Below are 54,668 nucleotides of genomic sequence, written 5' to 3'. Positions count from 1 at the left end.
GGGGAGGCGGCGGTGGCGGTGGCATCGGCGGCGTGGGCGGAATAGCGACGCCGCTGGGTGCTTCGCGGCCGACCGTCCCGACGAACTTCACCCTCGGCGAACCCGCGCTCGGCGCATCGACGACCGCCAGGCCTGTGACGGCGCCTGCCGCGATGCCGATGGGTGGCGCACCGATGGGCGGTGCCCCGATGGGTGCCGCCGGCGCGCGGGGCGCGGGCGCTGCGGACGACCAGCACTCGGTACCCGACTATCTGGTCACCGAGGACAACGGCCGTCGCGTGGTCGGTGAGTCGCCTGAGGTCGCGCCAGCGGTCATCGGCCATGAGGAAGCCGCAGAACCCGATCCCAGCCCGGACATCGAACTGCGACTGGGCGTGCCCGGTCCGAAACGAAACGAGGAAGTATGAGCAACTCGCAACTCCGCGTCGAACCCGCCGAACTGGTCTCGGCGGCAAGCGACCTCGACCGGATCGCCGATCGCCTGGAGCACGCGCTCACCGCCGCCGGTCGGGCGTTGCCCGTGGCCGCGCAGGGTCGCGATGAGGTCTCGACCGCAGCTGCCGAGAGTTTCACGACGGTAGCCGAGAAGTTCGAAACGGACACGGCGACGGGAGTTCTGGAGATGCGGAAGATCGCCGCCGTACTCCGCGCGCAGGCCGCCGGCTTCATCGAGGGTGATGCCGAGGCGTCGGACGCCTTCCGCGTGGCGTTGTAGGAGAGCGCGAACCCCCTGCATAGCAACATCATTCCGCTCGCACATCCACAACCCGCCGGCATCGAAGGGAGGCGCTCGTGATCGGCTTCACCGGAGTCAACTGGGACACCCGCCCGACCGAACAGCTCGCCGCCGACCTCGGCGCCGGTCCCGGGCCCGCGCCGCTGGCGGAAGCTGGCCTGGCCTGGGCCGCTCTCGCCGCGGAGGTCGGGGAAGCCGGTGTCGAGTACGCCGCCGTGCTGGCACGCCTGGGGGCACATTGGCAGTCCGCCCACACCAGTGCGGCTTTCGAGAAGCTGACCCGGCTGGCCCCGTGGTTCGCCGAAGTCGCGACCGAGGCGGCCGAGAATGCCACACGCGCCGAAGCCCAGGCCGCGGCGATCACGGTCGCGCGGTTGAACATGCCCGACCTCGCCGAGGTCGACGTCGTCGAGAAACTGCACGAGATCGCAACCACCGCCACCGCGGTCGCACCGATCATCGCCGGTGCGGCCGCCCATGCCGAGCGTGCGGTCGCGCACCAGCGAATGCGGGCTGCCCGTGTGATGCAGACGTACGAGAATGCCACCGAACCTGTTGCCGCGCCGTGGGAATCGGCGAAACCCGCACCGGGGCTCGTGTCCGGTGACGCGCTCGCCGCCGAGCGGGCGGCGGCGGCCCGCGCGGCCGCCGCGCCACCTCCGACCCCGGCGCCGGCCGCGCCTCTGGGTGCGGCGATGCCCGCGGGCATCGGGGGAGTGTTCCTGCCGCCGCCCGAGAAGCTGAAGTACGCACCGACGATCGTCGCGAGCGGACCATCGCAGGTCCCCGCCACGACGTCCGGCGGCGCTCCGGGGGCGTCGGCCCCCGGCACCGGCCCCGGCGTACCGCCGCCGGTGGCCCCGGGTGTCGCCACGGCGGACCGCGGTTCGGTCGTCCGCACCGTCGGCGCCGACGCCGCCGAACTGGACTCGTCCGACCCTCCGCCCTCGGTGGCGACCGAATCCACGGAACAGACGACCTGGGCCGAGCTGGCCACGTCGGATCGTCCTGCTGCGCATTATGTCTCGGCGCCAGACGGGCACGGAATGCCCGACGTCGATCCGCGCTACCTGTCGGAGACGCTGATGCTCGGCAACCCGGGTGAACGCCGATGATGCCGATCGTGCACGACGCCGGGATGACGTTCGATGCCGCAGTCCTGTGCCGGCTCGGCGAACGTTTCGGAGTCCAGACCTGGCCGGTCGTCCTCGACCTCGGGAACGTTGCCGCGGAGTCCGACACCGGGAATGACTCCGCCAACGTCACCCAAGCCGACCCCGACGCGGTGATCGCGGCGCTCGAACTCGTCGAGCACGGTGAGCCCACACCGTGGGCGTCGACGGTGCTACGGGTGCTGGCGCAACCGCAGCGTGAGATCGAGATCCGCTCCTACACTGACGACGTGGTTCGCCGAATCTGTGTGGCGCGCAACGGCCACGACCACGTACTCGTGACGCGGACGGGCCGTCGCGTCGACGTCACGGTCGTCGATGTCGCCGACGTCGAGGCCCTCGCCGCGGTCGTGCGGGCGCAGTTCGACGCTCTCGAATCCGCCGCGGAGCCGGCGGAATTCACGGCCTTCGCGGCTCCGTCCGACGAGGTCGTCGACCGGCTCGGCCGTTGTCGGGCCGGCACCGAGACGACCGACGCCCTGCACGCGCTCGGCGCCGCACCGGCCGATGCCGTCGTCGTCTCGGCAGGGTTCGCGTCGTGCCGGACCCGCACCGAGGTCGTCGCCTCGATGAACGAGGACGGACGATTCGCTCAATCTTCTGGAGCTGTCGCGATTTTCGACACCGAACGGGGTCGAATCGTGTCCAGTCCCAGCAAGTCCCCGGACGGTCGGGTGTGGACCACCTTCTCGCCGGGAACGGGTCATCGAATCGCACAGGCGGTCAGCCTGTTGATAGAGACCCTGCCCGACGGGAAATGGATGCCATGATCCGCATCGGGGGATTCCGCGGAACAGACCGCCGCGGGAATCAACTGTCAGGGGTATCTGTGTCACGGATACCAACGGGGGCATCGCCGAACGGTGCCGTTACACAGGAGGAGCACTCATGCTGAACTTGCCCGGAGCAGGCGGCGGCGCCGGCGTCACCGTGAACGTCGCGGACGGACAGGCCACCGCAGCCAAGGTCGGCAGTCTCGTCGAGGACATGAAGGCCGTCATCAACCAGATCGCCCAGCACGCCGGAAACGCCACACCCACGTGGCAGGGCTCGGCCGGTGTCGCGTTCGACGGCACGCACACCGACTGGAACAAGGCCGCGCTGACCATGAACCAGCTGCTGGAGCAGATCAAGACCCAGCTCACCAACGGCTTCGCCGGTTACGAGGACCAGGACGCGGCTGCCGCGCGCGGACTCAACACCAGCGTCTGACACCGGTCCGCATCCCGAACCTCACGTTCTGCGAAAGGAACCCACCATGAACGGCTCCATCAATTACGACTTCGCCGCTCTCGGCGATCTCAGCGGCGGCCTCCGGGCTGCCTTCACCCGGCTTGAGGACCTGAACTCGCAGCTCAAGGCGCAGGTCGCCGCCCTTGACGGGAACTGGAACTCCCAGCAGGCCAAGGCCGCCTACGTCGACGCGCAGGGTGCCTTCGATCGGATCTTCACCCAGTCCCGTGACTCGCTGACCGCGCTGGAGCAGGGTGTCAGCAACGCCAGCCGCGTCATGCAGGACACCGACGCAGCGATCGGAACGGGTTTCCGCGGTCTCGTCTGACCGCCGACCGATACGTAGCCCGACGTCAGGACGGGGACCCCACGGCCGTGCGCCGGGGTCCCCGTTCGCGTTCGGGCGCGCCGTCTGCCAACGCCCGCGGGAGTCCCGCTTCGTGCGATAGCGTCGACGTCTACAGACCTCGCGGCACCCGTGCCCCGAGGGCGCAGATCTCGACGAGGAGGTAAGCGGTGGCATCTGCCAATACCGTCGGAGGTGGTCGGGAGCAGTTCACCCGGAACTCCGGCTTCATCTTCGCCGCAATCGGTTCCGCAGTGGGCCTCGGCAACATCTGGCGCTTCCCGGGCGTCGCGTACGAGAGCGGCGGTGGCGCGTTCCTCATCCCGTATCTGGTCGCCCTGCTGACCGCGGGCATTCCCGTGCTGTTCCTCGACTACGCGGTCGGGCACCGCTTCCGCGGCACCGCACCACTGTCGTTCCGACGCATCAAGAAGCCGGTCGAGGCGCTGGGCTGGTTCCAGACCGGTCTGCTGTTCGTCATCGGCGTCTACTACGCGGCGGTCATCGCCTGGGCCGCCAGCTACTTCTTCTTCTCGTTCAACCAGAGCTGGGGCGACGACCCGGCGACCTTCTTCACCCAGGACTACCTCCAGGTCGGTGATCCGGGTGTCTCGACGACCGTCGTCGGCGGCGTCGCACTGCCCCTGGTCATCGTGTGGCTCGCGGTGCTGGCCGTCCTGGCGCTCGGTGTCGCCAACGGCATCGAGAAGGTCAACATCGTGTTCATCCCGTTGCTGTTCATCGGGTTCACCGGGCTGGTGATCCGGGCAATCACCCTGCCCGGCGCCGCCGACGGGCTCAACGCCCTCTTCACCCCGCAGTGGGCCGCGCTGAAGGACCTCGACGTGTGGATCGCGGCCTACAGCCAGATCTTCTTCTCGTTGTCGATCGCGTTCGGCATCATGATCGCGTATGCCTCGTTCCAGCGACGCCGGGCCAACATGACCAGCTCGGGTCTGGTCGTCGCGTTCGCCAACTCCTCGTTCGAGATCCTCGCCGGCATCGGCGTGTTCTCGGCGCTCGGCTTCCTGGCCTACCAGCAGCAGGTGGCCGTCTCGGATCTCGAGGGTCTGACCGGTCCGATCCTGTCCTTCGTCACGTTCCCGGCCGTCATCTCGGAGATGCCGGGCGCCGCGTTCTTCGGGGCGCTGTTCTTCGGCTCGCTCGTGATCGCGGGCTTCACCTCGCTCATCTCGCTGATGATCGGTGTGTCCGGTGCGCTCCAGGACAAATGGGGCATCAGCCGCACCAAGGCGGCGGTCGGCGTCTCCGGCATCTGTGGTCTGATCTCGATCGCCCTGTTCTCCACGACCTCGGGCCTGATCGCCCTCGACACGGTGGACATGTTCGCCAACAACGTCGGCGTCGTCGCGTCGGCGATCATGATGACGGTCATCCTCATCTGGGTGCTCCGCCGCGGAGACATGCTGCGCCAGCACCTGAACGCCGTCTCGACGTTCAAGGTCGGCAAGATCTGGCTGGCGCTCGTCGGGGTCGTGGCGCCGATCTTCCTCACGATCATGCTGGTGCAGAAGGTGTGGTCGGTCGTCGACGAGGGATACGAGGGATACCCGACGTGGTACCTCGGCGTCTTCGGCTGGGGCACGATCGCGCTGGTCGTCGTGGCTGCGGTGCTGCTCACCCTGCCGTCCTGGAAGGGCCGGGATCAACCGGACTTCCTACCGTGGCCACCGCTGGCCGACACCGGCCGCACCTCCGGCCCGTCCACGAAGGAGACCGTCCGATGAGCGGTATCGCCATCGTCATGCTCATCGTGTCGATCACCATCGTGTGGGGTGGGCTCGTCGCGAGCATCGTGTTCCTCCGTCGTCGGCCCGAGGTGGAGGACTTGGCGGAGGATCCGGACCTGGTCCGGGAGGACGCCGACCGCGCGGCCCGGCCCCACCCTTCGCGCGACACCTGAGGCTCGGAGCACCTGCCCCTCGGAACCGCCCGCTCGTTCGGTTAGCCTGGGTCGAACGCATTCGCGCCTGCATCGACGGGCGCCCGACGCGAACGACAAGGGGATCAAGTGACGACTGCTCAGGACGAGCTGAAGGCCGACAGCCGCAACGGAATCGACTACAAGGTGGCCGACCTGTCCCTCGCGGACTTCGGCCGCAAGGAGATCGAGCTCGCCGAGCACGAGATGCCCGGACTCATGGCGCTTCGACGCGAATACGCGGACGTGCTGCCGCTCAAGGGAGCTCGTATCTCCGGCTCGCTGCACATGACCGTGCAGACCGCGGTCCTCATCGAGACCCTCACCGCGCTCGGCGCCGAGGTGCGATGGGCGTCGTGCAACATCTTCTCCACCCAGGATCACGCGGCCGCGGCGATCGTCGTCGGGCCCAACGGCACGCCGGACGAGCCGAAGGGTGTGCCGGTCTTCGCCTGGAAGGGCGAGACCCTGGAGGAGTACTGGTGGGCGGCCGAGGAGATGCTGACCTGGCCCGGTGAACCGGCGAACATGATCCTCGACGACGGCGGGGACGCCACCATGCTGGTGCTCCGCGGTGCCGAGTTCGAGAAGGCCGGCGTGGTCCCGCCCGCGGAGGACGACCACCCCGCCGAGTACAAGGTGTTCCTCGAACTGCTGCGCAAGCGGTTCGAGACGGACAAGGGCAAGTGGACCGCGATCGCCGAGTCGGTCCAGGGCGTCACCGAGGAGACCACCACCGGTGTGCTGCGGCTGTACCAGTTCGCCGCCGCCGGCGACCTCGCGTTCCCGGCGATCAACGTCAACGACTCGGTCACCAAGTCGAAGTTCGACAACAAGTATGGGACCCGCCACTCGCTGATCGACGGCATCAACCGCGGCACCGATGTCCTCATCGGCGGCAAGAAGGTGCTGATCTGCGGCTACGGCGACGTCGGCAAGGGGTGCGCGGAATCGCTCGCCGGCCAGGGCGCCCGCGTCCAGGTCACCGAGATCGACCCGATCAACGCGCTGCAGGCGCTGATGGACGGCTTCGACGTCGTCACCGTCGAGGACGCGATCGGCAACGCCGACATCGTCATCACCTCGACCGGCAACCTGGGCATCATCACCCTCGAGCACATGCGGGCGATGAAGCACCAGGCGATCCTGGGCAACATCGGCCACTTCGACAACGAGATCGACATGGCCGGCCTCGAGCGGTCGGGTGCCAAGCGCATCACCGTCAAGCCGCAGGTCGACCAGTGGATCTTCGAGAACGGCAAGTCGATCATCGTGCTCTCCGAAGGCCGTCTGCTCAACCTCGGCAACGCGACCGGTCACCCCTCGTTCGTCATGAGCAACAGCTTCTCGAACCAGGTCATCGCGCAGATCGAACTGTGGACGAAGAACGACGAGTACGACAACGAGGTCTACCGCCTGCCCAAGCACCTCGACGAGAAGGTGGCCCGCATCCACGTGGAGGCGCTCGGCGGCAAGCTCACCAAGCTCACCAAGGAGCAGGCCGAGTACATCAACGTCGATGTCGAGGGGCCGTACAAGCCCGAGCACTACCGCTACTGATCGATCGGCAGAGAAAAGGAGCCCCACCTCGGTGGGGCTCCTTTTCTATGACCGGGGGTTCGAAAGCCGGGTTCCCGAAGTCAGGTTCCGATGTCGGGTTCGGCGTCGGGGCAGTAGATCCACGAACCCTCCTCCTTGAGGAAGCGCTCGTTCGACTTCTCCGATGCCGTTCTCTCCGTGCCCTTCTCGAGGTGGGACACGACCTCGGACTGGGCGACGTCGCCGTCGAAGACCGTGTCGAGGAAGCCGTCGAGAACGATGTCTCCGCCGTCGGCAGGGGGTACGCCGGTGATCCGGTCTCGGGACTGGGTGCACACCGCGGCGCGCATGCGCGCGACGTCGCGCTCGTTGCGGGCGGTGATGTAGGCGAGCAACGCCGCCCGGATCTCGGAAAGGGCGGTGTAGTCGGTCGATCCCGGCTCCGACCCGCTCTCACTCGGCGACGGGTCGTCGGAGGCGGAGGTCGGGCCCGACGTCGCGCTGGACGAACCGGCGACCACGGTGTCGTCCGACGACGATCTGGTCACCACCACCGTGAGCACCAGGGCGATCACCGCGACGACCGCGACGCCGCCGAGCGCCCAGGCGACGATCACCCCGGTGTTGCCGCGCGGCGGCGGGCCGGGCGGGCCCCCGAATCCGGGAGCCCCGGCCCCGGGGGGACCATACTGTCCCGGGGCGAACGGGGGACGGCCGTACGGGGCGGGCGGCGGCACCGGCCCCCGGTCGGGCGGAGGGCCGTATCCCCCCGGGCGATGCGGACCGGGCACTGGTTGCCGACCCGGGCCGTACTGCTGACCGGGACCCTGTTGACCGGGGCCCTGCCTGCCGGGACCCGGCGGGCCCGAACCCTGTGGACCCGGGCCCGGCCGGCCGGGGCCCGGCGGACCGTACGGCGGCGGCCCACCACCAGGTGGCGGTGGCTGATAGGTCATGAAATGCCCTTCACAATCGGTGGTCCCAGGCTATCGAAAGGGCGCCGCGAGGTCATCGGACGCGTCATTCGGTCGGTGCTGTCCGGTCGGTACGGAGCTCGTCGGCCAGGCCTGCGACATCCTCGCCGTCGAACAGGTGCCAGGGCGACATCCAGGCGTCCTCGGCGAGTTCGCGGTAGACGGCGTCGACCCGGCGCTGCAGGGCGTCGTCGCGTTCGTAGGCGTCCCGGGCTCGCGCCGCGTCCTGGTCGGCGCGCGATGCCGCACGCTGCATCGCGACCTCCGGTGACACCCCCAGCAGGACATGACGATCGGGGACCGGCATGTCGAATCGGCCGAACTCGAGGTCGACGACCCACCGCACCATCTCACCGCCGGCGCCCTGCTCCAGACGTGCGGCGTTGTAGGCGGCGTTGGACGCGACATAGCGGTCCAGGATCACGATGTCGTGGGCTTCGGTGGCGGCGTGGATGTCCCCGACCGCTCCGGCCCGGTCGAGCGCGAACAGCAGTGCCATCGCGTACACGCTGTCGCGTAGGTCACCGTGCGAACCGTGGAGCGCTTCGGCCGCGATGTCGGCGGTCGCCGACCGGCCGTAGCGGGGGAAGGTGAACGTCGCGACCCGGAGTCCGACCGCTGACCATCGGTCGATCAGACCGGTGACCAAGGTGTTCTTGCCGGCGCCGTCGAGTCCTTCCACGGCTATCAATTGACCCACGCCGGGGAGTCTAGGTGGTTAAACCAAACGGGTCAGAACGTCCGTCCCGGCGCGTCGATCACCACGGTTTCATCACGGTGATGTCACCATTGACAACATGAAACCCCGCATCCTCGTCGTCGACGACGACGCCGCACTCGCCGAGATGCTGACGATCGTGTTGCGCGGCGAGGGTTTCGAGCCCTTCGTGGTGGGCGACGGCACACAGGCTCTGACCGCGGTCCGGGAGATCCGTCCCGATCTGGTGCTTCTCGACCTCATGCTGCCCGGCATGAACGGCATCGACGTCTGCCGTGTGCTGCGTGCCGATTCGGGTGTGCCCATCGTGATGCTGACGGCGAAGTCCGACACCGTCGATGTGGTGCTGGGCCTGGAATCCGGCGCCGATGACTACATGGTCAAACCGTTCAAGCCGAAGGAGCTGGTCGCCCGGGTGCGTGCGCGCCTGCGCCGGACCGACGAGGAACCGGCCGAGCTGCTGTCGATCGGCCCGGTGGAGATCGATGTGCCCGCGCACAAGGTCACCCGCGACGGCGTGCCGATCTCGCTGACCCCGCTCGAGTTCGACCTGCTGGTCGCGCTCGCGCGCAAGCCCCGTCAGGTGTTCACCCGCGACGTCCTCCTCGAACAGGTGTGGGGATACCGGCATCCGGCGGACACTAGACTCGTCAACGTGCATGTCCAGCGGTTACGCGCGAAGGTCGAAACCGACCCGGAGAATCCCGAGGTCGTCCTGACGGTGAGGGGGGTCGGCTACAAGGCCGGCCCGCCGTGATCGGTCGATCTCGACGACGGGTCAACAGCACTCTCGGACGCTTCACCCGCACCGCCGGCGCTGTCGGACGTGCCTTCGGGCACATCTGGCGGCGCTCGCTGCAGTTGCGGGTCGTGGTGTCCACGTTGGTGCTGTCGGTCGTCGTTCTCCTCATTCTCGGCTTCGTCCTCGTCACCCAGATCACCGACCGGTTGCTCGACGTCAAGCTGGCGGCGGCGACCGAGGAGATCGATCGCGCCCGCATCTCGGTGGAGCGCGATCTGTCGAGCGGCGCGGGCAACATGTCCGTCCAGAACCGTTTGCGTCAGACGCGGTCCCTGCTCACCGACCGGGACGCCGACACCGGGCAGGCGTCGGGTGCCGTCGGTGCCTTCGACACCGTCCTGCTGGTACCGGGCGGCTCCGACAACGGGGTCGCGAGCGGCGTCGGGCCGACGGCCGAGGTGCCGTCGAACCTGCGGGACATGGTCCGCGGCGGTCAGGTGGCCTACCAGTACACCCAGGTCCCCGACGGGACGGGGGGTCGGGCGCCGGCGCTGATCGTCGGCAGTCCCACGAACGCCTCGGTGCCCGGCCTCGAGTTGTACCTGGTGTTCCCGTTGACCGCGGAACAGAACACGCTCGACCTCGTCCGCGGCACGCTGCTGACGGGCAGCATCGTGCTACTCGGTCTGCTGGCCGCGATCGCGTGGCTCGTGTCGCGTCAGGTCGTCATCCCGGTGCGGTCGGCGTCGCGGATCGCGGTGCGGTTCGCCGACGGCCGGCTGAAGGAGCGGATGCCGGTCCGCGGTGAGGACGACATGGCCCGGCTCGCGATGTCCTTCAACGACATGGCCGAGAGCCTGTCCAAGCAGATCACCCATCTCGAGGAGTTCGGCGGACTGCAGCGGCAGTTCACCTCCGACGTCAGCCACGAACTGCGCACGCCGCTGACCACCGTGCGGATGGCCTCCGACGTGCTCTACGAGGGCCGCGAGGATCTCGACCCGGTCCGCAAGCGGTCGGTGGAATTGCTGGACAAGGAACTCGACCGCTTCGAGACGTTGCTCAACGAGCTCCTGGAGATCTCGCGTCACGACGCCGGCATGGCCGAACTGGCCGCCGAGCGGATGGACATGGCCATCCCGATCGACGGTGCCCTGGCCACGGTCGGTCACCTCGCCGAGGAGACCGGCACCGAGCTCGTCCTCGATCTCCCGGCCGAACCCGTCCTGGCCGAGATCGATCCGCGTCGCGTCGAACGCATCCTGCGGAACCTGCTCGCCAACGCCATCGATCACGGCGAACGGAAACCGGTGACGCTCACCATGCGTTCGGATGGTGACGCGGTGGCCATCACCGTGCGCGATCAGGGCATCGGACTGCGGCCGGGGGAGGAGAAGCTGGTGTTCAACCGGTTCTGGCGATCCGACCCGTCGCGATTCCGGCGTTCGGGCGGTACCGGCCTCGGCCTGGCCATCAGCATCGAGGACGCCCGCCTGCACCAGGGGCGCCTCGAGGCGTGGGGTGAACCGGGCAAGGGCGCATGCTTCCGGTTGACGTTGCCGCTCGTGCGCGGGCACAAGGTCCTCGGTTCGCCGCTGCCCCTGAAATCGGTGGGCACCCTGCAGCGCACCTCCGCGCCCAGGACGGGTGGGCGCGCCGCGGGCCCGGGAGCGGGTGCCGAATGACGCGGTCATCCCGGTCCGGCCGCGCCGTCCTGGCGCTGGCGCTCGGTATCGCGGCGCTGCTGCTGGTCACCGCGTGCGGGGCGATCCCCAACGACTCGTCTCCCCAGCCGATCAAATCGTTCGAACGCGAGGGCGCGACCAACGCGGTCCCGGTGCCCCAGGCCGACATGGATCCCGAGGCCCTGGTGCGGGCCTTCCTCAAGTCCACCGTCGATCCCGACTCGGCGCATCGCTCGGCGCGCGCCTTCCTGACCTCGGTCGCCTCGCAGCAGTGGGACGACCGCGGCGACGCGCTGATCGTCGACGAGATCAACACCTTCGTCGACCAGCGCAACGAGGACTCGGTGCGGATGCGGCTCATCGGCGACAACGTCGGGACCCTCAAGTCCGACGGTCAGCTGCTGCCGGCCTCGGGACGGGTCGAGACCAGCATCAGCCTCACCCGCTCGGGAGACCAGTGGCGCATCGACGGGCCCCTGCCGAACGGCACGATGATCGACCGGGACCAGTTCGACAGCACCTACCGGCCGGTCTCGCTGTACTACAGCGACCGCACCGGGCGCCGGCTCGTCCCCGACCCGCGCTGGCTCTACGCGGGACAGGCGACCGACCCGACCGTGCTGGTGAACCGGTTGATCGCGGGACCCGCGTCGGACCTCGCGGCGGCAGTGGACAGCGGTTTCCCCAACGGAGCCGCACTGCGGGGTCCGGTCGTCGGCCTCGCCGGCGGCGGCGTACGTGTGGATCTCGACGGCATCGGGAGCGCCCCCGCGCGGGATCGCAACCTGCTGGCGGCGCAGATCATCTGGACGCTCGACGGCGCCGACATATCCGGGCCCTACGTCATCGACGCCGACGGCGCGCCGCTGGCCGCCGAACGCGCCTCCGGATGGCAGACCACCGACGTGCGGGCCTTCGATCCGAACTCTGTGCCCACCACCGATGTCGGGCTCAACATCGTCACGGGCGGCGCGTTGCGAGCGGTGACCGACACCGCGACCGTGCCGGTGCAGGGGCCGCTCGGGTCGGCGCGCGATCTGCGGTCGGCGACCATCTCCGACAACGGGGCGCGGGTGGCCGCGGTCCGGAGTCTGTCCGGACCCGAGCGCAGGCTCGAACTGGTGATCGGCGACTACGGCGGCGACGTCGGACCGATCGTCGGCGGGTCGTCGATCACCCGGCCGTCGTTCGGCTCCGACGAGAACACCGTGTGGGTCGTCGTCGACGGCAAACCGATCCAATGGCAACGCGACGACGACGGCACCGCCACCGTGCCCGTCGAGGCTTCGGCGATCCCTACGGTCGCGCGAGGCGCGATCACCGAGATGCAGGTGGCCCCGGACGGTGTGCGCACCGCACTGGTGGTCGGCGGACAGATCGTCTTCGCGGTGCTGTCGACCAACACCGAGGGCCAGGTCTCGCTGACCAGCCCGCGGATCGCGGCCTACAACATCGGCAACCGCGCGGTCTCGGTGGACTGGGCGTCGCCGACGACGCTGATGATCGCGCGCGAGGCACCCGAGTCGCCGGTCGTGCAACTGTCGATCGACGGCACCCCGGCGGTTGGCCTGCTGAGCGGCAACGTGTCACCGCCGGTGCGGGCGGTGGTCGCCAACGCCTCGACGATCTACGTGGGCGATCAGCGCGGTGTGCTGCGACTCGGCAGCAGCAACGGCCAACCCGACCAGTACTGGACCGAGGTCGAGCCGGCGATGATCGAGGGCGCGATCCCGGTCCTGCCCTGAAATCCGAGCCGCTACCGTCAGGCAGCTGCGAGCACGACGACCGCCGCGACGTCGACGCCGTTCTCGGCGAGCACGCGCACCGATTCGGTCACGGTCGCGCCGGTCGTCAGCACGTCGTCGACCAGGATCGCGCTCGCCCCGAGGGTCGGGACGGCGCCGGAGCGCAGCCGGACGGCGCCGCGCAGATTCCGGGCGCGGGCCCGGGCGTCGAGCCCGGCGGAGTCCCGTGCCGTCGCCGACGTCACCAGCAGCGGTGCGACCCGTACCCGTCGGCCCAGTGCGGGCGCCGCGTTCGCCGCCACCGCCGTGACGGGGTCCCCGCCGCGCCGCCGCGCCGTCATCCGGCGGGTCGGTGCCGGGATCAGCAGCATCCGTTCGGCGTCGGGGAGCTCACCCCACCGGGCCAGCACGCGGACACCGAGCGCGAGAGCGGTGCCAAGGGGCCGGGCAAGATCGCGACGGTCGTGTTCCTTGAGCGCGATGATCGCCTGCCGATGCGGACCGCGGTACCGGCCCAGCGCCCAGACCGGGACGCCGGGCGCGACCCGAGGGTGGGCCGCGATGGGGGCGTCGGACAACGCGCGCTCGCATCGTCGGCACCACCGGGTACCCGGGCGACCGCACCCGCCGCAGACCATCGGGAACATCAGATCGGCTCCCGCCTCGAAGACCTCCCGGCGCCACGTCACGCGCCGACGGTAGTGCACCTCGCACAGGTGTGCGGGGCGGTGGGCGAGGGTGTGCACAACCGGGGCACGGGTGCTCGCGGGAGGATCTCGTGCCCGTTCGTCCCGACATGCCGACGCCGCGCCGCAAAACGTGGCCGATACCGGAACTTGCGGCTACGGTCGGGGGTACAGCAGGTTGCCGGAGGCCGTCGCGGTGTGCCGGCCACGACCGCTTTTGCCGGGAGGTGATGCCCCTGTCTTTGAGTGTCAGCTGTCAGCTGACATGGACACATCCTCGGTGCCGTTCGAATCGCCAGTGCGACAACAGATCACGGCGATTCAATCGGCTTCGGGACAATTCAGGAGGTAGTTGAATGTCCACAGTCATCCACCGCAAAGGCCAGCGCGAACCGAAGACCGCCGACCCACGGCCGACCGTGGAGGAGGGTCCCGCGCCCGACCGCCGATCAACCGAGAACGATTCCTACGATCCGGAATTCGCCTTCGTCCGCCCACCGGGAACGGTGGACGCCGACGAGCCGGCCGAACCCACCGCGAAGGTCGTGTTCAGCGGCCGCAACGTCGAGATCCCCGACCACTACCGCATCTACGTCGGCGACAAACTCGCTCGCCTCGAGCGATTCGATCCGACCATCTACCGATTCGACGTCGAGCTGAACCACGAGCGCAACCGGAGACAGTCCAAGGTCTGTCAACAGGTGGAGATCACCGCGACGGGCAAGGGGCCGATCGTCCGGGCGCAGGCCTGCGGCGAGAACTTCTACGCCGCCCTCGAACACGCGCTCGACAAGGTCGAGTCCCGGCTGCGCCGCGTCAAGGACCGCCGCCGCGTCCATCACGGCAACCGTCGGCCGCTCTCGGTCGCCGAAGCCACCGAGATCGGTGCGCCGCCCCTCCGCGACAACCAGCTCTCCGTGGACGGTTTCGTCGGTGATCCGAACTCGACGGCGGCCGACTCCGCCGAACGGTGGGACGACGGCGTGGAGGAATACACACCCGGTCAGATCGTCCGCGTGAAGGAGCACACGGCCGTGCCGATGACCGTCGACGACGCGCTCTACGAGATGGAACTGGTCGGCCACGACTTCTTCCTGTTCCACGACAAGGAGACCGACAAGGCGTCCGTCGTCTATCGCCGCCACGCCTTCGACTACGGGCTCATCAGGTTGACCTGACGCCCGAGCGGGCCCCGCAGGCGGTCATCCGGTCGATGTCCGACGATCCGATCAGGGTCTGCTCAGCTCACCTCGGTACCATGGGATCCGGTCTGTGCGTTCGCGCGGGCCGGATTCCGTGTGTTTTCTACAGGTGAGGGACTCGATCCACGGTGCTGAACAAGCTGTTGCGTGTCGGCGAAGGCCGCATGGTCAAGCGACTCGATGCGATCGCATCGCACGTCGAGACGCTGTCCGATGACGTCGAGGCGTTGACCGACGCCGAGTTGCGTGCCAAGACAGACGAGTTCAAAGAGCGCATCGCCGACGGGGCGTCGCTCGACGAGCTGCTGCCCGAGGCCTTCGCGGTCGCCCGCGAGGCGGCGTGGCGAGTGCTCGACCAGAAGCACTTTCACGTGCAGATCATGGGCGGGGCCGCGCTGCACTACGGGAACATCGCCGAGATGAAGACCGGTGAGGGCAAGACGCTCACCTGTGTGCTCCCGGCCTACCTCAACGCGCTCTCCGGCGACGGCGTGCACGTGGTCACCGTCAACGACTACCTGGCCAAGCGCGACTCCGAGTGGATGGGCCGCGTGCACCGGTTCCTCGGTCTCGACACCGCCGTCATCCTCACCGGCATGAGCTCGGCCGCGCGGCGCGAGGCCTACGCCGCCGACATCACCTACGGCACGAACAACGAATTCGGCTTCGACTACCTGCGCGACAACATGGCGCACTCGCTCGAGGACCTCGTCCAGCGCGGCCACTCGTACGCGATCGTCGACGAGGTCGACTCGATCCTCGTCGACGAGGCCCGTACCCCGTTGATCATCTCCGGCCCCGCCGAGGGGTCGAGCAAGTGGTACACCGAGTTCGCGCGGATCGCCCCGCTGCTCGAGCGCGACGTGCACTACGAGGTCGACATCAAGAAGAAGACCGTCGGTGTCCACGAGGCCGGCGTCGAGTTCGTCGAGGACCGCCTCGGCATCGACAACCTCTACGAGGCCGCCAACTCGCCCCTGGTCAGCTACCTGAACAACGCGATCAAGGTCAAGGAGCTGTTCCAGCGCGACAAGGACTACATCGTCCGCAACGGCAACGTCATGATCGTCGACGAGTTCACCGGCCGCGTGCTCGACGGGCGTCGCTTCAACGAGGGCCTGCACCAGGCCATCGAGGCGAAAGAGGGCGTCGAGATCAAGGCCGAGAACCAGACGCTCGCCACGATCACACTGCAGAACTACTTCCGCCTCTACGAGAAGCTGTCCGGGATGACCGGTACCGCCGAGACCGAGGCCGCCGAGTTCGACCAGATCTACAAGCTCGGGGTGCTGCCGATCCCGACTAACAAGCCGATGATCCGCAAGGACCAGGGTGACCTGATCTACAAGACCGAGGAGGCGAAGTTCGCCGCGGTCGTCGACGACGTCACCGAGCGCCATGCGACGGGTCAGCCCGTCCTGATCGGTACGACCAGCGTCGAGCGTTCGGAATACCTCTCCCGCCAGCTCAAGAAGCGCGAGATCCCGCACAGCGTCCTGAATGCGAAGTTCCACGAGCAGGAAGCGCAGATCATCGCCGAGGCGGGTCGGCTCGGCGCGGTCACGGTGGCCACCAACATGGCCGGTCGCGGTACCGACGTCGTGCTCGGCGGCAACCCCGACATCATCGCCGACACCCGGCTTCGCAAGGCCGGTCTCGACCCGGTGCAGACCCCCGACGAGTACGAGGCCGCGTGGGACGAGGCCATCGAGGTCGCCCGCACCGACGCCGCGAAGGAGGCCGAGGAGGTCCGCGCAGCCGGCGGTCTGTACGTGCTGGGCACCGAACGCCACGAGTCACGCCGTATCGACAACCAGCTGCGCGGCCGTTCCGGCCGCCAGGGCGACCCGGGTGAGTCGCGGTTCTACCTGTCGGTCGCCGACGAGCTCATGCGTCGATTCAACGGCGGTGCGCTCGAGGCGATCATGAACCGGCTGCCCGACGACGTCCCCATCGAGGCGAAGATGGTGACCAAGGCGATCCGCAGCGCGCAGACGCAGGTCGAGCAGCAGAACTTCGAGATGCGCAAGAACGTGCTCAAGTACGACGAGGTGATGAACGAGCAGCGCAAGGTCATCTACGCCGAGCGCCGCACCATCCTCGAGGGCGAGGATCACCACGAGCAGGTCAAGCAGATGGTCGACGACGTCGTCGGGGCCTACGTCGACGGTGCGACCGCCGAGGGTTACGCCGAGGACTGGGATCTCGACGAGCTGTGGACCGCACTGCGTGCGCTGTACCCGATCGAGCTCGATCCGAAGGATGTCGTCGGTGAGTCCGAATACGGTGAGCGCGATGACATCTCGGCCGACGAGCTGCGCGAGAAGCTCGTCGCCGACGCGCGCGCCGCGTACGACACCCGTGAGAAGCAGATCGACGCGATCGCCGGCGAGGGCGCGATGCGACAGCTCGAACGGAGTGTGTTGCTGAGCGTGCTCGACCGCAAGTGGCGCGACCACCTGTACGAGATGGACTACCTGCGCGAGGGCATCCACCTGCGTTCGATGGCACAGCGTGACCCGGTCGTCGAGTACCAGCGCGAGGGCTTCGACATGTTCCACGGCATGCTCGAGGGCTTGAAGGAAGAGACGCTGAGCATCCTGTTCAACGCGCAGGTGCAGACACAGCAGCCGGCGGCCGAGCAACCGCTCCCGAGTGCTGCCGACCTGCGCGCGGCCGTGGGCGCGGGTGCCCCGGCACCGGTGCCCGCTCCCGCTCCGGCCGCCGACTCCGGTGCTCAGGCCCCGGCCGCCCTGCGGGCCCCGACTCAGTCGGCGGACGCGGCGGTCACATACTCGGGCCCGGGCGAGGGCGGCGGTACGGTCGTGCACTCCGGGGAGGAGGAGCTCTCGGGCGCCGCGGAATCCGCCAGCCGTCGCGAGCGCCGCGCCGCGGCCCGCGCCACCACCAAGGGGTCCCGGCCGAAGCCGCCGAAGTCCAAGAAGCAGCGCCGCTGACCGGCGCCCCAAGCGGGTGCCGCCACCAGCAGTGACCGCCGACGGTCGGTCCCGGAGATGTCCGGGACCGACCGTCGACGTTTTTCTCGGATTCGATGGAACCGGGACGCCGCCCCGTGCGTCCAAATCCCATGCGTCCACTCCTGGCGGGTCCTGAACTCGCACCCACGAGCACGTCGCGGCCGCACGGATCGCGGCCGTCGCAGCAGACACCGCGGGTCCGGGTTCGTCCGGCGCCGCCGTACGAGCCCGCCGGTCCGGTGGTGGCAGCACCGCACGGCCTCGCGACTCCGACGGCCATCCGGCCGTTCCCGGGGTCGGCTCCGGGTGCCGGTTCGGCGCGCAAGACCGCGGTCGCCGCGGCCGAGGCCCGCCGCTTCACCGTTGCGGTGTCCCGGCTGCTGTTCGAGGTGGTCGATCGGCGTCGCTCGGTCGCGCACCTCGGCGACGTCGTGTCGCCGGCGATCGCCGACCAGGTCGCAGCCCTCGTCCGGCACGACGCCTTTCGGATTCCGGAGCCGACCGGAACCGGGACGCCAGGGACCGCATCGACGCCGGCGGCGACGCAGATGTCGACCGGGAATGTGCTGCGGCGCGTGCACGTCCAGGTGTGCGATCCCAGCGCCGCAGAAGTGTTCGGCTCGTACGAGGGGGGTGGGCGGACCCGGGCGTTCGCGGGCCGCATCGAGCGCAAGCCGATCCGGGTCCGTGGCGCCGCGGACCCAGGCCGGCGATCGTTGGGTCGAGTGGAATACCGGTGGCAGCTGGTGGCCCTCGAGTTCGGCTGACGGGTAGCTCCTGCGCAGACCACGGAAATCCGCGTCGACGGCTACGATCGGCGTCGTGGTCACCCGTCTGTCGCCCCGCGACGCGATGTACTACTTCCTCGACGATTCGCGGTCCACGACCCACCTCGGGGCGTTGCTGATCGTCGATCCCGCGGCCGCGCAGGCGACCTCGGAGAACGCCGAATCGGGCGACACCGGATCCGAAGCGTCCGACGCGGCCAGGCGAGCGTCCCGGCAGTCGACGCTCGACTACGCGGGTCTGGTCTCGCTGGTCGAGAACCGCCTTCAACTCATCCCGCGGTATCGCCAGGTCGTCCGCGAGGTGACGCTCGGGCTCGCGCGCCCGGTCTGGGTCGACGACCCCGACTTCGACATCAACTTCCACATCCGTCGCGCGGGTCTGCCGCGGCCCGGTGGAGCCGTCGACGTCGACGAACTCGTCGCCCGGGTGATGTCGCGGCCGCTCGACCGCACGCGACCGCTCTGGGAGATGTATCTCATCGAGGGTCTCGCCGACGGCCGACTCGCGATCCTGACCAAGTCGCACCGATGCCTCATCGATGATGCGGGCAGCCGGGAGATCAGTGAGGTCATCTGCGACGACACCGAGACAGCGGAACCGCTGCCGGAGGAGTTGTGGATGCCGGGCAGGCCGCCGGGCGGCACCCATCTCGTCGCCGGTGCCCTCGCCGAGGCGCTCGCGCGTCCGGGCGACCTCGTGGACACGGTGCTCCACGGCAACGGAATCGTGTCCGAGATGCGGTCCGCCGTCGGCACGACCGTGCGGCGCGTGGGGGACGTGGTGTCGCAACTGACCGATTCGGCGCCACGCAGTCCGTTGAACAACGCGGGCACCACCACCCGGTCCTTCACCACCGTCGCACTGCCGCGACGGGGGTGCGCAAAGGTCGCCGAGCATCACGGTTGCACCATCAACGACGTCGAGCTGGCCATCATCTCCGGCGTCATGCGCAAGTGGATGCTGTCGTTCGATCCGGCCGAGGTCCCTGCCGACACCGTGCGGGTCGTCGTGCCGCTGTCAGCACGCGACCCGGGTGTCGAGCGCACGGCCGAGCCGGAACCCGGGTGGATCGGGGTCGGCAAACCGAGTTTCGTCACCGATCTGCCGGTGGGGGAGAGTAATCCGGCCGTTCGGCTGGCGCAGGTGGCCGGCCTGGCCGACCGATATGCGCAGTCGCCGCGCCGGATGACTCTCGGTCCCAGCCCGCTCTTCCCCGAACTGGGTGTGGTGCCGTTCCCGGAGATCAGCTCTCGGGCGTTCCGGTCGCTGAACAGCCGTGCGTACAACGTGCCGGTGGCGATGAGCACGTCGCCGGTGCCGGACCGTTTCGTCCTCGGCGCACCGGTGCGCCAGGTCTTCTCGATTCCCACCCTCGTGTCGCAGCGTGCGCTGGCGATCAGCGTCGTCGAGTACCGTGACCATCTGCACTTCGCCTTCGTCGCCGACCGCGGAGTCATCGCCGATCTGCCCGCGATGGCCGACTACGTCTTCGAGTCCCACGAAGAGTTGACCCAGAAGAGTTGACCCAGAAGAGCTGACCCAGAAGAGCTGACCCAGCCCCACCGCTGGCCGAACGGGAGTAGTTGACGAATGAGGGTGTACCTGCCGGCGACGTTGGCGATGCTGTTGCGGCTCGATACCGACGGCGAGTTCCGTCCGCTGGGCGGCACGGGATTCGCCCTGACGCCCGCGCTGCGTGAGGCCTTCGTCTCCGGGGACGACGAGGAGCTGTCCGAAGTCGCGCTGCGCGAGGCCGCGCGTGCGTCGTTGCGCCTGCTCGCCGGGGAGGCCCCGGAGGCCGGCGACCGCGAGTCCGAGTCCGAACTGGTCGCCGACGAGGCGGTCACCGACTCCGCGGACACCCCGCGTCTGCCGCCCCGGCGCGTGGTCGTCGCGGCCGACGTGGAGGACGTGACACTGCGTCCCGACCTGGACGACGCGGTGGTCAAGATCGCCGGGCCCGTCCCGGTGTCGGCGATCGCGTCGGTGCATGTCGACGTCGCCGAGGCGGAGCCGAAGGTCCGTGCGGCCGTGGTGGTCATCGACGCCGCCGACATGGGTGACCTCGATGCCGAACTCGCGGTCGGCGACGTCGAGGACTTCGATCTCGCGTGGTACGCGACTCAGGAACTGCCGTTCCTCCTCGAGCTGCTCTGAACCGAACCACTAACCTACGGTTGCGTAGGTTATGGTGGCTCCGACACGTTCCCCGACGTCGAAGGCGGTAAGTGAGATGGGTTTGCTCGAGAGGTTCGAGGAACCGGTTTCCGGCGTCGCGGCCCGCAGCCGCGGCTCGCAGTGGGCCCGCGCCGCGCTCACCCGGATCACGACGCCGCTCCTGCCCGACGACTATCTCCACCTGGCGAATCCGTTGTGGTCGGCCCGCGAGCTGCGGGGCAAGGTCGTCTCGGTGACCAAGGAGACCGAGGACACCGCGACGATCCGCATCCGGCCCGGTTGGGGCTTCTCGTTCGACTACGCCCCGGGTCAGTACATCGGCATCGGCGTCCTGATGGAGGGCCGCTGGGCGTGGCGTTCCTATTCGCTGACCTCGACCCCCGACTCGTCAGCGAACGACAAGACGATCTCGATCACGGTCAAGGCGATGCCCGAGGGCTTCTTGTCCAGTCACCTGGTGAACGGTCTCCAGCCCGGCACGGTCGTCCGTCTCGCCGCACCGCGCGGGGAGTTCGTGCTGCCGGACCCGTTGCCGGCGAAGGTTCTCTTCGTGACCGCCGGAAGCGGACTCACGCCCATCATCTCGATGCTGCGCACCGCACGACACCGCGACCAGCGCACCGACATCACACTCGTGCACTCGACGCCCACGCCGGCCGATCTGCTCTTCGCCGACGAACTCCGGGACCTGGCGGACAGCGGCGTCGTCGACCTGCATGTGCAGTACACGCGAACCGACGGGCAGATCACTCCCGACGTGCTGCCGTCCCTCTGCGCCGACTGGCGCGAACGTCAGACCTGGGCGTGCGGACCCGCCGGGTTCCTCGACGGCCTGCAGCGCCTCTATGCGGAGGCGCACCTGATAGAGCAGTTGCACATCGAGCGGTTCGCCCTCGAACGCGGCGTCGTCGGGGCCCAGGGCGGCACCGTCACGTTCTCGCGGTCCGGGAAGTCGGCGGTCGTCGACGGTGCGACCACGTTGCTCGAGGCGGGGGAGACCGCGGGCGCGATGATGCCGTTCGGATGCCGGATGGGGATCTGCCAGAGCTGCGTGGTCATGCTCGACAAGGGATGCGTGCGCGACCTGCGTTCGGGCGTCGAACACGTCGAGGGCGAGCGCATCCAGACCTGTGTTTCCGCCGCGGCGGGGGACTGCACCCTCGCCGTCTGAGCAGCGTCTTCGTCTCGTGTGGCTCGCGCGCATCGGTGAGCCGGTAGGGTGAACGACGTGCGTGGCGAGAGGAATCTGTTCTGTGGAAACGCCGGCGAAGGCACCAGTGACCGCTGAGGCCCCGGCCCCCAGCGAGATCCCCGTCCTGAGTGACGGAGGCGTCACCCTGCGGCCGCATGAGCCCCACGACCTCGACCGGATGGTCGAACTCGCGGCGGATCCGGTCATGATGCGATGGACCCCGATCCCGGCACCGTACAGTCGTGCGGCAGCCGAGCGCTTCGCCCTCGACTACGCGCCGCGCAGCTGGGCGAAGGGCACCCGGATGTTGTGGGCCGTCGAATTCGACGGCCGGTTCGTCGGCACCGTCGACATCGAGGGCGAGGGACCGCTCACCCGACTCAGCTACGACCTGCACCCCGACGCCCGCGGGTGGGGCGTGATGAAGCGCGCCGTCCTGCTGGCCGTCAACTACGCATTCTCCGAAGCGGACAAAGAGGTCGTCCGATGGACGACCGTCGCCGGCAACATCGACGCGCTGCGGGTGGCCCACTCCTGCGGTTTCCGTCTCGACGCCGCGGTTCCCAACGGCATCGAGGTCCGCGGTCACATCCGCGACGCCTGGGTCGGATCGCTGCACGCAGGCGATCCTCAGCATCCCAAGACCGATTGGCGGACAGACGTTTTCGAGACCGAGCGGTTCCGCCTGCGGCCGCTCGCGGAGACCGACGACCCGCGCATCCGGGAGACGCTCGACGACCCGGTGTCGCGCAAGTACCTGTTCGCGCGCCCCGATCCGCTGGAACTCGAACACGCTGCGGCCGAACGCCTCCGCAAGTGGTGGACGGCCGCGCAGGGCACGACATGCACCTGGGCGGTGGCGGATCGCGAGACCGACGACTACCTGGGCGACATCACCCTGCTGCACATCGACGAGGTCACCGGCGCCGAGGCGGGTTTCTACACGCACCCCGAGGCCCGCGGCAAAGGCGTTCTGGGCGAAGCATTTCCGGCTGCGGTCCGGTACGCCTTCGACAAGCTGGGGTTCCGCCGCCTCACCCTCTTCGCCGCCGACAGCAACGAGGGCAGCAAGAAGCTCGCCCGCATCGCCGGCTTCCGCGAGTTCGGCACACAGAAACTCGCCGCCCGGTCCGACGGCGTCTTCGAGGACCTCGTGGGATTCGAGCTGTTCCGCGACGACTACGAGGCCGACCGCAAGGACTGACTGGTCCCGCCCCGTCGACCATCCACTGTCTCGCGTCGATTGTGCAGCTTCCTCGCCGGCACGGAACCCGTTCCGTTGATCGGTTGAGTCCCGGTTCGTCACACTCACTGGACACGACGCCGTCGCCAACCTACGCTTGCGTAAGTTACGGAAACGTAGGCGTAGGCAGTGGTCGACACGCGCACCTCGAAGTCGCGCCATCGACCGACCACCGGCGAAGGGAACCACACGTATGGCGATCTCTGACATCCCCGAATACGCGCACCTGACCGAGTCCGACGTGGCCGCATTGGGAGCCGAACTCGACGCGATCCGCGCCGACATCGAAGCCGACCGTGGTGAGCGGGATGCGCGGTACCTGCGCAACACGATCCGGTTCCAGCGCGGGCTGGAGGTCACCGGCCGCGCCCTGCTGTTCGGTTCGACTCGGAAGTCGGCCTGGTGGGCGGGTGCGTGCGCCCTCGGCGTCGCGAAGATCGTCGAGAACATGGAGCTCGGGCACAACGTGATGCACGGGCAGTGGGACTGGATGAACGACCCGGAGGTGCACAGCACCACCTGGGAGTGGGACAACACCGACCCGTCGGCGCACTGGAAGCACACCCACAACTACATCCATCACAAGTACACGAACGTGCTGGGCATGGACGACGATGTGGGCTACGGACTGCTGCGCGTCACGCGCGATCAGCGGTGGCGTCCGTTCAACTACGGAAATCTCGTCTACAACACGATTCTCGCGCTCGCCTTCCAATACGGGGTCGCCGTGCAGCATCTCGAGCTGGGCAAGAAGCGCAAGACCCCGGAGGCCCAGGAAGAGTTCCGGCGCAATCGCAACGAGGTCCTGTCGAAGATCGGCAAGCAGGTCGCCAAGGACTACCTCGCGTACCCGGCGCTGGTCAGTGCCGCCACCGGGCACAAGGTCGGGTACGGCCGCGCGTACGCCAAGGCTGCGACCGCGACCGCGCTCGGCAACGTCATCCGCAACGTGTGGAGCAACGCAGTCATCTTCTGCGGTCACTTCCCGGACGGCGCGGAGAAGTTCACCAAGCAGGACATCGACAACGAGACGCAGGCGGAGTGGTACCTGCGCCAGATGCTCGGCAGCGCCAACTTCGACGCCGGATTCCCGCTGGCCTTCATGAGCGGGAATCTGTCGTACCAGATCGAGCACCACATCTTCCCCGATCTCCCCAGCAACCGGTACGCCGAGATCGCGGTACGTGTGCGCGCGCTCTGCGACAAGTACGACCTCCCGTACACCTCGGGTCCGTTCCCGGTGCAGTACGCGAAGGCGTGGCGGACCATCGCCAAGCTCTCGTTGCCGGACAAGTACCTGTCGGCGACCGCGGACGACGCACCCGAGACCGCTTCCGAACGCCGCTTCAAGCAGGGCCTGCCGGAAGGTGCGCGTCTGCAGGCGACGATCGACGAGACGACCGGCGCGCGCCGGGGACTCCGCTCGGCCATTGCGTCGCTCCGCTCCCGGCGGCGAGACCAGGGTTCGCTCCGCTCGCTTCGTTCCCGAATCGGTGTCGATACGTCGGCCGCCCGCTCCGACGAGCAGGCCGCCTGATCGGCGCAGGTCAGACGGCCGGCACACATCGAGACCAAGGCAGTGGCCCCGACAGGGGCATAATGAGGCGCAATGGCAATCACTGATATCAACGAGTACGCGCACCTGACCGACGCCGACGTGGAAGCACTCGGTGCCGAGCTCGACGCGCTCCGCCGTGAGATCGAGGCGGACCGCGGCATGCGCGACGTCCGGTATCTGCGGCGCACCATCTTGGCGCACCGTGCTCTCGAGGTCGCGGGCCGAGCGGCTCTCATGGGCAGCCGTTCCCGGCCGCTCTGGCTGCTGGGCACCGGAGCGCTCGCGCTGTCGAAGATCATCGAGAACATGGAGCTCGGGCACAATGTGATGCACGGGCAGTGGGACTGGATGAACGACCCGGAGGTCCACTCGACCACCTGGGAGTGGGACATGGTGTGCGCGGCGCCGCACTGGAAGCACTCCCACAACTACATCCATCACAAGTACACCAACGTCCTCGACATGGACCACGACGTCGGTTACAAGACGTTGCGGGTCACGCGGGACGAACCGTGGAAGCCCAAGCAGCTCCTCCAGCCGGTCACCAACATCCTCCTCGCGGCGCTGTTCGAGTGGGGCATCGGTTTGCACGACCTCGACATCAAGGACGCGATCTCGGGGAAGAAGCCCAAAGAGGTCGCGATCCCGCAGCTGAAGGTGTTCGCGCGCAAGGTCGGCAAGCAGTTGGCCAAGGACTATGTCCTGTTCCCCGCGCTGTCGGGACCGAATTTCAAGCACACGCTGACCGCGAACCTCAGTGCCAATCTGATCCGCAACGTGTGGGCCTACGTCGTCATCTTCTGTGGTCATTTCCCGGACGGCGCGGAGAAGTTCACCGCGGAGTCACTCGAGAACGAGACGCAGGGCCAGTGGTACCTGCGGCAGATGCTCGGTACGGCGAACTTCGACGCCGGGCCCGCGATGGCCTTCTTCAGCGGCAACCTGTGCTACCAGATCGAGCACCACCTGTACCCTGATCTGCCGAGCAACCGGTATGCCGAGATCGCGGTGCGGGTGCGCGCGCTGTGCGACAAGTACGATCTGCCCTACACCACGGGATCGATTGTGGTGCAGTATCTTCAGACGCTGCGCACGATCAACAAGCTGGCCCTGCCCGACTCGTTTCTGCGCGACACCGCCGATGATGCCCCGGAAACCGCGTCGGAGCGGCGTTTCGCCGGGATGACTCCCCGCGCCGCCGGCCTCAAGACCGCGATCCGCGAGCTGCGCGCCCGGCGTCGCCGGCGGTAGCACGCACTCGGTCACTCCGCTGTCCGTGGCTCCTCGGCCGCGTCGCCCTCACCGCCGCTGACTTCCACCAGGAGGTGGCGCACGGCCATCGCGCGACGATACGAGTGGCCGGTCAGCTCGTCGAGCTTGCATTCTGGATCGGCCGGTGGGCCCAGATGCGTACAGCCGCGGGGACATTCCTCGATGGCGGCGTGCAGATCGTCGAAGGCGGCGACGATGTCGTCGGGTCCGACGTGCGCGAGTCCGAACGACCGGATGCCGGGGGTGTCGATGACCCAGCCACGCGGGCCGGCGTCGTCGGGCAGGGCCAATGCCACCGACTGGGTGGACGTGTGCCGGCCCTTGCCCACTCCCGACACCACTCCGGTCGCCCTATATGCGTCCGGGACAAGACGATTGACCAGAGTGGACTTGCCGACCCCGGAGTGGCCGATGAACGCGGTGATCCGACCGCGCAACGTCGACAGGATCTCGTCGAGCGGGTCGTCGCGGCCCGCGCACACCACCGGCAGGTCGAGATCGGCGAAGGCCGCGGTGAATTCGGCGGGATCGGCGAGGTCCGATTTCGTCAGGCACAGGACAGGCGACAGTCCGCCCACATAGGCCGCGGCCAGTGCGCGTTCGACGAATCCGGTGCGCGGCGGCGGATCCGCCATGGCGGTCACGATGAGGAGCGCATCGGCATTCGCCACGACGATCCGCTCGTAGGGATCGGAGTCATCGGCGGTGCGGCGCAACACCGTTCGACGATCGGCCACCCGGACGATGCGCGCCAGCGTGTCGGGCCGGCCGGACAGGTCGCCGACCACCGACACGTCGTCGCCGACGACGATCGGGGTGCGACCCAGTTCGCGGGCGCGCATCGCGACGACGCGCCGATCCGGGTCGCCGTCGAGCACCACGCCCCAGCGACCGCGATCGACCGAGACCACCATGCCCTGCTCGGCGTCGTCGTGGGACGGTCGCGTTTTGGTGCGCGGTCGGGTGCCCTTCCCGGGACGGACCCGGACGTCGGATTCGTCGTAGCTCGCCGCGCGGCGACTCAACGGCGCGCCTGTCCTCGAGAGCTCATGCGCGCCCCAGCATCTGCTGCCACATCCCCGGGAAGTCGGGCAGCGTCTTGCTCGTCGTCTCGATGTCGGCGACCACCACACCGGGTGTCACCAGGCCGACAATGGCTCCGGCGGTGGCCATCCGGTGGTCGGCGTAGGACTCCCAGGTACCCCCGCGTAACGGGGAGCCGGCGGTGCCGGTGATGCGCAGTCCGTCGCCGGTTTCGGCGCATGTCCCACCAAGGCGGGTGATCTCGGTGGTGAGCGCGGCGAGCCGGTCGGTCTCGTGGCCGCGGAGATGGGCGATCCCGGACAGTACCGACTCGCCGTCGGCGAGCGCGCACAGCGCGGCGATGGTGGGGGTGAGCTCGCCGATGTCCCGGAGGTCGAGGTCGACGGCCTTGAGCACCTCGGGGCCGCGCACCGACAGCGTGCCGTCGAGGTGCTCGACGGCGCAACCCATCGCGGCGAGGACGTCCGCGATCCGTGCACCGGGCTGGGTGGTCACGGCGGGCCAGTACGGCACCCGCACGGTACCGCCGGTGACGGCTGCCGCGGCGAGGAACGCGGCGGCGTTCGACAGGTCGGGCTCGACCGTCCAGTCGACGGCCGCGATCGGTCCGGGTGCAACGCGCCAGACATTCGGTTCGGAGGTGTCGACGACGACGCCGGCCGTCGCCAGCATCTCCACGGTCATGTCGATGTGCGGGGTCGACGGGACGGCCGCGCCGACATGCCGGACCACGACGCCGGCGTCGAAACGCGCCGCCGAGAGCAGGAGCCCCGACACGAACTGCGATGACCCGGATGCGTCGATGGTGACCTCGCCGCCGGGCACGGTGCCGGTGGCGTCGATGGTGAACGGCAATCGATCGCCGTCGACGGCGACACCCAGCCCGCGCAACGCGTCGAGGATGGTGGTCTGCGGCCGTTCGCGCGCGTGGGGATCGCCGTCGAAGACCACGCGCCCGGTGGCCAGGGCCGCGGCCGGCGGCAGGAACCGCATCACGGTCCCGGCGAGGCCGCAGTCGATCGCGGCACCCCGCAGGGGTCCGGGCACGATCGAGACCGTGGTCTCGCTCGCGGGGTCGATGCGGATCTCGGCGCCCAGGGCCTCGAGCGCGGCGAGCATCAGGTTCGTGTCGCGGCTCCGGAGGGTTCCACGGACGGTCGACGGCCCCTCGGCGAGGGCGGCGAGGACGAGAGCGCGGTTGGTGATCGACTTGGAACCCGGCAACTCCACGGTTGCATCCAGGCCGCCTCCGGCGGTTGCATCCAAGCCGCCCTTGGTGATCGTCGGCGCGTTCCAGGAACTCATGGCGTCCAGTCTGTCATGGGGTGCCCACGTTCCCCGGCGCCGATGGGCCGTCCACGGCGATGGGATCCCGATCTATCGCGTGTCCTTGCGCAGCGGGTGATCGGCGGGGATCTGGACGACGATCAGGGTCCGGCCGTCGGGATCGGTCGCGTGCATCTCGATGAGACCCCACGGCTCGGTGCGCGGCTCGCGGGTCACGGGAACGCCGCGGTCGCGGAACTCGTCGGCGACGGCCTCGGCATCCCGGACCTGAAGCCAGAGAACCGAATCGCTGGACGGGGCCGGCTCGTCGGTCTTCATGTGCGACGAGATCTCGATGAGCCCGTTGCCGGCGAAGAACACGACACCACCCGGATACTCGCGGTGGACCGGCAGACCGAGCCGCTCGCGGTAGAACGACTGCAGGCGTTCGGGATCGGCCGAGAGCAGGAGCACCCGGCTGGCCAGGACCTCCATCTACTGCCCCTCGGTGGTGCCGGCGGAGCCGCCCAGGGCGTGTCCGCGGTTGAGGTCGCTCCCGTGGCTCGCGGCCTCGTACGCGGCCCGTTCGCGGGCCAGCCGTTCCGTCTCGCCGATGGGCGTCGAATCGCCGAACGCGAACGCGGAGCCGTGCGGCCACTCGTGCGGGAGGTCGGGGTCGACGATGCGCCCGTCGTCGTCGATCGGCTCGGGATCAGAACTGGGGGACATGGGTTCCACGATAGGCCGAACCGGGCGCGGTGCGCGGGATTCGGGAGCGGCCCGACCGTTGCGCGATCGTGCGGTCGTCGCAGTACAAACGCAAGGTCGGCGGCCTACCGTTGTCGTCGGGGTCGGGCGTTTCGTACGCGATCACCGGGAGGGATCATGACCAGCATCGAGCACCGGACCGAGCACCGAGACTTCGCCGAACCCGACGAGGTACGCACCTTCGGGCACGGGCAGGTGGAGCTACTCACCGTTGGGACGTCGGACATCGGCCGGCTGACCCTGGAACCGGGCTGGCGATGGTCGGTCGACGTCAAACCGATCGCCGGTACCGAACTGTGCGAGGCACCGCACTTCCAGTACCACGTGTCCGGGGTCATCCACGTCGTGATGGCCGACGGCACCGAGTTCGACGCTGGGCCGGGATCGATCACGTCCCTGCCCTCCGGGCACGACGCCTGGGTGGTCGGCGACGAACCCGTGGTCCTCGTGGACTTCTACGGCGCCAGCAACTACGCGAAACAGCAGGCCGGATGACGACCGACCACGGTCCGAACCGAGCCCGTCACGAACCGCGCCGCGAGAACCCGCCCGAGGTGTAACCGTCCCAGGTGTCGAAGAGCCGCAACACCTTCGGGTCGCCGAGGCTCTTGATGTGGTCGGCCAGATCCTTGGGCGCAGCCGGATTGGTGACGATGAACGGGTGCAGCGACGCGTCGTGGTCGGCCAGATAGCGAAGCGTGTCGGCCGGGGTGTCGGGGTCGGCGGCCGCCAACGCGTCACGCGGGTCGAAGGCGGCGGCGCGGACGCCGTCGGCGCCGGAGAGGTCGGTTGAAGCGTCGGGTGCACCGACCACCGCGATGTCGCCGGTGTTGTGGTAATCGACCGGATCGGCGGAGACGCTGCGCGTGTTCAGCAGGAGGTTCAACACGATCGCGGTGAGCGCACCCGCGGAGATCCCCGAATGGAAGATGGTCTGGAACCAGTCGGGGAACTGGGCGTAGAGATCCAGGACCACGTTGACCGGCGCCTCGCCGAGTTCACGGTCGGTGTAGTAGATCTTGGCCTCGGTCAGCATGGCGACACCGACCGAGATCGCGACGACCAGGATGTTGGTGTTGTTCAGCTTCGCCTTCGCGAGCGTCCGGATGCCGCTGGCCGCGACCATCCCGAACAGGGCGACTCCGGCCCCGCCGAGCACTGGCAGCGGTATGCCCTCGACGACGGCGGCCATCTTGGGCAGCAGGCCGAGGACCACCAGGATCACGCCGGCGCAGGTCGCGACGTGGCGGGTCTTGACCCCGGTGATCGCGACGAGGCCGACGTTCTGCGCGAAGGCCGTGTAGGGGAACGTGTTGAACACACCGCCAAGGGCGGTGCCCAGGCCGTCGGCGCGCATTCCGTCGGCCAGCTTGCGCGGGGTGATCTTCTGGTCGACGATCTCGCCGACGGCGACGATGTCGCCGGTGGTCTCGGTCATGATCACGACGCCGACGATGATCATCGAGATGATGGCGCTGACCTCGAAGGTGGGTGCGCCGAACTGGAACGGCTGCGGGATGCCGACCCACGGGTACTCGCCGACCTGATCCCAGTGCGTCATGCCGAACGGGACCGCGATCAGGGTGCCGACCGCCAGGCCGAGCAGGATCGACACCCGGCGGATCGCCGCGGGGGCGAATCGTTCGATGCCGATGATGACGGCCAGGGTGAGGAATCCGAAGGCGATGTTCTTCGGGTCGCCGAAGTCGGGGCCCGCGGCGGTGCCGCCGCCGAACCAGCCGGCCGCCACCCGCATCAGGGACACCCCGATGATGAGGATGATCGTCCCGGTGACCAGCGGCGGGAAGAAGCGGATCAGTCTCCCGACGATCGGTGCGACGGCGATCATGAACAACCCGCACGCGATGACCGACCCGTAGATGGTGGTGATGCCGTACGAGGTCCCGATGGTGATCATCGGGCCGACCGCGGCGAAGGTGACGCCCTGCATCAGCGGGAGTCGGACCCCGAACCGCCAGAACCCCACGGCCTGCAAGATCGTCGCGATGCCCGCCACGAACAGGTCCGCCATGATCAGGTGGACGATGTCACCCTGCTCGAGTTGGCCGGCGCCGACCATCGCGCCGCCGACGATGAGGGGTACCGCGACGGCCCCGGCGTACATGGCCAGGACGTGCTGGAGGCCGAGCGGGAACAGCTTGATGAACGGCGGGATCTCGTCCACCGGATGTGCGGCGGACCTTCCGTTCTTGACGACATCGAGAACCGACATGGTCTTCAGTTCTACGGTTCGCACGTTTCCGTGAAGGCGCGAGCGTGTATCCGCGACGTTTCCGCCAAGATATATCCGTGATGGCCACCGCCTCCCGCCGCAGCGCGGGAATCCTGCTCTATCGCCGGACGACGTCGGCCGACGGTGCCGCTGCCGTCGAAGTTCTCCTCGTGTTCCCCGGGGGTCCGATCTGGGCGCGTAAACCGGACGCGGGGTCGTGGTCGGTGCCCAAGGGGCTCGTCGAACCGGGCGAGGACGAGTGGGCCGCCGCGCGACGCGAGTACGCCGAGGAGATCGGGAGCCCGGTGCCCGACGCCCCGCCGATCGAACTCGGCGAGGTCAGGTTGAAGAGCGGCAAGAGGGTGATCGGATTCGCCGTGGAAGGCGACCTCGACGTCGTGTCGGTCGTCAGCAACACGTTCGAGCTGATGTGGCCACCGCGGTCGGGACGGATGCAGGCGTTCCCCGAGATCGACCGCGCCGAATGGTGTTCCGTCGATCTCGCGCGGACCCGGCTCAACCCCGCTCAGGTTCCGTTCGTCGACCGTCTGCTCGAGGCGCTGGGGTCCGCGGACCCGGCGTCACCGAGGAGGTAGGTGCGCGTCAGGTCTCGCCACAGCGGGAGATGCGGGTCGGTCAGCGGGTCGCGCCGGTCGATGAGGTAGGTGGTCGCCGCGCCGCGCATGCTCGTCAGGAGCAGCGGGTAGAGGGCGGCGTAGCGCGGCGACGCGGTCAACTCGGGACCGAGGAACCCGGCGACCGCGCGCCGGACGGTCTGGCCGATCTCGCGTTCGGTGGGGAGCAATGCCGTCCGCAGATTGGCATTCGTCCGCGCCGCGACCCACAACTCCATCGACGCGACGAAGTACGGCTGGTGGAACGTCGACCACCCGACGTCGGTGGCCAGCGCGATGCGCTGGACCGGATCGGCCGGCCATTCGACGTGGCTGGGCAGTTCGGCGATGCGGGTGCGGGCGAGGTGTCCGACCGCAGCCATCAGGAGGACGTCCCGCGACGGGTAGTGGTGCAACAACCGGCCCCGGCTCACGCCCGCCTCGTTCTGGATGGCGACCGTGCTCGCGGCGGCGTATCCGCGATCGACGAGGACTCGGATCGCGGCATCGAGGATGCGGGTCTGCGTGACCCCGCTGCGTTGCTGCCGCGCGCGCGGGGCGCCGGGAGAGGTGGTCACACGAGGATCGTAGTTCGGCACGGCGCGGATGACCCGCGGCCTCACACGTCGAGGATGTGCGGGAGGCCCGCGCGGTAACGATCGCGGTCGATCTGTTTCAGCGGCTCGAGCATCGGCAGTTCCCAGAGCGGGAAGACGGTCGCCGCGCGGGCGGGGCTGTCGGCCGCGGCGATGATCGCGTTGGTCACCCGGCGGCCGGATTCGTTGGCGCCCTCCATCGTCGCGAGATCGATGTTGCTCCGGACGTGGTCGCCGCCGATGAACAGATTCGGAATCGACGTGTAGGCGTTCGGCCGGTTCTTGTACGAGCCGGCGGTGTTGACCATGAGCGGTGTGGCGTTGGCGATGGACGGCGACCAGGTGATCCCGGGGTCGAGGGACCAGGTGACGATCTCCTCCGAACGCAGGAGCTTCCGGGCCCCCGAGTTCATCGCTCGGCTCATCTGGGCCCACACTTCCCGCGCGATCTCTTGCCGGGTGCACTGTTTGGCGGGTTTGCCGTAGCGGATGCCTGGCTTCTCCCACTCCGAGATGTCAATGGACAGACAATCTTTCACTCGCCCGTCACCGTAGGTGCGCGCGAAGTCGACGTTCCAGGGGCGGGCCTGGAACAGGCCGGTCAGAGCCCAGGGGGTACCCAGCGCGGCGATGTGGCTCGGCGGCATGTCGGCGCGCCGGGACAGGAAGTACTGGATGCCGACCATCCAGTCGTCCTTGAGAGCGTGGATACCGGCCAGCGACGGGTCGGCCGTGACCAACTCGGGCGACAACAACGGACGGAGGCGATCGATGGGCATCGCGGCGACATACCAATCGGCATCGACCGGGGCGCCGGAGGTGAGTTGCGCTCCACTGATCCGGCCGCGCGTCAGATTCAGTCGCGCCAGGCCGGTCCCCATCTCGAAGCGGACGCCGCGACCGCGGAGGTGGGCCACCCACGGGTCGATCCACGCATGATTGGTGGGGCGGTTGAGGATCCGGTCGACGCCGCCGTGTACGAGCCCGGCGTCATATCCGCTGATCAATCCGGTCGCCGAGGTGGCCAGTGCCAGTCCGATCTGGCCGATCGTCCGTGCCGACGCGGTGTCGGGTTTGGCGGCCACAAGCGCTCGCGTGAGGGCGCCCACGAGATATCGCTGATACGCCCGTGACTTGCCCTTGGACTTCACGAACTGCATCCAGGACTGGTTCTCCCACTGGCCGATTCGACGTTCGGTGCAACTGGTCGCGATGATCAGCTCGCGGGTGACGAAGAACGCGAGTTCGGGAGGCGGCACATCGACGACGAACTTGAGTCCGGTCATGAACGCGTTGCGCAGGTTGTCCAGCGTCACGATCTCGTTCGCGTGTTGGACGAAACCCATGATCGATGCCGGGGCGGTGGTCGGGGCATACCCGGAGTCGTCGAAGGCGACGACCGCCGACTCGACGTCGATGAGGTGACGGTCACGAACGTTGCTGTTGCCGACGGGGATTCGCTCCATGGTGTCCGGCACGTGCTGGTAGCAACCCGGGAAGAACCGGAAACCGTGCTCGCCGGGGAGAGCGAGGCGACCACCCCGTGCGGTGCCGGGGACATCGTGGCTGTAGGCCTTGCCGCCGAGGCGCGACGGCTCGTAGACCGTGACCCCGAAGCCGCGCTCGACGAGTTCATGCGCCGCGGACAAGCCGGCCATCCCGCCGCCGAAGATCGCGACGTCGCGGCCGCGACCGGCACCGGAGCGGGGCACCGCCCGCGCCGAGGGGACCGTGACGCCCGGTAGGGCCACTGCGGTACCCGCCAGGACTGCGGCGGCAGCCGATCCGCGCAGCATGGACCGACGCGGAAAGCTGTTCGGCGAGTTGCTTTTCGAAGTGAAAGTGGCGTCCGACATCCCCATGACCCCTTTGTCGACGACTGTCCGAGACGGTGGAGAACAGTCAGCGTTGACTTATCTGCTGTGATGTCTACCACAGCGTCGAAGTGGGTCGGACGGTTTTGGCGAATCGTCTCACGAGGTGCTCTGACGCTCCCCGCGGCTGACTACGACGGTTCGCGGCCGGTGAGGGTGCGTTGGCGAAAGTACTCGTGCAAACCGTCGAAAACGGCATCCGAGACCGACAGCGTGTGTTCGTCGTCGCCGATGAGGGAGAGGCCGCGCAACACGACATCGAGGCCCGGCGCTTCCGGAGCGTCGTAGCGGTCGTCTTCGATGTCGCCTTCGTGGATGATCTCTGCGATCGCCCACAGGACCGGGTCGGTGAGTTCGTACCGTTTCAGGATCGTCTCGAACGTGCAGTCGCCGTCATGATGGCCCAGTTCGACCCCGCGCATGTCGAACGGCGTTGCGTCCGAGGGGATTTCGTCTGCGCTGGTGACGAAGACGAACTCGGCGGCGGGATCGACGTACCGGCGGATCAGCCACGCGCACGCCGCCCGGTCGATGTGCACGCCGGCCCGGGTCGCCCACCTCACGACGGCCTCGCCGGTTCGGTCTCGAGGAGTCGGTCGGCCAGTGTGCGAAGTGCTTGTCGGGCGGTCTCGCGCGACTCGGTCGGAAAATGATCCCGTCGGGTGACCTCACGGAACCTGCGACGCAGGACGCCGAGCTGTTTCGCGGGGTCGGCATGGTCTTCCGCCTGCTGCGCCTCGACGACTATCTCCGCATACTCGGCTCCGCGGGCCAGCTGGAGTTCGGCGCGGATGCGTTCGAATTCGGCCGGGTTGGTGGGCGCGGCCGACCAGACCTCGCCGGATCCGCCTGCGCTGACCGCATCCTCGGCCACCCACTCGAGCTGTTCGCGGGTGCGGGCGCTCGCGGGAAGCAGTACCACCCCATCGGTCAACTGATAGGCGCCGTACTTCCGGAGTTTGCGCCAGATCGCGATCCGCGGCGTCGACGGCTCTCGGGGAACCCGATACACGAGCATCACCCAGTCTTCGGACACTCCAGCACCTCCTCGGCATGCCATCCGATCATGCACCAGCGGTCGATGTCGTGGCCCGCCGCTCACTGCGCGTTCAACTCTGGACAATCTGATTGTAACCGTGGTTGCATCTGCTGGGAGCCGCACGATCGCGGCGTCGTGGGCACGTTGGTGCGTGGTGGAAGGGGTGCGAGTGGCGATGTCGGAGAGATCCGGTCGACCCGGGAGTTCGGATGCGTCGAGACGTGCGGACGGTCCGCCGGAGGCCGAAGGGTCGGCGGCCGTCGAGTCGGGTGACCACGTCGACCCGACCGCGGGGGTCTCGCTGCGGACCGCGACCCGCGCGTGGTTCCTGATCTCGCTGCAGACCTTCGGGGGTCCCGCGGGTCAGATAGCGGTGATGCAGCGAGCACTGGTCGACGACCGGCGCTGGATCGGCCAGCGCCGGTTTCTCCACGCCCTCAACTACTGCATGCTGCTGCCCGGGCCCGAAGCCCAGCAATTGGCCATCTACGTGGGTTGGCTGCTCAACGGAACCGCCGGTGGGCTGATCGCGGGCATCCTGTTCGTCCTGCCCGGGGTGATCGCGATACTCGGGCTGTCGGCGATCTACGTCGCCTTCGGCGCGACGACCATCGTGGCGGCCCTGTTCGCCGGCATCGGCCCCGCGGTGCTCGCCATCGTCGCCCAGGCGGTCACGCGGGTGAGCAAACGGGCGCTCACCGGGCCGGTGCAGATCGCGATCGCGGTCGCCGCGTTCATCGCCCTGGCGGTCTTCGCCGTCCCGTTCCCGATCGTCATCGCCGTGGCCGGCGTCCTGGGCTGGCTGACCGGCCGCCGTGTCGTCGCCGCCCAGAAGGAGGTCGCCGACGACGGGCCCGCGCCGATCATCGCCGACGACGCGATCCACACGGCATCCCCGAGCTGGCGTCGCGCCGGGTTGGTGCTCGGTGTCGGTGCGCTGGCCTGGATCATCCCGATGGGCATCGTCGTGGCGACCACGGGGACGGGCAGTGTGTTCACCCAGCAGGGCACGTTCTTCACGTGGACCGCCCTCATCACCTTCGGCGGCGCCTACGCCGTCCTGGCCTACATCGCCCAGCAGGCGGTCGAGGTCTACGGCTGGGTCACGCCGGGTGAGATGGTGCGCGGACTCGGACTCGCCGAGACGACCCCCGGCCCTCTCATCATGGTCGTCCAGTTCGTCGCGTTCCTCGGCGCCTATCGCGATCCGGGCGGTCTCGACCCCTGGGTCGCGGCGACCATCGGCGCACTCCTGACCACCTGGGTCACGTTCGTGCCGAGTTTCGTGTTCATCTTCCTCGGCGCGCCGTTCATCGAGAAGCTCCGCAACAACCGGCATCTGACGTCCGCGCTGAACGGCGTCACCGCCGCGGTGGTCGGCGTGATCGCCAATCTCGCACTGTATTTCGCACTGCACACGCTGTTCCGGGACACCACGGTCGTCACCGCCGGGCCGTTGCACCTCGCGGTCCCGCATCTCGACACCCTGCGTCCGTTGGCCGTGGTGATCACCGTGATCGCCTTCGTCCTGATCTATCCGCTCAAGCAGTCGGTGCTCCGGACCCTCGGCATCTGCGCGGTGCTCGGCCTGCTCGCCGCCGCCGTCGGCCTGCCCCTGACCTGAACGACCCTGACCTGAACGACCCTGACCTGAACGACCCTGACCTGAACGGGTGTCGTCAGGGCACGAGGAACGGGCGGATCCAGTCGGGCGAGACATCACGGGCGACGCCGGCCGCGGTCTCCTCGTCGACGTCGACGAGAGGGTAGTGCTCGGCGCCCGCCGCGGTGGCGAGGATGAGTGTGGTGACGCCCGCCCGGCGCTGGAAGAGCGACGTACGGCTGGCCCAGCCGATCACACCGTCCCGGTCGACGACGATGCGTTGCCGCGCGACGCTCGGCGGTGCGATGACCACCGAGCGAGAGGTCAGCCGATGCCCGAGGTGCCGGGCGCGGACGACACCGAGCGCGGTCGAGCCGAGAACGGCGACGACCCCCACCGCCAGCCATGGTGTCGGGAGGGCGTGCGTGAGTATCGCGACGCAGATGACGATGAACACCACTGCGCCGGACAGGAATCCGCGGTTGATCCGACGTCGCCCGGCGGTGACGCCGTGTCCGACGAGCGGCGTGGTGAGCTCGGTGCGTTCGTCGGTGACCAGACCGGCCACCCGCATCGCCTCGTCGATCGGTGCCGGTGGCAGCAGAAGCGGGTGCTTGGTGCTGCCGGTGGCGATCGCCTGCAGGCGAGCGCCTTTGAGTGGGCGCATGAGGACCGGCTCGGTGAGGTGACTGCCGCGGATGCGCCGTTCGTCGAAGCTGATCGCGTTGGTGGTCAGCAGTCCGCGTTCGGTGCGCAGGGTCCCGTCGGGGGAGCGGAGGAGCCGGAAGTTCCAGTAATTCAGGACGTACCCCAGAACGGACAGGATGCCGCCGACGACGATCACGAGCAGACAGGCACCCAGCACGACGAGTCCGATCGCGGTCTCGCGGATGGAGTCGACGGCGTCGCGCGCGAATCCGATCCCCTCCGTGAAAACCCCGGCGTCGTTGGCGATCTGCGCGGCGAGGCCGGCGGCGCCCGCGGCCAGTGCGAGCCCGGCGACGGAGAAGGGGGAGTAGCGCAGCCACGAGGTCTGGAACCGTGCCAGGACCGTGGGGTCCTCGGCCGCCACCGGGGCGGTCGGGTCGTCGGGGTCGGTGCCGGCGGGCGCCGACGGTCCCCGCAGGATGCGCGTGGCCATCAGATTGTCGTGCAGCGCCCGCGCCTCGTCGACGGTGAGTGCGGTGAGGACGACCGCCGACGACTCGTCGTCCCCTCCGGTGCCGATCTTGACCTTCTGCAGTTTCAGCACGCGGTGAACCGGGGACGCGGTGAGGTCGACGCTGCGGATGCGGTCCCGGCGCGCGGTCGCGACCTTGCGTGTGACGAGCCCGCTGCGCACCCGGACGTGCTCATCGGTGACCTGGTAGCGCGTGGTCAGCCAGGGCACCACCGTCACGAAGGGCACGATGACCGCGGTGGCGATCAGGGTGAACAGCGGCGCGCCCGAGCCGGCGAAGACCAGCGCGATCACGACCGGGATCAGTGAGGGCAGGAGCTCGACGGGTTTGACGGCCATCATCCACGGCGACAACCGGTGCCAGTCCTCCGGCCCGTCGACGGCGAACGGCTCAGGTCGCGTCATCGGTGAAAGCCTGTGTGCGGATGGTCAGATCGGCGGCGGTCGTCCGTGCGACCTCCGCGTCGAGACCGGCGATGTGGATCGTCCCGGCCGACGACGCCGTGGTCACGGTGAGGGTCGCCAGCCCGAGGAACTGTTCGATCGGCCCGGCCTCGGTGTCGACCACCTGGATCCGGGCGATCGGGATGATCACGCGGTGCCGGACGAACCAGCCCGATTGCGAGTACACCGCGTCGTCGCTGACCTCCCAGCGGTGAAAGCGGTAACGCCACTGCGGGACAATCGCGACCCAGGCGACGGTCACGACGACCACCGCGACCGCGGCGAGCACCGCGATCCATCGCGTCTGGTCGACGACGACGGCCACCACGACGGCGGCGACCACGCCCAGGACCCCGAGGACGAGCGGGCCGATGCGCCACAGGGTCTTGGCGCGTGGATCGACACTGTTGACCGGGTCACGCAGGGTGGGGTGCACCGGCACGGTCGGATCAGATGAGGGCTCCATTGCCGCCAGTCTAGGGGTGGATTCCCCGATGCTAGGTGACGGTGATGCCGCCGTCGACGGGCAGCGTCTGGCCGGTGACGTATCCGGCTGCGGCCGAGGACAACCAGATCGCGGTGGCAGCGAGTTCCTCGCCGTGTCCGGTCCGGCCGAGGAGTACCCGGGGCATCTGGGAGTCGAGATATCCCGGTTGGTAGGTGTCGGTCATCTCGCTCTCGAAGAATCCGGGGGCGATGGCGTTGACGCGAATGCCCTTGCGCGCGCCCCATTGCTGGGCCAGGTCGCGGGTGAGGCCGATGACGCCGGCCTTGCTCGCGGCGTACGCCGCCTGCGGCAGCCCGGCGGTGGTGATGCCGAGGATCGACGAGATGTTGATGATCGAGCTACCCGGTTGCATCACCCGCCCGCAGGCCTGGGCCATCCAGTAGGAGCCGTTCAGGTTGACGTCGATGACGCCGCGGAACTGTTCGGGGGTCTCGCGGGTCGCCGGGTACGCGGTCCCGACGCCGGCGTTGTTGATGAGCACGTCGACCTTGCCGAAGGTCTCCATCGCGGCGTCGACGACCCGCTGACACTGCTCGGGGTCGGCGACATCTGCGGGGACCACCAGCGCCTTGCGGCCGAGTTCCTCGACGGCGGCAGCGGTGTCGGCGAGCTTCTCCGCCCGGCGCGCGGCGAGTACGACATCCGCGCCCGCCTCGGCGAAACCGCGGGCGAACGAGACCCCCAGCCCGGACGAGGCACCGGTCACGATGACCACCTTGCCGGTGGTGTCGAACAGATCCATCACGGACATCGTTGTCTCCCTTGAGTACTCAGCACGGTGACCGACGCGGGGCGCCGGTCGAGTCGGAATCGGCGTCAGAACCAGGACGGTTCTACGTCGAGGGTGGTGCGGTCGAGTGCGGTCAGCAGATCGAGCTGTGGGCCGGTCTTGGGTAGTTCATACCGGAAGAAATACTGTGCCGCAGCGCGTTTGCCGTCGTAGAAGTCACCGGTCCGGCCGTCGGCGGCGAGGAGTTGTTCGAGCCAGATCCAGGCGATCACGATGTGGCCGGCCGTCTCCAGGTAGATCGTGGCGTTGGCCAGCGACAGCTTCGGGTCGCCCGCCGACCAGATGTGCGCGGTCACCTTCACCAGCCGGTCCACCACCGCGTGCAGCGTGTCGGCAAGGGTGTCGAGTCCGTCGACAGTCCGTGCGCGGGCGACGGTGGCCTCGATCGTCTCGGCCAGCGCGGCGAGACCGGCCCCGCCCTGCATGATCACCTTGCGCCCGAGCAGGTCCAGGCCGTGGATGCCGTGGGCGCCTTCGTGGATCGGGTTGAGCCGGTTGTCCCGGTAGTACTGCTCGACGTCGAACTCGCGGGTGTAACCGTATCCGCCGTGGACCTGGATCGCGAGGCTGTTCGCCTCGAGACACCACTGGGAGGGCCAGCTCTTCGCGATCGGGGTGAGTACCTCGAGCAACAGGTTCAGCCGGTCGCGTTCGGCGGGGTCGGTCGTGGTGGCCGCCTCGTCGACGAGGGTGCTGCAATACAACCCGAACGCGAGAGCGCCTTCGACGTAGGACTTCTGGGCGAGCAGCATGCGACGCACGTCGGCGTGTTCGATGATCGGGACCGGTTTGGTCGACGGGTCCTTGTGGTCGACGGGTCGGCCCTGCGTGCGCACCTTCGCGTAGTCGAGGGAGGCCCGGTACCCGGCGTAACCCAGTGCGGTGGCGAGGAATCCGACGCCGATGCGCGCCTCGTTCATCATGTGGAACATGTAGGACAGGCCGCGGTGTTCGTCGCCGACGAGGTAGCCGACAGCGCCGGGAGCGGAGCGAGCGGGCTGATCGTCCACAGCGCCGGGAGCGGAGCGGGCGGGCTGATCGTCCACAGCGCCGGGAGCCGTCTGGGTGGAGTCGGCGGGGAAGGTGCCGTCGCCGAAGTTGAGCAGGGTGTTGGTGGTGGCGCGGTTGCCCATCTTGTGGTTGAGGCCGACGAGCGCGACGTCGTTGCGTGTTCCGTCGGCGAGGTATTTGGGCACGATGAACAGCGAGATGCCCTTGACGCCGGGGCCGCCGCCGGGGATCTTCGCCAGGACGAGATGGACGATGTTCTCGGTGAGTTCGTGGTCTCCGCCCGAGATCCACATCTTGGTGCCGGTGATGCGGTAGGTGCCGTCGCCGGCGGGTTCGGCCTTGGTGGTGATGTCGGCCAGCGACGAGCCGGCCTGTGGCTCGGACAGGCACATCGTGCCGGAGAAGCGGCCTTCGACGAGGGGACGGACCCAGGTGTCGCGTTGCTCGGGGGTGGCGTACTCGGCCAGCAGGTTCGCGTTGCCGACGGTGAGGAAGTTGTACGACGACATCGCGGCGTTGGCGGCCTGGAACCACACGGCGGAGGCCTGGCGGATGACGGTGGGCAGTTGCATGCCGCCGAGTTCGTCGTCGAAGGAGGCCGAGATGAGACCGGCCTTGCGGTACTCGGTGAGGCCGGCGACGATCTCGTCGGGCAGGACGACCTTGCCGTCGTCGCCGATGTAGGGCTCGTTGGCGTCGCCGATCTTGTTGGCGGGTGCGAAGCACTTCGTCGCGATGTCGGCGCTGAGTTCGAGCACGGCGTCGAAGGTCTCCCGCGAGTGTGCCGAGAAGCGTTCCCGCGAGGTCAGCGCCTCGACATCGAGCCATTCGTAGAGCAGGAACTCGAGGTCCCGCCGGGACATGGGTGTGGTCATCGCACTTCCTCGTCGGTCAGGTGGGCGGACGCTGATGCGCGGATGTCCGTCGCCCGTCCATCATGCCCCGGCACGCCGCGGCCGCGTGCGAGACCCCGGCCCGTTCGTCACACGGTGCGGCAGGGCGTACGTCTCACTATGAGACGACGACGAACCCGCCCGGTGCGATGCGCGCACTGGGCGGGTACGGGGGAGGAGCTGCTAGAGCTCGGTGTCGGGGGTGGCGAACGACCCGGACGGAAGCAGCGGATCGTTGAGACGCTGGGCGTACTGGTCGAAGTAGATTCGCGCGATCAGCTCGCGCCGGCTGCGGACGCCGGCCTTGTCGAAGATCGATTTGAGGTGGTCCTGCACGGTGTAGGCGGAAACGTGCAGGGCGGTGGCGATGTCCTTGGTGGCCACGCTCTGCAGCACCATCTGGGTGACGTCGCGTTCACGGGCCGTGAGCCCGAACGCCTCGACGACCAGCGGGATGATCTCGGGCGGGCGGGCCTCCTCGATGGTCACCACGACCTCGCCGACCCGGCCGTCGGCCGACGACAGCGGCGACGCGTGGATGACGAGCCACATGCCCGACGCCCCGCGCACCCGGAGGCGCGGCGGGACGGAGGACTCACCCGAGCCGTAACGGCGTGCGGCTCCGATCAGGCCGTAGATCGGGTTCATCACCGCCGCGCCGTTCGGACCGGACGCGAGGTCGGCGATGCGCTCCTGGCTGCCGGCGCTCATCTGCACGATCTCGTTGCTGCGGTCGATGATCAGCACCGCCGGGCCGTGGCCGGTCGGCGGTGGCGGACTCGGCGCGTCGACGGTGGCAGGGGCGGCGGCACTCGCCCCGCCGGCGACCACACTGCTCAGCAACCCCACGCGCACGCCGTAGGCGAGAGTGCGCGACAGCGAACCCAGGAAGTCGATCTCGTCGGCGTCGAAGGGCCGGCATCCGGCCCCGCTGCGGAACATCGCGATCCCGGCCCACGCCCGGTCCCCGTCACGCAGCACCAAGCGGGCCTCGTCGTGGAAGCAGTATTCGGGAATCATCAACTGCGACATCCGATTGGACCGTTCGGTGGCGCCCCGGTTGAGGAGGTTGAGTCCGACCGCATCGCGTTTGGCGGCCACCATCTCGCGGTATGCCGTCGGCTCGACCTGCCCGTATTCGAGGAGACCCCAGTCCGGGTCCCGGTGATCCTCGCCGAGCAGTGATCCGTACTTGCGGGCGCTGGTGAGCAGGACGGTGTTGGGATCGAAGGTGCCGATGCAGACCGCGTCGACGGGCACCGCGCGGCTCAGGGAGGCGACGGTCTCGGCGAAGAAGTCGTCGAGACCGAGGCCGGCGTGGGCCACGACCTCGATGTCGCGGCGCACACGCTCGGCGGTCAGACTCGATGTCATTCGACAATTGTGGGCGTGAGCTGCGCGGATGTCTATCCCACAATAGTGGGGTCCCCCGGACGGAGGACACCGGCCGGATCGTGGCGTCGTCGGATGGTCTCCAGGCGTGTCCGCTGGTCGGTCGACCACAGCGCGTCGCGTTGGGTTGCCGTCCGCCCGGAGAAGTTGAGCAGCGCTCCACAGGAGTGGGCGGCCACTGCATCGGTGACGGCCGCGAGATGCTCACCGACCTGTTCGCCCAGCGGGCCGGCGGGTACGCCGATGGCGAGGACGGAGAACGCGCCGTCGCGTCCCACGACGGCGTTGGGTACGCGCTGCGGCGACCGCAACCGGCCACCCAGGAGACGGACCTCGACGATGGCCAGCGGGCTCGCGACCTGCGGCCCGGCTACCGCGAGCAGCGCGTCCACAGCAGACGCCGGGAAGTCGGCGAGTACGCAGCCGCGTTCGGCACTCGGCATCGGCCCGGGCGGGTCCATGTGTACCGCGTCGAGCGCAGCGGTCGGGAGGACGTCGATGTTCTCCAGGAGGATCGGACCTGCCGACCGCATCGGTGCGAGCAACGCGGCCGCGGTGGCCGGGTCCCCGGTGTGGGTGTAGCGGACGTGCACGGCGAGCTGACCCTGCAGGGGCGGGGGCAGGTTGGGGTCCGGCGGGAGGCGGAGGATCGCCACCGAGGTCCCGGCCTCCTCGGGCAGGGAGGGCGCCCACTCGCGCCAGGCGTGCAGGACGTCGGCGGCCGCCGAGCCGGCGAAGAAGATCCCGCCGCCGTAGATTGTGGGCAGATCGAAGAGCTCGAACTCGAGTGCGGTGACGATGCCGAACCCGTCCCGTCCGCCGAGCAGTGCCCAGAACAGGTCCGAACCCGCGGATGCGTCCACCGTGCGGACGAAACCATCGGCGGTGACGAGCTCGATCGACCGGACATGATCGGCGGCATAACCGAATTGACGACCCAGCGGACTCAGTCCGCCGCCGAGTGTGTACCCGACGACGCCCACCGACGACGACGAGCCGACGAGCCCGGTGAGGCCGTGCGGCGCGGTCGCGGCGACCACGTCGCGCCACCGCGCACCGGCTTCGACGCGCGCAGTCCTGGTCACCGGATCGACACTCGCCCCCGCCATCCGGGACGTGGTGACGACGACCGTGCCGCGCCCCTCGATCGGCGATCCGTGTCCGGTCGCCCGCGCACCGACCCGCATTCCGTTCGAGCGTGCATACCGCACGGCGGCGGCGACGTCGGCGGCGTTCGTCGCCCCGACGACCACGTCAGCGGCGGGTATCGCCGCGAGGTTGAAGCCGGTCAGTTCGGCGGTGTAGCCCTCGTCGGCCGGGGTCAGAACGGGACCGCTGACCGCGGAGAGCAGGACGCCGAAGTCGGTGAAGTCGATGGGTTCAGAGGTGATGGACACGATGCTTCCTTCGTAATGATCTGGGGATGAACGGGTTCGAGCGTCGGTGCTGCTGTGGTGGGCCGCCGGACTCGGCAGCTCCATGGGACTCAGAGTGGCCGACGCCCTTTTGTTCCCGCCATCCCTCGAACGCGGGAAATGCTCGCGCCAGAGTTCTGGGTTCGTGTGCGTCCCAGAAGTCTGGGGGGCGGTCAGTCGACCCGACCCCCGCTGGTTGAGCCGGCACCGAAGGAAGCCGCCGGGCCGAGCAAGCGACGAAGGAGCGCGTCGAGGTCGAGGCGCCGAGTCGAAGCCACTTGGTGACCCGACGCCGTTGCACAACCCCTGCGGACCCAGCCCCACACGCCCGGCGGGTTGCGGATGCGGCCCGGGGGAGCGAGTTCTCGGGATCTTCAGTCCACTTCAGACTCGCAACTCTCCATCCAGAATTTGTAACAGATGTGACTGAAGTTCACCTCTGTCAACGATCCACGCACAATCAACGCGAATCGACGCACACTCAACGAAAAATGCTGCACAGTCGACAGTTTCGAGATTTCGGAGCCTGTGGAAACTCCTCGTAGTCGAACGAATGTTCCGGTACCTTGGAGTCTATGCCAGAGCTCACCACTCTCCTCGATCAACTCATCGAGACCGCCCCACCCGCCGACGACCTCACCGGCAGAGCAACATTCGACGCCCTCGACACCTGGCGCCTGATCCGCAACCTTGCCGATCATCAGATCGTCGCGCACGCAGCACAACTCGATGCTCTCGGGGTCGCACAGAAAGCCGGCAACACCACCAAGAAACTGCTGATCGAGTCAGGCCACGCACCGGCCGCCGCGCACCGCACCATGCGAAGCGTCGATGCGTTGCCGGGGTTGCCTGCGCTGTCTCGTCATGCCGCTGACGGGCGGCTGTCCGGCGAGGTCGTCGATGCCATCGTCCGCGGCATGAACGAGATCGAAAAACGGTGTGGTGACGATGTTTCCGAGGGAGAACGCTCCCGGTATGAGATCGAACTCATCGCCCAAGCACTATCCGGCGCGACCCCGACACAGGTCCTCAACCACGCCCGCGCGATCGCCAACGCTCTCGCCGACGCCTCCGACACCGGTGTTCCCGCAGCCGACGACCCATCTCTGAACTCGGTGAACGCCCACACCACCGACGACGGCCGCGTCGAAATCCGCGCCGACCTCACCCAGATCGTCGGCGAGAAGTTCCTGGCCATGATCGACGAGCGGTCCTGCCCGCGACCCGAACCCGACGGAACCGCCGACCGACGCACCGCCGAGCAACGCCGCGCCGACGCCTTCGAACTGATCCTCGACCAAGCCGCGATCGGCGCCACCCTCGACACCGTCGGAAGCCCACGCACCCAGTTGATGCTGACGATCCCCGCGACCGGAGACCTCGCGACACTGCCGTGGACCGGGACGGTCAGCCATGCCACCGCGAAACAGGTGTCGTGCGACGGCTCGCTCACGGAGATCATCCTCGATGGTGAGGGCGTACCGCTTCAGATGGGCCACACCCACCGCCTGTATCCGGCACACCTCCGCAAGGCGATCATCGTCCGCGACGCCTGCTGCATCAAATGTGGTGCACCACCGTCACATACCCAGGTTCACCACATCCGGTCGTGGGCCGACGGCGGACCCACCGACCTCGACAACGGTTGCCTGCTCTGCCAGCGCTGCCACACCCAGGTCCACCACCACGGCTGGGACATCGTGATGGGTTTCGACCGACACCCCTGGCTCGTCCCACCCGCCAGTATCGACCCGCACCGCCGACCGTTACCCGCCTACAACCGACGCACCATGCGACTCGACGACGCCGCCTGAGCATCCAGCCAGAGACCACCCAGACTTTCGCGTAGCACCTTCCGCACCCGGAATCCGTCCGGGATCGCAACCGTACCTTGACAACTCCACAGTGATGTCCCTCCGTGCCCTGTTCCCGCTGCGATCACCTTCGGGAACGGGGGTTACGGACAACGCAAGAACGGCCCCGCTCACCGGCAATCGACCCGCGAGACACGCTCCGTAACGGTTCACTGCTCGACCGCGACCACCTGGCCGCCCCACCGATCACCCAGCCGGGTTCGGGTTCATGGCGAACGTCGAGCCGGCGCGCTCCGGTTGTGGCTCGCCTGACAGCAGCCCGGGTCGGCCGCATCCACAGCCGGCTGCGGTCGTCGGTGACGATCTCGGAGTGCGCCGGGCAGGAGTGGTCGTCGGCGGCGTGGTGCGGGTAGAGACCGCCGCGCAATGTCGTTACCGGGCCGGTGCTTTTGCGATCTCACCGGGCAGGACAACCGGGTGTCGCTCAGCGACACGTCGTGCTGAACGCGCCGTAGGTCAGTCCCCCAGCACTCGGTACGTCGCCGCCTCGAAGTCGCGGTACCCGTCGATCGATGCGGGGTCGACGAAGGGGAAGATCTGGGTGGCCCAGAAGCCGCCGATCCGGGTGTGGGGATCGATCCAGTAGTAGAGGTTGGCCAGCCCGGCCCACGACTGCGAACCCGCCTTGCGGCCGGTGGGGGTGTCGGTGTCGTTCACCATGAACGGATACGACCAGGATTTCGGTGTCCCCGGATCGAATTCGACATCGTGGCTCAGCGGCGGGATCACACCGGGCAGCCGCCGCACTGCGAGATCGCCGATCTGGTTGCGCAACGCCGTGGTGACGGTCTCCGGGCGCAGGATCTGTTGACCGCGGTCGGAGCGGCCTTCGCGCAACCACATTCGCAGGAAGGTCAGATAGTCGGGGACGGTGGACCAGAGGCCCTGCCCGCCCATGTCGATTTCGGGATCGACAGGCTGTTCCCAGCGGTGGTTGGGGACGAGCTCGCCCCGCTTGCGCATGTGCAGGACCGCTCGCCAACGCCGGGCGTCGTCGGACAGCGCGAAACCGGTGTCGGACATGCCGAGTGGGTCGAGGACCCGCTCGGCCATCACCTCGCGGAGACGGCGCCCGGTGACGGCCTCGATGACCTGGCCGGCCCAGTCCACCCCGGAGCCGTACTCCCACTCAGTGCCGGGATCGAACAGCAGCGGGGTTCGCAACGACGCCCTCGTCGCCGTGGCGACGGCGGGCACACCGTGGTCCGCGGTCAGTAGACGGTAGTTCTCGTTGAAGAAGTCGTAACCGAAACCGGCGGTGTGCGTGAGTAATTGGTGAGTCGTGACATCGGAGGCGGGTGGCCGCAGACGCGGCCGCCCATCGTCGTCGAAGCCTTCGATCACCTGCAGTTCGCCGAGCGCCGGGACGTAAGTGCGGGCCGGTGCGTGCAGGTCCAAGGCGCCCTCCTCGACGAGCTGCAGCGCGACCGTCGCGGTCACCGCCTTCGTCGCCGAGAACAGAGCGAAGACGGAGTCGACGGTCATCGGCTGCTCGTCGTCGAGCGCACGCACCCCGGCGGCACCGAGGAAGACCGTCTCCTCGTCGGTCGTGACGCCCGCGACCACCCCCGGCACCCGCGGCGCGCCCTCGGTCCGGGCGGTCAGGATCGGGGTCACCTCCTTGGCGAGGCGTTCGGCACGGACTGGTCCCGCAGAGGTCATGGAATGGTCTCTCCTCATCGAAGTGGAACGTGACCGGCCCCGACGAACGTCCGGAGTCGTTCGATGGCGAGGGTGAGGTCGTCGGTGGATGCGGCGTAGGACAGACGGACGTACCGGTCCGCGCCCGCGACCCCGAAGTCGTGGCCCGGGGTCAGGGCGACATGGGCTTCGGCGAGCGCCCGGTCGCAGAACTCGGCCGACGTCAGGCCCGTGGAGCCGACGTCGAGGTAGACGTAGAACGCGCCGTCGGGGATGACCGGCACGTCGAGTCCGATGTCCGCGAGCCCGTCCACGACGAGTTGCCGGCGTCGCGCGAACTCACGACGGTTCTGTTCGGCCACCGCCAGGGAATCCGGCGTGAAGCAGGCCAGCGCCGCGTATTGCGACGGCGTGGGCGGGCACACGTAGAAGTTCTGCGCCAGCCGCTCCAGCACCCCCACGAGTTCCGCGGGCACGATGCACCATCCCAGCCGCCAACCCGTCATCCCGAAGTACTTGGAGAAGCTGTTGATCACCACCGTCTCCGCGACGCCCGGCGAGTCGGCGGCCAGGATGCTGCGCGGCGGCCGACCGTCCGGTCCGGGGTCGGACAGCCCGAGGTAGATCTCGTCGACGATCGACCAGCCGTCCCGGGCCGCCGCGAGCTCGCACATGGTCACGAGTTCCTCATACGGCATCGAGGTGCCGGTCGGGTTCGACGGGGTCGCCACGATGACGCCGCGGGTCGCGTCCGTCCACGCGTCGTCGACTTCGGCGGCGGTGAGCTGGAACCGGTTGGCGGGGCTGGTCGGCAAGAGCCGGACCTGTGCGCCGAAGGCGTGCGCGAACTGGCGGTTGCACGGATAGGACGGGTCGCCGATGAGGACCTCGTCGCCCGGGTCGATCAACGCCGCGCAGCCCATCAGGAGGGCCGCCGACGCGCCGGCGGTGACCGCCACCCGCGCGGGATCCACCGACGCTCCGAAATGGTGGCCGTAGAAGTCTGCGATCGCCTCGCGCAACTCCGGGAGGCCGAGGGCACCGGTGTAGGCGAGGGGACGGCCGGTCGCCTCGCGGGCGGCGGCGAGGACCGCCGGCGGTGCCCCGAAATCGGGTTCGCCGATGTTCAGCTTGACGACGGAATGACCAGCCGCCTCGAGTTCGGCGGCGCGCTTCGCGAACTCCATCGCCTGGAACGGGGCGATCCCTTCGGCACGTCGGGAGATCCTCATGGGTGACATTGTGCGCGTCGGGATATCTGGCACCCGACCCCACCTCTCCGGCGGCGACGCGCACCGGCAGGCAGGATGTGGGGGTGCCCATTCCCGAATTCATCCGCGATCTGCGTGCCCAGGTCGGTACCCGCGAACTCTGGTTGTCCGGCGTCAGCGTCGTCGTCTGCGACGACGCCGGGCGGGTGCTCCTGACGCGCCGCGTCGACAACGGACAGTGGGCCGTCGTGTCCGGCGTCCTCGAACCGGGAGAGGAGCCGGCGCGGGCGGCCCTGCGCGAGGTCCGCGAAGAAACCGATGTCAGCGCCGAGATCATCCGACTGACCAGCATCGACGTCACCCCGCTGATCACCTACCCGAACGGCGACCGGACCCGCTATCTCGACGTCTGCTTCCTCGCGCGCCACGTCGACGGCGATCCCCGGGCCGCCGACGACGAGAACTCCGACGTCGCGTGGTTCGCGCCCGACGCATTGCCGTCCGACCTGACCGACACGTCGGCACTGCGGATCGAGAAGGCGCTGGCCGGCAACGCCGAGGCGTGGTTCCGACGGTAGGGGTTCCAGCGGTAGGGGGTCCCTCAGGGAAGTCCCTGAAGTTCGCCCCAGAAGTGCCGCCGAGCATCGCTTTCCGGCTTCGGCGGGCGCAGACTGGGCTCATGACCACATCGACGAACAACACCACCGGCATGACCTTCTGGAAGGTTCTGGGCATCATCGCGGTCGCGCTGATCGCACTGGCCGTCCTCGGCCCGCTACTCGAGGGACTCTTCTGGATCGCCCTCGTCGCACTCGCCCTCTACGGCGGCTACATGCTGTTCCGTTCGAACAAGAAGAACACGCCCCCGACCACCTACTGACCGGGCATCACCCGCCGAACAGCATCCAGAGCCCGAGGAACGTGTAGAAGACCATCAGCACCATCATGGTGAGCTGCCCGGTCAGCTGGTGCCGGCGGGGCAGGAGACGCAACGATGCGTCGTGCGCCGCGGCCACCCCCAACAGATGGCCGCCGAGTACGAACGCCACCTTCAGGGTCACCGTGACCGTCGGGTGGTCACTCATCACGTACACCGGATGAGCATCGCTGAGCCACAGCACATTCCATCCCCTCCCCAGCGGATCGCCGAGCGCGAGGACGGCTTCTTGTCCCTGTTCGACGAGTGACTGCAGGTAGTGGGCGAGGATGTAACCGATCACGATCGGGACCAGCGAGTGCGCCATCAGGCCGGGGAGGCGGCGCCGAAGGTCGGGATGCACACCGCCGACCGCGCGGGCGGCCGTCCAGAAGGTCACCACGACGACGCCGATGACACCAACAGGCCGGCGGTCGAGTACACGGTGGCGGCCGCCCGGCTGTCACCGGCACCGTCGGCGACGAGGTCCTGCCAGAACGCGATCGCCGAAAAGCTGTCGAAAGCGGTGGAGCCGAGCAGGATCGCGAGAACGGTGACGGTACCCGGGAGCACCGGGAGCGTGGGCAGCGAGTTCATCGGACTGCGGAGGATCACCCGGCCGGCGCTGTTGCGCGCGAACGGGGACAGGCGCGAGGCCACGGTGCTGTACACCGCGAACGGGTCGGCGTCCGCGGTCCACCGCAACCCGAAGACCACGCCACCGACGAGGGTGATGACCAGGTAGCAGAGAAGCCAGATCCGCACCGACGACACCGAACTCGGGTCGGGCGACGCCAATTCGAGCCAGACGAAGGCGAACAGGCCCAACGCCGCGGGCCACCAGCCCAGCCGACGCGGATACTCTCGCAGGCCGACGACCCGCGGGCACCCGACACCTTGGGCGGCCCGCAGCAGGGTGCGGACCGGCGACAGCAGTCGCCACACCGGTCCGAGAAGCACCGACAGCACGGTCATGCCGACCCAGAGCAGCACATAGAACGCGCCCGGTAGAGGGTTCTCGTCGTCGTCGGGGCCGACGGCGGCCACGATCAGCCATGCGGTGAGAACCACTGCGGCGCCGCTGATCACGCCGCGCACCCAACGGTTGTCGACGGTCGCCGTCACCCATCTCGGGAGCTCTCGGCCGGCGTCCGGCCGACCGAATCGTGGTGTACGCCAAGCGAACGCGATGACCGCGAACGAGATGGTCAGCGCCCAGGCGCCGCCGATCAACACCGCGGTCAGCGGGACGGGCAGGTACTCCGAACCACCCAGTCCGTGGGCGAGCAGAACGTCAGTCGGCCTCGCGGGCGGGGTCATCGGCCTCGTCTCTGGTCGGGGGAGCGGTGGAATCGGGGTCGCCGCCTGCCGGCTCGGCGGCAGTGCGGCCGGCCTCGCCCGGGCGGCCTGCGACGTCGTCCGCGTCGTCCTCGTCGTCCCCGCGTCGACGGTCGATGATCGCGATCGCGACGATGACGCCCACCACCAGGAACGCGGGGATCACGGCCGGCAGCGCCAGCACCAGCGGGTGCGTCGCCAGGTGGTGAACGCCGGGGTCGGCAGCGAGAGCGATCACGGCTGCGGCTGGAGTTCGGGCTCCCGCGCGCCCGATGTCGCCTCCCGGGCGTTCACCCGGCCGGCTCCCCACGACAGCGCCGCGATGAGCAGCAGCGAACACACGAGCACCACCAGGGAGGCGGCGCCGAACAGCCACGACGGGTAGTCGAACGTCCGCTCGCGCTGCAGGATCGATATCTCCGCGACGAACGGTTTCGTCGACGTCAGCTGAGCCGGCTCGCCCTCCGCGCCGATCGCCGGGTCGGCCGGCAGATACACCGGCACGCCCGCCATCGTGGTGCCGTCCTGTACGCGCAGGATGGTCTTCCATGATCCCGACACCGGCATCGGTTCGGTGGACCGGAAGTGGTTGGGGCCGACGCGCTCCAGCCGGTCGATGACGATGCCGCGGTCATTGTCGATCCCGCCCTGCCACGACATCAGCGTGACCCACTCGGGGTCGTCGCTGAGCGCGTCGGCCGGGTCGAGGAAGACCTCGGCCGTCACGTTCTCGTCGGCAGCCTCGTTCGGCCCGGCCGGGGTGAGGACGACGCGCGCCGTGACATCCGCGGGGACCGAGACCCGCAGGCCGTTGGCGACGGCCCCGCCGATCACCAGGACGGAGAGCACGACCGCGGTGATGCTGACCCAACGGGTCGGGAGCCGCTCGCCGACGCTGACGAGACCCAGCAGCCCGCCGCACACACCGGCCGCGATGCCCACGGGGATCGCCATCGCCAACGCCTCACCCCACATGCCGGTGACCCACGGGAACGGGTAGGCCGCGGCGATCCACCAGGACTCGATCCAGAGACCGAGGGTCGCGACTCCGAGCCCGGCCACCGCGCCGAAGAGCACGCGGCGCTTGAGCAGCGGGGTCAGCGCGAGCAGTTCGATGACCACGGCCGCGCCCAGGTAGAGCGGGAAGACGTTGATCGGCGCGCCCAGCGCCGGCCCGACGACGACCGCGACGACACCACGCAGCAGGATCGCGAAGACGGCCGCGACGAGCGCGGCGCCCGGCCCGAGACAGATCCGCGCGGCGACGAGGGCGAACGCCCCGGCCCCGGCGATCATCATCGGCTGCAGCACGAGCCGGAACTGCTCGACGCCGAAGTCGTACTCGATCTGGAACACCGACATGCCGATCACGAGCCCGCCGAAGGCCAGGCAGCGCACGAGCCACTGGCTTCGGCCGTCGTCCGGGGCGTCGGGACCCATCGCGGCCCGGCCCTCACGATCGAGGATCACGACGGCGATGAGCGACAGGCCCGCGCCGCCGATGAGCATCAGGTGGGTCGGGCCCCAGAGGGTGACGTCCTGGCCGAAGATCCGATGCCAGACGTCGTCGAGCGGGAACCCCAGCAGTGCGTAGAAACCGCAGCCTGCCAACAGGATTCCGCCCACCGGTGCGTACCAGTGACGCGTGATCCGGATCGCCGAGCGGCCGGGCTTGTCGAAGGGGAGGAACACCGACAGCATGCCGGAGATGAACAGCAGGAACAGGCCTACCAGGATGAAGTAGTGCGCCGGGTTCGCCAGCGGCCCCTCGTCGCGACCGTCGCCGATGTGCAGGCTCACGTCCCAGAGGAAGCCGAACAGCGCGCAGATGATCGTGCTGGTGAACAGGAAGATCGGCAGCGCCGCCCACGGTGGGCGGTTCACCCGGCGCGCGGCCCATTCGGACAGCGTGGTCAGCCACGTGATCTTGCGCGTGCGATGCAGATAACCGATCCAGAGCAGTCCGACCGACACGACGGCCGCCACCGCCGACATCAGGAAGACCTGGTCGAGTGCCGCTCCACCACCCTCGGCGGCGAGATGGACGCGCGTGACATCGCTTGTTGACATGGTCGAAGTATGCACAACCGCACCCGGGTCCCGGGAGTGCATTGGGCAAAACGGCGATCACGCGCGGTGAACGGCCCGCTCAGCTCATCCGACGGGGACGCACGACGACGTCGTGCAGATCTCCTCCGGCAGCTCGATCCCCGGGAGTCCGGGGATGTCGGGCAGGCCCGGGATGCTCGGCAATCCGGGCGCCGCCGGGGTCTCCGATTCCGGGGCCGGTGCCGTTGCCGCTCCGCCCGGCACGGTTACCCGCAGCGGTGCGGCGACCGTCGGGGTCGTCCCTGTCACCGGTGGGTTGGTGCCCCAGAACTCCTCGGCTGCCCCGGTGCCCGGTGGCAGCGTGATCGTGGTGCATCCCCAGTAGATGTCGTACCTGCCGTCCGGGATCGTCGTCGTCCCACTGGGTGTCGGCGGCGTGCCCTGAGAGATTCGCAGCGGCAACGACTTCGACGAGCCGGGGGAGATGAGCGCACCGAGCTCCTCCGGTGTCTGGTATCCGAAGACGACATTGGTCGGGGCTCCGCCGGCCGGGACGCCGACGATCTCGCAGCCGATGCGCTTCGCGGCGTTGTTCGTCACCGTCAGGGTGACGTTGTTGCCGGACACCGAGGGTGTCGCGGTCACATCGCTCGGCGCTGCGGTGGCGACGGGCGCGAGGGCGGCTCCGAATGCCGCTGCGGCGCACACCGCCAGGCCGACGGTGGCTGTCCGGACTCGGTTGCTCATACGGGTGTCCTTCCACATGGGTTTTCAGTACCGACCAGGAAAAAGCAAGTCGCACGGTCGTCGAAAATATGCGGGATTTCGCATCCCGTTCGATTCTCGTCAACGATTGTCAAGTCGTTCTCACCTGACTCTGAATCACACGACCGAATCGACAGAAATATCCGGTCAATGCTCGACCCGGTCATTCTTACAGATATGGGTAATGCCCGCAGAATGAGGGTGGAAAAGACATTCGGCGTCGGATTCGCAGGTTCGAGAGGCCGGGCGGCCGTCGCGGCGCCACCGAACACCC

General features: G+C 68.6%; 49 protein-coding genes and 2 pseudogenes. 27 read left to right on the top strand and 24 right to left on the bottom strand.

From position 1 onward, the window contains the following. The 9 genes and pseudogenes from JW364_RS10360 to ahcY form a co-directional block, all read left to right on the top strand. Positions 1–407 (top strand): annotated as a pseudogene (locus JW364_RS10360) (hypothetical protein); the annotation flags it as partial. Beyond that, entirely contained in the window at positions 404–715 is a 312-nt protein-coding gene (locus tag JW364_RS10355) for a PE family protein (protein ID WP_165629746.1), read from the top strand. The pseudogene JW364_RS10360 and the gene JW364_RS10355, both read left to right, overlap by 4 nt. Positions 716–792: 77 nt before the next feature. Then, entirely contained in the window at positions 793–1,851 is a 1,059-nt protein-coding gene (locus JW364_RS10350; protein ID WP_078113321.1) for a PPE domain-containing protein, read from the top strand. Next, on the top strand, positions 1,848–2,678 hold the full coding sequence (locus tag JW364_RS10345) for an ESX secretion-associated protein EspG (protein WP_068970068.1): 831 nt from the start codon (positions 1,848–1,850) through the stop codon (positions 2,676–2,678). Before JW364_RS10350 ends, JW364_RS10345 begins: the two co-directional genes overlap by 4 nt. A gap of 118 nt (positions 2,679–2,796) precedes the next feature. Next, complete coding sequence (locus JW364_RS10340; protein WP_014927790.1) at positions 2,797–3,120, top strand: WXG100 family type VII secretion target; 324 nt, start codon at positions 2,797–2,799, stop codon at positions 3,118–3,120. A gap of 46 nt (positions 3,121–3,166) precedes the next feature. After that, a complete protein-coding gene (locus tag JW364_RS10335) occupies positions 3,167–3,469 on the top strand; it encodes a WXG100 family type VII secretion target (protein ID WP_058251950.1) in 303 nt (100 codons plus the stop codon). A 188-nt stretch (positions 3,470–3,657) separates the two neighbouring features. Continuing rightward, on the top strand, positions 3,658–5,235 hold the full coding sequence (locus JW364_RS10330; RefSeq protein WP_068970069.1) for a sodium-dependent transporter: 1,578 nt from the start codon (positions 3,658–3,660) through the stop codon (positions 5,233–5,235). Continuing rightward, positions 5,232–5,411, top strand: coding sequence for a methionine/alanine import family NSS transporter small subunit (locus JW364_RS10325; protein WP_058251948.1), 180 nt, complete (start codon positions 5,232–5,234; stop codon positions 5,409–5,411). Before JW364_RS10330 ends, JW364_RS10325 begins: the two co-directional genes overlap by 4 nt. 108 nt (positions 5,412–5,519) lie before the next feature. Beyond that, the gene (gene ahcY, locus JW364_RS10320; protein WP_058251947.1) at positions 5,520–6,989 is read left to right on the top strand and encodes an adenosylhomocysteinase; all 1,470 of its coding nucleotides are present in this window, start codon (positions 5,520–5,522) and stop codon (positions 6,987–6,989) included. 80 nt (positions 6,990–7,069) lie between these two features. Here ahcY and JW364_RS10315 read toward each other — a convergent pair whose 3' ends face one another. Further along, positions 7,070–7,705 (bottom strand): hypothetical protein, encoded by a 636-nt coding sequence (locus tag JW364_RS10315; protein ID WP_231742398.1) that lies wholly within the window; start codon positions 7,703–7,705, stop codon positions 7,070–7,072. Positions 7,706–7,988: 283 nt separating this feature from the next. After that, entirely contained in the window at positions 7,989–8,642 is a 654-nt protein-coding gene (locus JW364_RS10310; RefSeq protein WP_058251945.1) for a dTMP kinase, read from the bottom strand. 88 nt (positions 8,643–8,730) lie between these two features. On the opposite strand from JW364_RS10310, the gene mtrA reads away from it, so the two are divergent. Genes mtrA through lpqB form a run of 3 tightly spaced genes read left to right on the top strand, consistent with a single transcriptional unit; the run spans position 8,731 to position 12,832 of the window. Next, positions 8,731–9,417, top strand: a complete 687-nt coding sequence (mtrA, locus tag JW364_RS10305) for an MtrAB system response regulator MtrA (protein ID WP_091344371.1) — start codon at positions 8,731–8,733, stop codon at positions 9,415–9,417. Further along, positions 9,414–11,087, top strand: a complete 1,674-nt coding sequence (mtrB, locus tag JW364_RS10300) for an MtrAB system histidine kinase MtrB (RefSeq protein ID WP_058251944.1) — start codon at positions 9,414–9,416, stop codon at positions 11,085–11,087. Before mtrA ends, mtrB begins: the two co-directional genes overlap by 4 nt. Beyond that, positions 11,084–12,832, top strand: a complete 1,749-nt coding sequence (lpqB, locus tag JW364_RS10295) for an MtrAB system accessory lipoprotein LpqB (protein WP_058251943.1) — start codon at positions 11,084–11,086, stop codon at positions 12,830–12,832. The genes mtrB and lpqB overlap by 4 nt, the downstream gene beginning before the upstream one ends. 17 nt (positions 12,833–12,849) lie before the next feature. Here the strand turns inward: lpqB and JW364_RS10290 are convergent, their stop codons facing one another. Next, entirely contained in the window at positions 12,850–13,479 is a 630-nt protein-coding gene (locus JW364_RS10290) for a ComF family protein (protein WP_068970090.1), read from the bottom strand. Positions 13,480–13,874: 395 nt separating this feature from the next. Between JW364_RS10290 and hpf the strand changes: the two genes are divergently transcribed. From hpf to JW364_RS10245, 9 genes are all read left to right on the top strand, one after another. After that, positions 13,875–14,696 carry a ribosome hibernation-promoting factor, HPF/YfiA family gene (gene hpf / locus JW364_RS10285; RefSeq protein WP_068970071.1) on the top strand — a complete coding sequence of 274 codons (822 nt, stop codon included), beginning with the start codon at positions 13,875–13,877 and terminating at the stop codon, positions 14,694–14,696. A gap of 152 nt (positions 14,697–14,848) precedes the next feature. Further along, a complete protein-coding gene (gene secA, locus JW364_RS10280) occupies positions 14,849–17,677 on the top strand; it encodes a preprotein translocase subunit SecA (protein WP_205333218.1) in 2,829 nt (942 codons plus the stop codon). Positions 17,678–17,940: 263 nt separating this feature from the next. Then, positions 17,941–18,465 carry an Rv3235 family protein gene (locus JW364_RS10275; RefSeq protein ID WP_307814767.1) on the top strand — a complete coding sequence of 175 codons (525 nt, stop codon included), beginning with the start codon at positions 17,941–17,943 and terminating at the stop codon, positions 18,463–18,465. Positions 18,466–18,520: 55 nt separating this feature from the next. After that, positions 18,521–20,011: a wax ester/triacylglycerol synthase domain-containing protein gene (locus tag JW364_RS10270; RefSeq protein ID WP_058251939.1), complete on the top strand. Its 1,491-nt coding sequence runs from the start codon at positions 18,521–18,523 to the stop codon at positions 20,009–20,011. A 66-nt stretch (positions 20,012–20,077) separates the two neighbouring features. Then, a complete protein-coding gene (locus tag JW364_RS10265; protein WP_058251938.1) occupies positions 20,078–20,644 on the top strand; it encodes a hypothetical protein in 567 nt (188 codons plus the stop codon). 76 nt (positions 20,645–20,720) lie between these two features. Further along, complete coding sequence (locus tag JW364_RS10260; RefSeq protein ID WP_205333217.1) at positions 20,721–21,836, top strand: ferredoxin reductase; 1,116 nt, start codon at positions 20,721–20,723, stop codon at positions 21,834–21,836. Between the two features lie 82 nt (positions 21,837–21,918). Further along, positions 21,919–23,061, top strand: a complete 1,143-nt coding sequence (locus JW364_RS10255; protein ID WP_091344369.1) for a GNAT family N-acetyltransferase — start codon at positions 21,919–21,921, stop codon at positions 23,059–23,061. Positions 23,062–23,293: 232 nt separating this feature from the next. Further along, positions 23,294–24,637: a fatty acid desaturase gene (locus JW364_RS10250; protein WP_065631850.1), complete on the top strand. Its 1,344-nt coding sequence runs from the start codon at positions 23,294–23,296 to the stop codon at positions 24,635–24,637. Between the two features lie 72 nt (positions 24,638–24,709). Further along, complete coding sequence (locus JW364_RS10245; protein ID WP_065631851.1) at positions 24,710–25,909, top strand: fatty acid desaturase; 1,200 nt, start codon at positions 24,710–24,712, stop codon at positions 25,907–25,909. An 11-nt stretch (positions 25,910–25,920) separates the two neighbouring features. Here the strand turns inward: JW364_RS10245 and rsgA are convergent, their stop codons facing one another. From rsgA to JW364_RS10225, 4 genes are all read right to left on the bottom strand, one after another. Beyond that, a complete protein-coding gene (gene rsgA, locus JW364_RS10240) occupies positions 25,921–26,955 on the bottom strand; it encodes a ribosome small subunit-dependent GTPase A (protein WP_205333216.1) in 1,035 nt (344 codons plus the stop codon). 22 nt (positions 26,956–26,977) lie between these two features. After that, a complete protein-coding gene (gene aroA / locus JW364_RS10235) occupies positions 26,978–28,279 on the bottom strand; it encodes a 3-phosphoshikimate 1-carboxyvinyltransferase (protein ID WP_205333215.1) in 1,302 nt (433 codons plus the stop codon). A 72-nt stretch (positions 28,280–28,351) separates the two neighbouring features. After that, positions 28,352–28,735 carry a VOC family protein gene (locus tag JW364_RS10230; RefSeq protein ID WP_058251932.1) on the bottom strand — a complete coding sequence of 128 codons (384 nt, stop codon included), beginning with the start codon at positions 28,733–28,735 and terminating at the stop codon, positions 28,352–28,354. Beyond that, a complete protein-coding gene (locus tag JW364_RS10225; protein ID WP_058251931.1) occupies positions 28,736–28,969 on the bottom strand; it encodes a hypothetical protein in 234 nt (77 codons plus the stop codon). 156 nt (positions 28,970–29,125) lie between these two features. Between JW364_RS10225 and JW364_RS10220 the strand changes: the two genes are divergently transcribed. Then, positions 29,126–29,503, top strand: coding sequence for a cupin domain-containing protein (locus tag JW364_RS10220; RefSeq protein WP_058251930.1), 378 nt, complete (start codon positions 29,126–29,128; stop codon positions 29,501–29,503). Positions 29,504–29,531: 28 nt separating this feature from the next. Here JW364_RS10220 and JW364_RS10215 read toward each other — a convergent pair whose 3' ends face one another. Then, positions 29,532–31,241, bottom strand: a complete 1,710-nt coding sequence (locus JW364_RS10215) for a nucleobase:cation symporter-2 family protein (protein ID WP_205333245.1) — start codon at positions 31,239–31,241, stop codon at positions 29,532–29,534. Positions 31,242–31,321: 80 nt separating this feature from the next. On the opposite strand from JW364_RS10215, the gene JW364_RS10210 reads away from it, so the two are divergent. Next, complete coding sequence (locus JW364_RS10210) at positions 31,322–31,837, top strand: NUDIX domain-containing protein (RefSeq protein ID WP_065631856.1); 516 nt, start codon at positions 31,322–31,324, stop codon at positions 31,835–31,837. On the opposite strand, the gene JW364_RS10205 is transcribed toward JW364_RS10210, so the two are convergent. From JW364_RS10205 to JW364_RS10190, 4 genes are all read right to left on the bottom strand, one after another. Next, a complete protein-coding gene (locus JW364_RS10205) occupies positions 31,768–32,433 on the bottom strand; it encodes a TetR/AcrR family transcriptional regulator (protein ID WP_068970092.1) in 666 nt (221 codons plus the stop codon). The two genes, JW364_RS10210 and JW364_RS10205, sit on opposite strands and share 70 nt — an antisense overlap. 41 nt (positions 32,434–32,474) lie before the next feature. Beyond that, complete coding sequence (locus JW364_RS10200; protein ID WP_374100812.1) at positions 32,475–34,247, bottom strand: FAD-dependent oxidoreductase; 1,773 nt, start codon at positions 34,245–34,247, stop codon at positions 32,475–32,477. Between the two features lie 209 nt (positions 34,248–34,456). Then, positions 34,457–34,888 carry a chromate resistance protein ChrB domain-containing protein gene (locus tag JW364_RS10195; RefSeq protein WP_205333213.1) on the bottom strand — a complete coding sequence of 144 codons (432 nt, stop codon included), beginning with the start codon at positions 34,886–34,888 and terminating at the stop codon, positions 34,457–34,459. Then, the gene (locus JW364_RS10190; RefSeq protein WP_068970084.1) at positions 34,885–35,361 is read right to left on the bottom strand and encodes a Chromate resistance protein ChrB; all 477 of its coding nucleotides are present in this window, start codon (positions 35,359–35,361) and stop codon (positions 34,885–34,887) included. Before JW364_RS10190 ends, JW364_RS10195 begins: the two co-directional genes overlap by 4 nt. A 172-nt stretch (positions 35,362–35,533) precedes the next feature. Here JW364_RS10190 and chrA point away from each other — a divergent pair, with 172 nt between their 5' ends. Further along, positions 35,534–36,988: a chromate efflux transporter gene (chrA, locus tag JW364_RS10185; RefSeq protein ID WP_068970085.1), complete on the top strand. Its 1,455-nt coding sequence runs from the start codon at positions 35,534–35,536 to the stop codon at positions 36,986–36,988. A gap of 55 nt (positions 36,989–37,043) precedes the next feature. Here chrA and JW364_RS10180 read toward each other — a convergent pair whose 3' ends face one another. From JW364_RS10180 to JW364_RS10155, 6 genes are all read right to left on the bottom strand, one after another. Beyond that, positions 37,044–38,552: a PH domain-containing protein gene (locus JW364_RS10180; protein WP_078113337.1), complete on the bottom strand. Its 1,509-nt coding sequence runs from the start codon at positions 38,550–38,552 to the stop codon at positions 37,044–37,046. Continuing rightward, positions 38,539–39,057, bottom strand: a complete 519-nt coding sequence (locus JW364_RS10175; RefSeq protein ID WP_078113338.1) for a PH domain-containing protein — start codon at positions 39,055–39,057, stop codon at positions 38,539–38,541. Before JW364_RS10175 ends, JW364_RS10180 begins: the two co-directional genes overlap by 14 nt. A 31-nt stretch (positions 39,058–39,088) precedes the next feature. Continuing rightward, positions 39,089–39,850, bottom strand: a complete 762-nt coding sequence (locus JW364_RS10170; protein WP_065631863.1) for an SDR family NAD(P)-dependent oxidoreductase — start codon at positions 39,848–39,850, stop codon at positions 39,089–39,091. Between the two features lie 65 nt (positions 39,851–39,915). Continuing rightward, positions 39,916–41,775, bottom strand: a complete 1,860-nt coding sequence (locus tag JW364_RS10165) for an acyl-CoA dehydrogenase (RefSeq protein ID WP_205333212.1) — start codon at positions 41,773–41,775, stop codon at positions 39,916–39,918. Between the two features lie 201 nt (positions 41,776–41,976). Further along, complete coding sequence (locus tag JW364_RS10160) at positions 41,977–43,167, bottom strand: helix-turn-helix transcriptional regulator (RefSeq protein WP_205333211.1); 1,191 nt, start codon at positions 43,165–43,167, stop codon at positions 41,977–41,979. Positions 43,168–43,199: 32 nt separating this feature from the next. Next, positions 43,200–44,582, bottom strand: a complete 1,383-nt coding sequence (locus JW364_RS10155) for an FAD-binding oxidoreductase (RefSeq protein WP_205333210.1) — start codon at positions 44,580–44,582, stop codon at positions 43,200–43,202. A 593-nt stretch (positions 44,583–45,175) separates the two neighbouring features. On the opposite strand from JW364_RS10155, the gene JW364_RS10150 reads away from it, so the two are divergent. Then, positions 45,176–46,414, top strand: coding sequence for an HNH endonuclease signature motif containing protein (locus JW364_RS10150; protein ID WP_205333209.1), 1,239 nt, complete (start codon positions 45,176–45,178; stop codon positions 46,412–46,414). A gap of 516 nt (positions 46,415–46,930) precedes the next feature. Here JW364_RS10150 and JW364_RS10145 read toward each other — a convergent pair. Together JW364_RS10145 and JW364_RS10140 are read right to left on the bottom strand one after the other, a co-directional pair. Next, positions 46,931–48,136 (bottom strand): serine hydrolase, encoded by a 1,206-nt coding sequence (locus tag JW364_RS10145; protein ID WP_205333208.1) that lies wholly within the window; start codon positions 48,134–48,136, stop codon positions 46,931–46,933. 14 nt (positions 48,137–48,150) lie between these two features. Then, entirely contained in the window at positions 48,151–49,347 is a 1,197-nt protein-coding gene (locus JW364_RS10140) for a pyridoxal phosphate-dependent aminotransferase (protein WP_205333207.1), read from the bottom strand. Positions 49,348–49,430: 83 nt separating this feature from the next. Between JW364_RS10140 and JW364_RS10135 the strand changes: the two genes are divergently transcribed. Both JW364_RS10135 and JW364_RS10130 read left to right on the top strand, forming a co-directional pair. Then, positions 49,431–49,904, top strand: coding sequence for an NUDIX domain-containing protein (locus tag JW364_RS10135; RefSeq protein WP_058251917.1), 474 nt, complete (start codon positions 49,431–49,433; stop codon positions 49,902–49,904). A gap of 101 nt (positions 49,905–50,005) precedes the next feature. Next, the gene (locus JW364_RS10130; protein ID WP_058251916.1) at positions 50,006–50,206 is read left to right on the top strand and encodes a hypothetical protein; all 201 of its coding nucleotides are present in this window, start codon (positions 50,006–50,008) and stop codon (positions 50,204–50,206) included. A 7-nt stretch (positions 50,207–50,213) separates the two neighbouring features. On the opposite strand, the pseudogene JW364_RS10125 reads toward JW364_RS10130, so the two are convergent. The 4 genes and pseudogenes from JW364_RS10125 to JW364_RS10110 all read right to left on the bottom strand — a co-directional run bounded on the left by JW364_RS10125 (position 50,214) and on the right by JW364_RS10110 (position 54,376). Then, a pseudogene (locus tag JW364_RS10125) lies at positions 50,214–51,562 on the bottom strand (hypothetical protein). Then, positions 51,537–51,818, bottom strand: a complete 282-nt coding sequence (locus JW364_RS10120) for a hypothetical protein (protein WP_058251914.1) — start codon at positions 51,816–51,818, stop codon at positions 51,537–51,539. Before JW364_RS10120 ends, JW364_RS10125 begins: the two are co-directional and overlap by 26 nt. Continuing rightward, entirely contained in the window at positions 51,815–53,650 is a 1,836-nt protein-coding gene (locus JW364_RS10115; protein ID WP_065631870.1) for a hypothetical protein, read from the bottom strand. The genes JW364_RS10120 and JW364_RS10115 overlap by 4 nt, the downstream gene beginning before the upstream one ends. 84 nt (positions 53,651–53,734) lie before the next feature. After that, entirely contained in the window at positions 53,735–54,376 is a 642-nt protein-coding gene (locus JW364_RS10110) for a hypothetical protein (RefSeq protein WP_205333206.1), read from the bottom strand. Between the last annotated feature and the right edge of the window lie 292 nt (positions 54,377–54,668).

Origin of the sequence: Gordonia sp. BP-119 (genome assembly GCF_016924115.1) — a bacterium.
GTDB lineage: Bacteria > Actinomycetota > Actinomycetes > Mycobacteriales > Mycobacteriaceae > Gordonia > Gordonia hongkongensis.
The sequence above is the reverse complement of the archived record's forward strand: the minus strand, read 5'-3'. Positions and strand labels throughout refer to the sequence as shown.

Excerpts from the sequence above, each read along its gene's own strand:
- JW364_RS10355 (WP_165629746.1), top strand. The coding sequence starts at position 404 with ATGAGCAACTCGCAACTCCGCGTCGAACCCGCCGAACTGGTCTCGGCG.
- JW364_RS10345 (WP_068970068.1), top strand. The coding sequence starts at position 1,848 with ATGATGCCGATCGTGCACGACGCCGGGATGACGTTCGATGCCGCAGTC.
- JW364_RS10340 (WP_014927790.1), top strand. The coding sequence starts at position 2,797 with ATGCTGAACTTGCCCGGAGCAGGCGGCGGCGCCGGCGTCACCGTGAAC.
- JW364_RS10335 (WP_058251950.1), top strand. The coding sequence starts at position 3,167 with ATGAACGGCTCCATCAATTACGACTTCGCCGCTCTCGGCGATCTCAGC.
- JW364_RS10325 (WP_058251948.1), top strand. The coding sequence starts at position 5,232 with ATGAGCGGTATCGCCATCGTCATGCTCATCGTGTCGATCACCATCGTG.
- lpqB (WP_058251943.1), top strand. The coding sequence starts at position 11,084 with ATGACGCGGTCATCCCGGTCCGGCCGCGCCGTCCTGGCGCTGGCGCTC.
- JW364_RS10290 (WP_068970090.1), bottom strand. The coding sequence starts at position 13,479 with ATGTTCCCGATGGTCTGCGGCGGGTGCGGTCGCCCGGGTACCCGGTGG.
- hpf (WP_068970071.1), top strand. The coding sequence starts at position 13,875 with ATGTCCACAGTCATCCACCGCAAAGGCCAGCGCGAACCGAAGACCGCC.
- JW364_RS10265 (WP_058251938.1), top strand. The coding sequence starts at position 20,078 with ATGAGGGTGTACCTGCCGGCGACGTTGGCGATGCTGTTGCGGCTCGAT.
- JW364_RS10260 (WP_205333217.1), top strand. The coding sequence starts at position 20,721 with ATGGGTTTGCTCGAGAGGTTCGAGGAACCGGTTTCCGGCGTCGCGGCC.
- JW364_RS10250 (WP_065631850.1), top strand. The coding sequence starts at position 23,294 with ATGGCGATCTCTGACATCCCCGAATACGCGCACCTGACCGAGTCCGAC.
- JW364_RS10245 (WP_065631851.1), top strand. The coding sequence starts at position 24,710 with ATGGCAATCACTGATATCAACGAGTACGCGCACCTGACCGACGCCGAC.
- aroA (WP_205333215.1), bottom strand. The coding sequence starts at position 28,279 with ATGAGTTCCTGGAACGCGCCGACGATCACCAAGGGCGGCTTGGATGCA.
- JW364_RS10230 (WP_058251932.1), bottom strand. The coding sequence starts at position 28,735 with ATGGAGGTCCTGGCCAGCCGGGTGCTCCTGCTCTCGGCCGATCCCGAA.
- JW364_RS10225 (WP_058251931.1), bottom strand. The coding sequence starts at position 28,969 with ATGTCCCCCAGTTCTGATCCCGAGCCGATCGACGACGACGGGCGCATC.
- JW364_RS10220 (WP_058251930.1), top strand. The coding sequence starts at position 29,126 with ATGACCAGCATCGAGCACCGGACCGAGCACCGAGACTTCGCCGAACCC.
- JW364_RS10215 (WP_205333245.1), bottom strand. The coding sequence starts at position 31,241 with ATGTCGGTTCTCGATGTCGTCAAGAACGGAAGGTCCGCCGCACATCCG.
- JW364_RS10210 (WP_065631856.1), top strand. The coding sequence starts at position 31,322 with ATGGCCACCGCCTCCCGCCGCAGCGCGGGAATCCTGCTCTATCGCCGG.
- JW364_RS10200 (WP_374100812.1), bottom strand. The coding sequence starts at position 34,247 with ATGCTGCGCGGATCGGCTGCCGCCGCAGTCCTGGCGGGTACCGCAGTG.
- JW364_RS10180 (WP_078113337.1), bottom strand. The coding sequence starts at position 38,552 with ATGACGCGACCTGAGCCGTTCGCCGTCGACGGGCCGGAGGACTGGCAC.
- JW364_RS10175 (WP_078113338.1), bottom strand. The coding sequence starts at position 39,057 with ATGGAGCCCTCATCTGATCCGACCGTGCCGGTGCACCCCACCCTGCGT.
- JW364_RS10170 (WP_065631863.1), bottom strand. The coding sequence starts at position 39,850 with ATGTCCGTGATGGATCTGTTCGACACCACCGGCAAGGTGGTCATCGTG.
- JW364_RS10165 (WP_205333212.1), bottom strand. The coding sequence starts at position 41,775 with ATGACCACACCCATGTCCCGGCGGGACCTCGAGTTCCTGCTCTACGAA.
- JW364_RS10160 (WP_205333211.1), bottom strand. The coding sequence starts at position 43,167 with ATGACATCGAGTCTGACCGCCGAGCGTGTGCGCCGCGACATCGAGGTC.
- JW364_RS10150 (WP_205333209.1), top strand. The coding sequence starts at position 45,176 with ATGCCAGAGCTCACCACTCTCCTCGATCAACTCATCGAGACCGCCCCA.
- JW364_RS10145 (WP_205333208.1), bottom strand. The coding sequence starts at position 48,136 with ATGACCTCTGCGGGACCAGTCCGTGCCGAACGCCTCGCCAAGGAGGTG.
- JW364_RS10140 (WP_205333207.1), bottom strand. The coding sequence starts at position 49,347 with ATGAGGATCTCCCGACGTGCCGAAGGGATCGCCCCGTTCCAGGCGATG.
- JW364_RS10130 (WP_058251916.1), top strand. The coding sequence starts at position 50,006 with ATGACCACATCGACGAACAACACCACCGGCATGACCTTCTGGAAGGTT.
- JW364_RS10115 (WP_065631870.1), bottom strand. The coding sequence starts at position 53,650 with ATGTCAACAAGCGATGTCACGCGCGTCCATCTCGCCGCCGAGGGTGGT.
- JW364_RS10110 (WP_205333206.1), bottom strand. The coding sequence starts at position 54,376 with ATGAGCAACCGAGTCCGGACAGCCACCGTCGGCCTGGCGGTGTGCGCC.